This is a genomic window from Pseudomonas sp. AM8, assembly GCF_036346475.1.
Lineage (GTDB): Bacteria > Pseudomonadota > Gammaproteobacteria > Pseudomonadales > Pseudomonadaceae > Aquipseudomonas > Aquipseudomonas marginalis.
The window spans coordinates 57672-115342 of record NZ_JAOTNX010000010.1 but is presented as its reverse complement, the minus strand read 5'-3'; the positions used below and the strand labels follow the sequence as shown (position 1 = coordinate 115342).

Here is a 57671-nt window from a genome sequence, read left to right as displayed (position 1 = left end):
CGGCTTCTTCGATTTCCCGGGGGATATCCGCGAGTACCGGCTGCACCGTGCGCACCACGAACGGCAGGGTCACGAAGGTCAGCGCCAGGGTGATGCCCAAGGGGCTGTAGGCGATCTTGAAGCCCAGGTCGGCGGCGAACTGGCCCACCAGGCCGGTCGGCGTGTACAGCGCAGTCAGGGCAATACCGGCCACGGCGGTGGGCAGGGCGAACGGCAGGTCGATCATCGCATCGATGATCTTGCGGCCGGGGAAGGTGTAGCGCACCAGCACCCAGGCCAGCAGCGTGCCGATCACGCCGTTGATCAGGGCGGCGTACAGCGCGGTGCTGAAGCTCAGCTTCAACGCCGCCAGCACACGGGGTGCGGAGATGATGTTCCAGAACTGATCCCAGGTGAGTTGAGCGGCGTGTACGAACATCGCCGCGAGGGGGATGAGTACGATCAGGCTGAGGTACACCACGGTGTAGCCCAGCGTCAGCCCGAAGCCGGGTATGACGGGGGAAATACGACGCGACATAAGAGTCCTTGGTTAAAGGTAGAAACCACTGTAGGAGCGAGCTTGCTCGCGAAGACCTCAAGGGCACCGCGCTCATTCAGAATGCCCGCGTCATCGTTGACGATCTTCGCGAGCAAGCTCGCTCCTACCGGTACTTTGGCTTACTGCGCCGTGTAGATCTGGTCGAACACGCCACCGTCGTTAAAGAATTTCGGCTGGGCAGTTTTCCAGCCGCCGAAGTCTTTGTCGATAGTCACCAGGTCCAGTTTCGGGAACTGCTGCGCGTATTTGGCGGCCACTTTTGCATCCCGTGGGCGGTAGAAGTTCTTCGCCGCAATCTCCTGGCCAGCCGGGCTGTACAGGTGCTTGAGGTATTCAGTGGCGATCTCGGTGTTGCCCTTTTTCTCGGCGTTCTTGTCGACCACGGCCACCGGCGGCTCCGCAAGGATCGACAGGGACGGCACGACGATGTCGAACTTGTCGGCGCCGCCGTCTTCTTTCAGGGCCAGGAAGGCTTCGTTTTCCCAGGCCAGCAACACGTCGCCCTGACCGTTGTTGACGAAGGTAATGGTCGAACCGCGCGCGCCGGTGTCGAGGATCGGCACGTGCTTGAACAGCTCCTTGACGTATTCCTGAGCCTTGGCTTCGCTGCCACCGGATTTCAGGCCGTAGGCCCAGGCGGCAAGGAAGTTCCAGCGCGCACCGCCGGAGGTTTTCGGGTTAGGCGTGATCACGGAAACGTCTTTCTTGATCAGGTCGCCCCAATCCTTGATGCCTTTAGGGTTGCCCTTGCGCACCAGGAACACGATGGTCGAGGTGTATGGGGTGCTGGCGTCCGGCAGGCGGGTCTGCCAGTTTTCCGGCAGGGTCTTGCCCAGCTTGGCGATTTCGTCGATGTCACCGGCCAGGGCCAGGGTCACCACGTCGGCGCGCAGGCCGTCGATCACTGCCCGGCCTTGCTTGCCCGAACCACCGTGGGATTGCTGGATCTTGACGTTATCGCCGGGGTGGGACTGTTTCCAGAAGTTGGTGAACTCAGCGTTGTAGTCCTGGTACAGCTCACGGGTAGGATCGTACGAGACGTTGAGCAACTCGTAGTCCTTGGCAACGGCGGAACCGGCAAACACGGCGCTGGCCAGGGCGGCCAGGGCATAACGGCGAATCGACGACATAGAAGCTCCTGAAAATTCTGGGTGTTGGCTTTTTCTTATAGTGACGGGGTCTATCGCCGTTATTGCTTAGCTCGGTTTGTTACCCGGGTTCTGCAAACGGAATTTTTCCTTGCGTTCGATCTGTACCACTTGAGCGTTGTGCACAGTGATTTCCACCGCGCCAAACCGCAGATCGCGCAAGGCGCTCTGGATCTCGCGCAAAATGGCTGCTTCGTCCTGGCCGTCGACGCTACGTAGAGATGCGCTCATGGTCTCGCTCCTGAAATGAATAGTGCCTCGCAGTGGCGGCACTGCTTGCGGCGTAGGGCGATAGTAGATAAGCGCGGATATTCTTAAAAATACTATTTAAGAATGTTTATATAACCAGAAAGAATTTTCTGGCAGGACGTGGGGTTGCGCGCTTGTTTTGCGCCCAAGCGCTGAAATAACGCCTTGTGAATATCCAAATGTGGGAGGGGGCTTGCCCCGATGGCGGTCTATCAGTAACAAATGTTCAGACTGGCACACCGCTATCGGGAGCAAGCCCCCTCCCACATTTGAATGCATTTCAAGGCTGGAGAGTGGGTGCGCAGTTCCAATCAATCTCGTCCGCCGGCATCGGCCGCCCAAACCAGTACCCCTGGCCCATATCGCAGTGCTGCTCCAACAAGAACCGCGCCTGCTCCACCTGTTCGATCCCCTCGGCATGCACCTGCATGCCCATGCTTTTCGCCAGGGCGATCACCACCCGCACAATGGCGGCATCGTCTTCGTCCCACGGCAGCCCGGCGACAAAGCCCTGGTCGATCTTGAGTTTCTGCACCGGCAGGCGCTTGAGGCGCAGCAGGGAGGAATAGCCGGTGCCGAAGTCATCGATGGCCAGGCGCAAGCCCAGTTCGCGCAGGCGGTGCAGTTGTTCCAGGGCCACTTCGGGGTCGTCCATCACCGCGCTTTCGGTGACTTCCAACTCCAGGAAGGCCGGATCCAGACCGGTATCGTGCAGCACCTGGGCGACTTGATCGTAGAGTTCGCGCCGGGCAAACAGGCGGCTGGATACATTGATTGCAATAAAGCTCAGCGGCGCGCCGTCGGCCAGCCATCGGCACATCTGTCGGCAGGCCTGGTCCATCACCCATCCATCGATCTCGGCAATCAACCCGGTGCGTTCGGCGATGGGGATGAAATCACCCGGCGGCACCAGGCCACGCTCGGGGTGTTGCCAGCGCACCAGTGCTTCGACGCCGATCAGGCGGCTGGTGTGCAAGTCGTGCACCGGTTGGTAGTAGACGCGCAGCTCCTGCTGTTCGAGGGCGCGGCGCAGTTCGCTGGCGATTTCCACCCGGTTCTGCGCGTGGGCGGTGAGTTCTTCGGTGTACAACGCGTAGCCTTCGCGGCCCACGCTTTTGGCCTTGAAGAGCGCGGAATCGGCGTTGCGCAACAATTGCTCGGCGCTCAGGGCATCATTGGGGAACAGGCTGATGCCGATGCTGGCGCTGATAAACAGCTGATGGCCGTCAAAGATGAACGGCTGCTTCATCACATCCAGCATGCGCTGTGCCAAAGCCGCCGCCTGCACCACCTGTGAGCAGTTTTCCGCGAGCACCGCGAACTCATCCCCGCCCAGGCGCGCCAGGGTCACGCCGGGGCCGAACAGCGCCTTGAGCCGCTCGCCCACCAGCTTGAGCAACTGGTCGCCCACATTGTGGCCAAGGCTGTCGTTGATGATCTTGAAGTGATCCAGGTCCAGCAACAGCAGGGCGCAGCCGCGCTTGTGGAGTTGCGCCGAGGCCAGCGCCTGCTCGGCACGGTCGGTGAACAGCAGGCGGTTGGGCAGGTCGGTCAGCGGGTCGTGATGAGCCAGGTGGGCCAGTTCGTGCTCGGAATCCTTGATGGCGCTGATGTCGGAAAACACCGCGACGTAATGGCTGATATGGCCCAGGTCATCGTGAATCACACGAATGGTTTGCCACTGTGGATAAATCTCACCGCTTTTGCGCCGATTCCAGATTTCACCGCTCCATTCACCGGTGTGTTCCAGGGTCTGGAACATCTGTTGATAGAAATTCGACGAATGGCGACCGGACTTGAACAGGCTCGGCTGCCGGCCCATGACGTCTTCGCACTGGTAGCCGGTGATTTCCATGAAGGCCCGGTTCACATGCACGATCAGGCCCTTGGCGTCGGTGACCAACACCCCTTCGCGAGTGCAATCGAACACGGCAGCAGCCTGACGCAGGCGCTCGCGGTTCTCTTTCAAGGGTTGCTGCTGGTCGGCCCGGGCAGATCGGGCACAGATCAGGTAGATCAACCAGGCACTGAGCGCCACCCACACGTAACCGCGCACCTGCAACCACCGGTGCAGGTCGGTCGGATTATCGAGAAACTCGATCAATACCCGATGAGTGAGGCCTATCCAGACGCTCGAAGCCAGCAGGTATACCAGCCCAGCACGCAGGGCTCCTCGGTATGAAAACAGCATATGCCCAGTAATCCTTACTAAAAGCCCAGAATCGTCCTACAAAGAATGGGGATTATAGGATATGTAACATCTCGTAAGTCTTATCTGAAAGGGCCGCTGGTTTTCTCTGTAGGCTTAGTGATAATGCGTGTGCTGTTCTTTTCTTTATCTGAGGGCCATACAGCCTATGTGGTACAACGGTTTTCTTGACTTGTCGGCCTGGCAACTGGTGGCAGTCACCCTGTTGATGACCCACGTGACCATCGTTGGGGTCACGGTCTATCTGCACCGCTATTCAGCCCATCGCTCCCTGGAGCTCAATGCCGGCCTGAAACACTTCTTCCGCTTCTGGCTGTGGCTGACCACGGCACAGAACACCCGCGAGTGGACCGCCATCCACCGCAAGCACCACGCCAAGTGCGAAACCGTCGACGACCCGCACAGCCCGGTGATCAAGGGCCTGTCCACCGTATTGCGCAAAGGCGCCGAGCTGTACCGTGCCGAGGCCGAAAACCCCGAGACCCTGCGCATCTACGGCAAGAACTGCCCGGACGACTGGATCGAGCGCAAGATCTACACTCCTTATCCGCTGCTGGGTGTGGCGATCATGGGCGTGATCGACCTGCTGCTGTTCGGCGCCATCGGCATCACCATCTGGGCAATCCAGATGATGTGGATTCCGTTCTGGGCCGCCGGCGTGATCAACGGCCTGGGCCACGCCGTGGGCTACCGCAACTTCGAATGCCGTGACGCCGCCACCAACCTGGTGCCGTGGGGCATCATCGTCGGCGGCGAAGAGCTGCACAACAATCACCACACCTACCCCAACTCGGCCAAGCTGTCGGTGAAGAAGTGGGAATTCGACCTGGGCTGGGCATGGATCAAGGTGTTCAGCTTCCTGCGCCTGGCCAAGGTGCAGCGCGTGGCACCGATTGCCCACCGCGTGGAAGGCAAGGGTCACCTGGACATGGACACCGCCATGGCGATCCTCAACAACCGCTTCCAGATCATGGCCCAGTACCGCAAGTTGGTGATCGGCCCGTTGGTCAAGCAGGAGCTGGAAAAAGTCGATCACTCGGTGCGCCACCAGTTCCACCGCGCCAAACGCCTGTTGTCGCGGGAAACCAGCCTGCTGGATGACCGCCACCACCTGCGGATCCAGAGCATGCTGGAACACAGCCAGGCGCTGAAAGTGATCTACGAAAAACGCCTGGCGCTGCAGCAGATCTGGCTCAAGACCAGCTCCAACGGCCACGACATGCTCGCCGCCATCAAGGAATGGGTGCACGAGGCCGAGGCCAGCGGCATCCAGTCCCTGCGGGATTTTGCCCACCAATTGAAGACCTATTCGCTGCGTCCTGCGGCGGTCTGACAGTAGCGTGGGAGGGCTTGCCCTCCCACCCATCAGCTTTTTGGCGCCATTTCTCGGACACCGTCAATCGAGCCTGTTGACGGAACTTCACTGCAATTCGCCTCTCTCAATGAACACTTCGCCATCATGGTGGCCCCTTGTAGTGACCGCTGCTCGATCTTGCGGCGCGCCCAGAGAGAGTTGTGCCGATGGTTCTCGAAAAGCCCTTCACCGCCGACAGCCCTACCGCTGACCCTCCGCGTCCGGCCGCGGCAGCAACCCTGCTGGCACTGGTACATGCCCAGGGCGAAGTCGAGCGACTGAGTGAGCGCGAACAATTGCTCAGTTCTCTGCTGGTCAGCGTAAACGCCGTGCTGTGGGCCATAGATTGGCAAACCCGCCGCGTGCTCTACGTGAGCCCGGCATACGAGCGGATTTTTGGACGTTCCGCCGGCCTGCTGCTGGCCGACCACCGCGAATGGCGCAACAGCATTCACCCCGAAGACCTCGACTACGCCGAACACAGCCTGGCGCGCGTGCTGGAGCAGGGAGCCGTGGAAGACCGCGAGTACCGCATCATCACCGCCGACGGGCAGATCCGCTGGCTGAGCGACAAGTGCTACATCAACCAGCAGGTCGAACCCGGCGAGCCGGTGATCGTCGTCGGCATGGCCGAAGACATCACGGAAAAAAAACAGCTGGAACTGGAGCTGCACCGTCTCGCCACCACCGATGTGCTGACCCAGAGCAGCAACCGCCGACACTTCTTCGAATGCGCCAACCAGGCCTTCGACAGCGCCTGCGCCCAAGGCGCGCCGCTGGCCTTCCTGCTGCTGGACATCGATGACTTCAAGGACGTCAACGACACCTACGGCCACCTGGAGGGCGACCAGGTGCTGCGGCGTATCGCCGAGAGCGGTCGCGGGGTCCTGCGCCGTGGCGACCTGTTCGGGCGCATTGGCGGCGAAGAGTTCGCGGCCGTTCTGCCGGGTTGCGCGCCGGAGATGGCGCTGCAAGTGGCTGAGCGCCTGGGCAGGGAGATCCAGGAACTGAGTTTCAGCTATGAAGGCCAGGCGTTCAGCGTGACCATCAGCCAGGGCCTGGCCAGCCTGACCGAGGAAGACTCCACCCTGGACAGCCTGTTCGCCCGCGCCGATGCCGCCATGTATGAGGCCAAGCGCCTGGGCAAGAATCGCGTCATCGCTGGCTGAATGCAGATCACTGTGGGAGGGGGCTTGCCCCAATGCCGGTCAGTTAAGGGACAGAACGGACAACCCGTCACCTGTGGCGAGCGGGCTTGTCGAATCGTCGCTCCGCCCGCGTTGGGCTGCGCAGCAGCCCCAAAACCAAGCGCAGAGGAGTGCCTGATACACCGCATTTTGTCTTTATTAGGGGCGCTTCGCACCCCAGCGCGGGACAAGCCCGCTCACCACAAGAATGCGGTTGCCTGAAATTGTTTATGCAAGACTCAAGATTTTAGAGTGAAATTTTTTACCCTTTAAAATCAGTAAGTTATTTTAAATTTGATAAGAACTGGCTTGCTTCTGACGCACAAAAAAACCCGCCGAAGCGGGTTTTTCTTATCGATCAGGCCAACTGCCGCTTACAGCTCGGAGAAGCACTCTTCGATGATCGCCAAGCCTTTGTCCAACTGCTCGTCCGGCGAGGTCAGCGGCACCAGTACGCGCAACACGTTGCCGTAGGTGCCGCAGGACAGCAGGATCAGGCCCTTGTCACGCGCCTTGGCCACCACGGCGGCAACGGCTGCGGCGTTTGGCTTGTGGCTGTCGCCGTCTTCGAACAACTCGACCGCGATCATCGCGCCCAGGGCACGCACGTCACCGATCACCGGGTACTTGGCTTGAATCGCCTTGAGGCCAGTCACCAGGCGCTCGCCGACAGCCTTGCAGCGGTCCAGCAGGTGCTCTTCCTCAAACACGTCCATCACCGCCAGCGCAGCGGCGCAAGCGATCGGGCTACCGGCGTAGGTGCCGCCCAGGCCACCTGGGGCAATGGCGTCCATGTATTCGGCCTTGCCGCACACACCGGCCAGCGGGAAACCGCCAGCGATGGATTTGGCGAAGGTGGTCAGGTCGGCGGCAACGCCCATCTGTTCCATGGCGAAGAAGGTACCGGTACGGCCGGCACCGGTTTGCACTTCGTCGGCGATCAGCAGGATGCCGTGCTTGTCGCACAGCTCACGCAGGCGCTTCATGAACGGCTTCGGCGCGACGTAGAAACCGCCTTCGCCTTGGACCGGCTCGATGATGATGGCGGCAATATCACGCGGCTCGGCATCGTTCTTGAAGATGCGTTCGATGCTGGCGATGGAGTCGTCGTCGCTGACACCGTGCAGTTCGTTCGGGTACAGCGCGCGGAACACGCCGCCTGGCATCAGGCCCATGCCGGCCGAGTAAGGCACGACTTTACCGGTGAGACCCAGGGTCATCATGGTACGGCCGTGGTAGGCGCCGGTGAAAGCGATCACGCCGGCACGGCCAGTCGCGGCACGGGCGATTTTCACGGCGTTTTCAACGGCTTCGGAACCGGTGGTGACCAACAGGGTTTTCTTGGCGAAATCGCCGGGGACCTTGGCGTTCACTTTTTCGCACACTTCAACGTACGGCTCGTAGGCCAGTACCTGGAAGCACGTGTGGGTCAGCTTGTTCAACTGTTCGGTCACGGCGGCGATGATTTTCGGGTGCACGTGGCCGGTGTTCAGCACGGCGATACCGCCGGCGAAGTCGATGAATTCGCGACCTTCAACGTCGGTCACGGTGGCGTTCTTCGCGGATTCGGCGAAGATCGGGTGAATCTGGCCAACACCGCGCGGTACAGCGGCTTCGCGGCGTTTCATCAGGGAAGCGTTGGTTTTGCTCATAAAGTCCTCATTCGCCACTCATCGGGTGGCGTTGTCCAAGGAATACGTGGCGGGGAGGCAACTACGGCAGCATGCGATGATCGACTGCCACAGCTTTCCCGGCCACTACGAATAACGATGTGAAACACGCAAAGGGTCAGCGCTCTCGTGCCCTTTGCGTTTGCTGCAATCTCTTACGGGGCTTAGATGCCCAGGCAGAGGTATTTGATTTCCAGGTAATCCTCGATCCCGTACTTGGAGCCTTCACGGCCCAGGCCCGAAGCCTTGATGCCGCCGAACGGCGCCACTTCGTTGGAGATCAACCCGGTGTTGACGCCGACCATGCCGTATTCCAGGGCCTCGGCCACACGGAACACACGGCCCAGGTCGCGGGCGTAGAAGTAGGAAGCCAGGCCAAACTCGGTGTCGTTGGACATCGCGATCACTTCGGCTTCGTCCTTGAAGCGGAACAGCGGCGCCAGCGGGCCGAAGGTTTCTTCCTTGGCGACGGCGGCGTTTTTCGGCACGTCGACCAGGATGGTCGGTTCAAAGAAGTTGCCTTCCATGACCTTGCCACCGGCCAACAGCTTGGCGCCTTTGCTCAGGGCATCGGCGATGTGTTCCTGGACCTTGGCCACGGCTTTTTCGTCGATCAGCGGGCCGGTGGTGGTGCCTTCTTCCAGACCGTTGCCGATCTTCAATTTGGCCACCGCGACTTTGAGTTTTTCGGCGAACGCGTCGTACACCGAGTCCTGGATGTACAGGCGGTTGGCGCAGACGCAGGTCTGGCCGTTGTTGCGGTACTTGGAGATGATCGCGCCTTCGACGGCCTTATCCAGGTCCGCGTCGTCGAACACGATGAATGGCGCGTTGCCGCCCAGCTCCAGGGAAACTTTCTTGATGTCCTTGGCGCATTCGGCCATCAACTGGCGACCGATTTCGGTCGAGCCGGTGAAGGACAATTTGCGCACGATCGGGTTGCTGGTCAGCTCGCCGCCGATGTCGCCAGCGCTGCCGGTGACCACGCTCAGCACGCCTTTCGGGATACCGGCACGGTGCGCCAGCTCAACCAGGGCCAGGGCCGAGAACGGCGTTTGCGAAGCCGGCTTGATCACCATGGTGCAACCGGCGGCCAGGGCCGGGCCAGCTTTACGGGTGATCATCGCGGCCGGGAAGTTCCACGGGGTGATGGCGGCGGTCACGCCGATAGGCTGCTTGATCACGATCAGGCGCTTGTCGGGCTGGTGGCCGGGGATCACGTCGCCATAGATGCGCTTGGCTTCTTCGGCGAACCACTCGATAAAGGACGCGGCGTAGACGATTTCGCCCTTGGCTTCGGCCAATGGCTTGCCTTGTTCCAGGGTCATCAGGCGACCGAGGTCGTCCTGGTTTTCGATCAACAGCTCGAACCAACGGCGCAGCTTGTTGGCGCGCTCCTTGGCGGTCAGCGCACGCCAGGCCGGCAGCGCCTTGTCGGCGGCTTCGATAGCACGGCGGGTTTCCGCGGCGCCCATCTTTGGCACGGTGCCGATAATCTCGCCCGTGGCCGGGTTGTTGACCTTGATGGTCGATCCGTTGTCCGCATCCACCCAAGCGCCATCGATAAAGGCCTGCTGGCGGAACAACTGGGAATCTTTGAGCTGCATGTCGGCTTTCCTTAACAGCACCGCGCGCACGCGGAGCGAATTAGAGTTGTTGAAAGGCGCCTTGTGGGCTGCCGTCAGGGAAATCAGCCCCCGCGCGCGCGATCAGTGAATAGCGCACGAGAGACAGAGCGTTTGAAATCTCAAACGAATCCTAGGATCAATGGGGGTACAGGGCAATAGTCTGTTCGAAAAAAAGAACGAAAACGGCGCATTTGCCGGACTTTTCTGATCAGCGTGATTCGAGCGCGTTCCGCCGTGTTGACCAACGGCGCCCGGCGCAGGGCCTCTGCGCGGCAAATGCCTACGTTTGAACGGCCAAAGACCGGCATGGACGCCCAAGGTCGACATGGGTATGATGTCGCCCGCACAAGCATCCGTAGCTCAGCTGGATAGAGTACTGCCCTCCGAAGGCAGGGGTCGTGGGTTCGAATCCCGCCGGGTGCACCAAAATGATGTTTCTGGTTGTCTCCTGATGACTACGAAACGCCCCGCAAAGCCCGCCCTGTGCGGGCTTTGTTGTTTCTGCTTATCTATAGTCATCTCCCCTCATACTTCAGCTGTGTGTATCCCTCGGTGTATCCTTGGCCATATCTAGAACCGAGGGGATACACGAGCGTGAAACGGTCAGAAATCAAACGCAGGCCGCTCAGTGACACCGCGCTAGCAAGCATCGAACCCGAGACCAGGGAATATCGCGAGCTCGACGGCAGCGGCCTCTATCTGCGCGTTAAGCCGGATGGCCAGAAATCCTGGCAACTTCGATACAAAAACCAAGCGGGCAAGTGGAGCTGGCTTGGCTTAGGCGGCTACCCGGAGGTCAGTGGCGCGCTGGCCAGGAAAAAGGCCGCCGAGTACCGCAAGGAAATAGCCAACGGCGGCGACCCTATCGCTGCACGCAAAGCCCGCAAGGCGGCTGAACTCGAAGCGGCAACAAACACGTTCGAGATCCTGGCTCGCGAGTGGATCGAAATTCGCAGCCCTGGCTGGGAAGCCAGCACCGCAAAACGCACAGTCGGCGCTCTACAGCTCCACGTCTTCCCCGTTTTCGGCAAAAGACCGTACGCAGAGATAACGCCCAAGCAATGGATGGACTTTCTACAAACACTTGAGCGAAAGGGAATCCTTGAACAAATGAGCCGCGTTCGCCGCTCCTGCAAGGAAATCTACGATCTGGCGAGAGTGACAGGCAGAGCCATTCACAATCCGCTGGAAGGCCTTAGTCGTTTCCTGCAATCCAAGCCAGCCGAGAACTACGCCCACGTCACGGCGAAAGAGCTTCCTGAACTGCTCCGCGCCATCCGCACATATCCTCACGCTTTAGATCTGCGCCTTGGCCTGCACCTATTGACGCTGACCGGCGTGCGGCCAAGCGAGCTACGTGAGGCGCCTTGGTCGGAGTTTGACCTTGAAAACGCACTTTGGAGCATTCCGGCTGCCCGCATGAAAAAGCGCCGTGACCATCTAGTACCTCTGTCAAAGCAGGCGGTTAAAGCGCTCCGAGAGCTACACACGTTGAATGGTCGTTATCCACTGCTCTTCCCTGGTCGTAGTGACCGGAAAAAGCCTCGCAGCAATATGGCATTCAACATGGCCTTACGACGCCTGGGATACGAGGGGCGACAGACAGCCCATGGCTTCCGACACATCGCATCGACCCTGCTACGCGAAAATAACTTCCCTCGTGAGCACGTGGAGGCCCAGTTAGCTCACGTTGAAGGCGGAGTCTCCGGGGTTTACAACAAAGCTATTTACCTGGAGCAACGCCGGCAAATGATGCAGTGGTATGCCGACCGTCTGGACCTTCTGGAGCGCGGCAATGTTGTGAGCGTCGATTTTCATGCAAAGGAGCAAGCGTGATGACTAGCTATGCATTCAAAGAGTGGCTGACATTCGACGAAGCAGCAGCTTGGCTCACCGACGCAACCGGAACCCCCTATGACAAAGAGGCGATTTCACGAGCAGCGGAAAACGACCGGCTACCTGTGCATTACTGGCCAACCGATGACGCTCATATAGGGCTGTACCGACTCAAGCTGCTACCAGGCTCAGGGGACGTAGTGGAATCACCGCTGAACCTTGACAGTGATGCATGCGAGGTTTTGTGCCTCATAGATGGGCCGGTCCCCGTTCGGCTCTATCGACTGTTCAGGTCAGCGGCACAGATGTTAGCTCACGGGCGACCAGTGGGGCTTTCAGCCAGCTTAGGACCCGATGGACTCTACGGTTGTTATCGCATTGGTGAGAACGACCGGCCTCTGAGCATCATGCAGGGGAACTACGAAATATTGATTCACCTTGCTGATCTTGAACGCCTCAAGAACAACCTACCGATGCCCGCGTCGGCGCCCCCTCACGACTTCATCTTCACTGAAGGTACTTTTCCAGCGCTTGAGCAAACCCTATGTCTGGCCCGCAGCGCTGTTAACTGGAGCAGCTATCCAAACGCAGAGCCGCCAATACCTGAATTCGTTGCTGAGTCCGAGCGGCGTCCTGAGCCACTATTGAGGGCGCTGGGCCTAGCTGCCCATCTGATCGCAGAACTAGGCGGCGAGCTGGATCAGAACGAGCAGCTAGTGAGTCGACGTAGACGATACACACGAGGGGGCTCACCCAACATCACGACCATCTCCAAAGCGCTAGCGAACACCGCCACCAAGCTTCGTCATGATGGCCATAACTTCCAAGGAGCAGGGTTCGAAAAATTACTCAGGCAAGCTTTGAAGGAGATTGAGTAACCCGATTTCCGAATTCGGAAATCGGAAGGAATCCAAATTGGCTCAGGCTCTAAGCATCCTCGCCACGTAGTCGCAAACCGCACTTACGGAGACGAAGATGCCTCTATCCATCACTACATCGCACACCGCTGACCTCTGGACACCAGCTCGCGCCGCGCGTGAGTTGGGCATATCAGTTCGCACTCTTGCATCCTGGCGTAGCAGTGGACGCCACAATCTCCCCTACGTGAAAGTAGGCCGCCTGGTGCGCTATCGCGAGCGAGATGTAGGCACCTGGCTCGAGAGCCACCTAACAGGTATCTCCGGAGGGACCAATCGATGACGTCTCTCATTGCTGGCAGTTTCTGGAGCGCGGAATCTACCTGTCGCGGCGCCGCCTACAACTCCTCAAGGTTCCAGGCCAGGGCGGGATTAGGGATGCTTGAGGCGTCCAGACCCGGAGGCAAAATCCTGATGCTCACCAGCGCTCAATCCAGCAGACCACAACAAGGCACGAAGCGCCGCTGTCCAGATTGCGGTTCGGCGCTAATCAAACGCAGCTCAAGCAGTGAGCATCTACTCATGTCAAAAACGCTTCTTGTGTGCAAGAACGCAGTTTGTGGTGCCACGTTCACTGGCGTCGACGAAATCACCCATCGCCTGAGCCCGCCCAGTTGGCCAAATCCAGAAATACAGTTGCCTTACGCCCCTAGCGCAATTCGCAGAGGCATACACAGAGAGCGGGACCTACCTACACACGAAGATCATACACCCGCCCTCAGCCAGCCTCAAAACGAAAGCGAGGTACTGCCATGAGTAAGCAGATAGATAGACGAGACAACATGGTCGTCGCACTGGTACGCATGCCAGAACTACAGATGCTCACCGGGCTAGCACGCCCCACTGTCTACAAAATGATTCAGCGCGACCCTACGTTTCCTCGACCGGTGAAGCTCAACGACAGCGGCGCCCGAAATGCGCCAGTGGCGTTCGTGCTGAGTGAGGTTCAAGCCTGGATCAATGGACGCATAGAGGCACGGGAGCAACGAGCATGAGCAAAGCGGTGCGTAAACCATTCCAATCGATCAAACGTTTGGAGCTGGGAAACCGCCTCCTACGCCGCCGCGACGTGGAGCAGAAGACAGGCAAGAGCAGAGCCGCAATCTATGCAGATATCCGGTCCGGCACCTTCCCGGAACCTATTCCAATTGGCATCAACAGCGTGGCCTGGCTGGAGGCTGAGATCGATCAGTGGATTGCTGACCGTCTGGAGGAACGTAACCAAACACGAGAGAAAAAAGCGATGCGGGGGACGCATTCGGCTGAATTACTTTCGGAGACTCACTCATGACCACAATCACATTATCTGTCGACGGGCATTCGATCCGTTTTCCCCTAGACGACTTACGCAGCCTGGAGACGGTTCTCCTGAACGCAGCACGTCGCCCTGGTCAGGAGGCATTTTGCGCGACCGCCAGTGGACGCATGACAGCCATCCTCGAACTCAATACCGCCAAGTCCGGCATGACCAGTACAGCTAGCCCAAGCGGGCAACATCACTTCAATGAAAGTGGTAGCGGTGCGATTCAACTAACCGACTGTTAACCCCCAACTGCACTGAGTATTCAAGCTGCTACCTAGCTTAACGCCGGGTGGTCTGGAGTTTTTCATGCCTAAAAAAAGACAAAACCCCGGCAAGCGCGCCAACGCTGCCAGGGCCACATACCACACCACACACAGGTCGAAGTTTATCACCACGAGCAACGGGATGAGCATTTTCGGCAGCCAGATCAACTTGCAATCTTCATGTGGTCGGGCCTATAGTTTGCCCGTCGCTGCCAATTCAGCGACCGGGCTTGGTAACCCGATCAGCAAAAGGCGCAACAGCGCCCCCATTATGATTGCAGGCGCTTTTTTTGTGCCCGCAGTTACGTGTTATGGCGGCTGTGCGTGGGAGACCTTCGGGTCTGCCGGGTTCCTTTTGCCCCGGTTTACCAACCTGCGTACAGCTGCCACCCATTCGCTTGGTAACGAACGTGGCAGCTCCTCAGCAAAAGGAGCTCTACCCATGCACGCCCTCAATCCGTCCGCACGTTCTACCCGCGCCGCCGCGCACAAGGCCATGGCCTTCGCAGCCCTTCGCGCAAACTCCAGTCTTTCCACTCGCCTCAAACGCTACAACCACCATATGCACCTCGCCCACCTTGCCGCCTCAGAGCAAGCGATGGTTATGGAGGTGCGCCATGCTTAAGACCACCGTCAAAACCTTCAGCCACATTCCTCTCTCACGGTTACCGCTCTTCGCTGTTCAGCCTGATGTGCCTGTAACCGATGCCCTCGATCGCACCTACTGCCTGCTTGATCTTGCCCAGGAGATGGCCGAGCAAGCGGCTCTCACTGAAAACAGCCAACAGCTTTGTCATGTGATCGTCTACCTGATCGACATGGCGAAAGCCACTGTTGACGCTTGCTCAGAGGGCATCCTGACCTCTGTGGAGGTGGGTCATGAATAAGCTAATTCCGCTCACAACAAATCCCAGCCAAACCCCTGTGCTGCTGATTGATACGAGCGCCGCGTACGCCGACATTCAGGAATACGCAGAGCAACGACTTTGTGCGGCTAAGGCACTGCTTTTCAGCCTGTCCTGCATGGGCATCAACCGGGCCGACGCAAAAGATGTGAACGGCATTGCGGATGCCGCCTACTTGCTCCTGGAGGACGCAAGCGACCTCTTTAACGCAGCCCGAAAAGCAGCGGAGCGTGAGGGTGTACAAAATGCCTGAGTTACTCAACGCCGTGCTGCCATCTGCCGACGGCCAACCCGCAATCGAAACGCAGTGGCCCGCCAAATACCAAGAAGTAATCGACGGTGGCGTTGATGCCTTCGAACGATGGTTGGCCGAGCAAAATGAACCGTTGGCCAGGTGCCTAATCAGTCACAAACAGCGCCTACCTGGCCGGATCGTTGACGCGTTTGAACTCGGGTTCTTGCACCGCCTGGAACAACGGCTACGCAGCCAAAACCCAACACCATGCAAAAATGTTGAGCAGTTCACTGGAGCCCTTGCCCTGGGCAATCGTGCCACCGCAATGATGCGTTTGAGTCTGGAAAGCACGCTGCAACTTGCCAACAAAGGGGAGCTCCGACCCTGCACCGAAGAAGCGGCGCAGCACCTCGTGAAAACGGCGGATCTGGCCGCGGCTATTAGCATGCCTGACGCTTCATTCGTATCGTCAGAGGGCCTGTTCCATGACTGATAACGACACTGTAGACCTGATTCGTTTGGTGGCACTTCGTGCCCTTCCTGCTGCCCCTACTCTGCTTAAAGAATGGCTGCCGGAGGGGCGCCCAAACGGACGTGAATGGGTTGCTCGAAACGATGTCCGGGGAGACCGCCAAGCCGGATCGTTTGGTGTGTCCCTCGACTCTGGCCGGTGGAATGACTTTGCCGACGATCAAGCGCACGGTGGCGATCTGGTTTCACTTCTGGCGTACCTGCGCCAATGCCGCCAGGTCGAAGCTGCGCGGGAAATCGATCAACGCCTGGCACTCGGTTTGTTTGAGTCATCTGGAGCCCCGAGCGCACCGAGCGCCCAGCAAGCAGAAGCGCTCAAAGCTGCCCGCACCAAGGCGGAAGAAAACCGACGCCGGTCCGATGCGGTACAGCAGGAAAAGCAGCAAGCAGCGACTCGGCAGGCAGTGCAGTTGTGGCAGCGCTCAAAGCCTGCTGATCGACTGCATCCGTATCTGGTGGCCAAGGGCGTGAGCCCACTCAAACTGCGTCAAATGTCTCAGGGGAAATTACTGGTCCCTCTATGCCTTGATGGTCGCTTGGTAAACCTGCAAGTCATCGACTGTGCCGGCGCAAAACGTTTCCTCAGTGGTGGCCGTGTCCTGGGCTGTTACTCGCCATTGGGGCGGGTCATCGAGGGCAGCCGCCTGTACGTCTGTGAAGGTTGGGCGACGGGAGCAACGCTGCATATCCATACCGGCCAACCGGTGGTGTGCGCCATGAACGCCGGCAACTTGCGCGCCGTGGCACTAGCCATGCGAGCGCGTCATGGTCAGAGCGTCGAGCTGGTGATCGCTGGTGACGATGATCGCCAAACGCGGGGCAATCCCGGGCGCACTTCCGCCAACCGTGCAGCGTTCGATGCCGGCGCTCTGGTGGTATTTCCAGAGTGGCCCCAACAGGCACCGCCTGAGCTATCCGACTTCAACGACTTGCACCTTTGGCGCAACCAGCTATGGGAGGCAAAGCCGTGAGCAAGCTCAAGGAAAAACACGCTGATTTGAGTCTTGTAGGAGACCCAAAGGCGCCGGAGCCCGACAAACTCGACCGGCCCCGTTTCGCTGTCTATGAACACGCCTGCACGGTTGAAGGAAAGGTCTACAAGGCCGGCACCTGGTATCACAGCGTGAAGCAAAGCGGGCCGGAAGAAAAAGCCATTCCAGTCGATCATTGGATCTGTGCGCCGCTGAACGTCGAAGCCGAAACGGTCAACTCAGAAGACGGCAGCATTGGCCGTCTGCTGTCCTTTCACTACAGGGGTCGGCGTATTGAATGGGTGATGCCCATGGAATCCCTTGCGGGTAAAGCAGATGAGGTAATGAAGGCACTCATGCGCCAGGGACTGGCAATCGAATACCACCAGCGTCGTCATATCGCGCCGTACCTGGCGAGCCATCACGCTCCTGACCTGGTGATTGCCACCACCACGAAACCGGGCTGGCATGAATCAGGAGCATTTGTGCTGCCATCACGGGTCATTGGCGGCGACAACGTTCGTTTTCAGGACTCAGGTCGTGCAGCAAACATCTTCACCTGCAAAGGCTCTCTCAGTGGGTGGCAGACCGAGATAGCCGCACGCTGCCTCGGCAATCCAGTACTGATTTTGTCGGTGTGCTGTGCATTGGCAGGACCGCTGCTTGCCAAGGTAGGCGTCAACGGTGGCGGTATTCACCTGGTCGGCGACTCATCAAGCGGCAAGTCACTCGCGCAACTGTTGGCGGCATCGATCTGGGGCAATCCTGGCACCTTTGCAGCCTCTTGGGACGTGTCAAAAGGTGGGGTGGAGATTGAGGCAGCGTCTCGTAACGATACCGTGTTGATCCTTGATGAAATCAAGCGTGCCGACCCCAAGCGCGTTCAGGAAATGGCCTACGCAATCGCCAACGGCATGGGCAAAAGCACCATGACTCGCGAACGTGAAGGGCGGGCCAAATTGACCTGGCGCGTGCTTGCCCTTTCCAGCGGCGAAAGGTCGTTGTCAGAGCATGCCGCCATTGGGGGCAATGGCGCGCATGCCGGCGCCGAGTTGCGCATGGTCGATGTGAATGCTGGCACCCGGACTCATCGCGCTTTTGATGATGTGCATGGCATGACGGGACAAGAATTCCACCGCGTCCTAAACGACGCTGTCACGCAACACTATGGGCATCTTGGCCCCACGTTCGTGGAAGCACTTATTAAGCAGCCAAAGGAGCTGTATAGCGCCTTTTCACACGTCCGTGATGCCTTCGAAACCAAGAGTTCACAAGCTGGTCGTGTAGCTGATCGGTTCGCCATTATGGCGTTAGCCGGAGAATTGGCCATTGAACATAATCTGCTTGGCTGGCCCTCGGGATCAGCCACCCGCGCTTGCCTCCTGCTGTTCAACGAATGGCTGGCCCGTATGGGGGATGGCAACGCAGAGGACCGCCAGATCCTGCGAGGCATCGCTGACTTCATCGCATTGCACGGTGACAGCCGCTTTTCAGATGTTCGCGCCGAACACGCCAACCTCACGGTCCGCGATAGAGCAGGCTTTTACGAGGTCAATGACGATAAACGCCTGTACCTGTTCAACACACCGGCACTGCTTGAAGCAGCCTCAGGTTTCGGTAAAGAGCGGATCGTACGGACCCTGGTTGGCGCCGGAGCGCTGGCTAAGGTTGACGAAGAAACCAAGGGCAGCCGAAGGGCGAAAAAGTACCGCACGCCAGGCGGTGGCAGTTCCCGTTTTTACGTAATTGACCCCGACCTGCTCGAAAGTGAGGGGGAAAGTCAATGACGCTCAACCTGAGCAACTACCGACATTTGACATTTTTCAGTGGGAACGCGGGAACAGCGGGAACGGCCCAGCAAAGCCGTGGCTTTCAGCGTTCCCTTATAAGACACAAGAGTGGGAACAAGGGAACACAACTCTGTTTAATAGAGAGTCTTCCCCCCTGCCTTGTTCCCGCTCAAAAAAAGCTGGGAACAAGTTACCACTCTGAAAGGCCCGATTTAGAGCCTTTGTACCCACGTTCCCGCGTTCCCACCGATTTTGAATTCAGTCGTGTGAACAAGGGGGAGTATGTGCTGTTTTTGTTGACAGAACTCAAAGCACTCGTTCCGAACTCTTCACCCCGCCCTATCCCTACGAGCAATCAACTCTCACTGATTGCCGACTCGCACCATCAAATCTGGCCGGCGTCGGCCTGTAATCACCACCGGAGAAACCCATGAACGAACATCACCTGTCTCTGCCCGATGAAATTCAGACGGCACTCAAAATCCACGACGAAAACAAACAAACCTACTTGTCTGTACGCGAGCGTTTTGAAGGCTTGAGAGCGCGAGAAGAAAAGCACCGCAAAACGGCCGGCGCGGCCGAACAGCAAGCAATGCTGGATGGTGCTACCTGGCGGAAGCTCTTCCGGGAAAGCGACGGAGTACTGACCAAAGATATTCGTAACTTTAAGCGCCAGGAACTGGACAGCCGCGAATTGGCGTTGGAGTACGCTTGCCTAGCAGGCGAACTGCAACCGGAAATGGAACTGTGCCAGATAGATACATATGAAGCTCGTGAGCGCTACCTGAGCAGTCGTGAGACGGCGTTTGCGCTTTATGGCGACCATTGTCTGACCACCTCTGCGACTTCGCTATTCGCATTGCCCGAAGCAAAAGCGTTTCTTCAAGCGTTACAGCATAAGAAGATCATCATCCAGCGGGATATTAAGAAAGATGCATATTACCGAGAGGTGCCCTTTTACGACGAAACTAAGGCAGTAAGCAGTGAGGAGGCGCGTCGCCTGGGCGAAGTCCTATTTAGTTTTATAGACCAAGCCAGCACCGCTTTATCAACCGAAGACGATGCCATCTGGCAGTCACTTGCCGTCGTCCCACGCGATGATTTCACCACTGGCGAGCAAGAGTTGAAGAACCTGATCTATCGAACCCGCCGACGTTCGGAGTTGAATTCCATGATGGAGAAACAGGCTCAAACTCAAGCGTCCTGAACGCTTCTCCACATAGAGCCCATAAGCCGCCTCAGGGCGGCTTTTTCACTCCTATAAGAATGCCTTACTCTCAGCGCACGTGACACCTAGCAGCGGCAACGCAGGGCCAAAAGCAGTCGGCCGTGAATACCAGATTATTGTCGTGAGTTTTACCAATTAGAAACCGCGGTTGTTTAAGGAGTACAGAGCCACGAGAGCCTATGACAGTGGTTGCCAGTCCGGCGGCACTGAGCATGTATGATTGCCCTGACCTCTCCCTTCACAACGGGAAAATGCGCCGATGCAGCAACTGCGTAAAGACAACCATTACGTGCCCAAGCTTTACCTGAAGCAGTGGGCTGATAAGGGCCAAATCCTCACTTATCGGCTATTGGTTCCTAGCGATAATGTTCCCCTGTGGAAAAAACAGTCGCTGAAAGGAATTGCCTTTCACCAACACCTCTACACCTACCTTGCAGGGCAGGAAGAAACAGACGAGTTCGAACGCTGGCTCGACAATGAATTTGAAAATCCTGCGGAGGAAGCTATCCGTCGAGTTGTTCGAGAAGATCGGATGCTGCCCGAGCACTGGAGACGGCTGGTGCGGTTCGCGGTTGCCCTAGACGTGCGCACTCCGGCTCGTCTGAGACAGTTCATACGCCGGCAGAACGAGACATTGCAGACATTAATGGATGAAAGCATGCAAAGTTCCGTCCTTAAAATGGAGCAGGCCGCTCAGAAGAACCAACCATTCCCAATATCTTCGGATGAAAGCGTTGCCCCCTCTCTCTTCAAAATATCCATCGAGACTCTCCCGGAGGGAGGCGGTCAAGTAAAAGCAGAAACCGTTGTGGGAAGGCGATTGTGGATTTGGCAAATGAGGCACCTGTTAACCAAAACGCTAGGCCGCTTACCAACTCACAAATGGACTATCTTGCATGCTCCGGATGGTATGTCATGGCCCACATCTGACAACCCGCTTATACGTCTTAATTTTCAGGACTCGAAGAACTATGACTTTGGTGGTGGGTGGGGAGTCAATAATGGAGACATACTCCTGCCCCTAAGTCCGAAGCACTTACTCTACACCTGCATCGGTAACCAAGTGTGGCCGCGAGGTACCACACTTGATGTTAAGACGGCTAGCTTGATACGGAAGATGATCATTGAGCATGCTGATCGCTACGTCTTTGCTGAGGAAGCTAGTGATGTGCACTTGATCCGGCCCAGACTGGTTTGCTCAGAAACATTTAAAAATGAGTTGTCAACCTGGCAAAACTGGCATGCTGAACAGTGCCGGGCAGAAAGGGAAATGCAAAGCTGATTGACCGCGAGCTCAGCATCTGAGGCATTGAAGCAGGCCCGTCAGAATCGCCAGTAGGTGGCCGCTACGGATCAGTTGCAGTCCTTGAGTTCTTAGCCGACGTCTCCTCCTGACTGATTCCCCCTGTCAGCACGAATGCAAATGACAGATCGGTGGCGACGCGATCCGGTAGCCACGTGAGCAGCAATGACGCAACTGATCCCACTGTTTAGGAAAACCACCACTGGCCGGCTGGCGCTCCACCCGGCGCGCGCCGTTGTCCCCCCACCACACCTGCGGGCTAAATACCTCGACTTCCCTGCATACGCTGCGGATGTCCTAGCCCATTGCCACAGCATACGATCAGCCTTTAGCAACCTATGAAATTACCCTGCGAATCCCTGCACGCCAGCCTGATTTGGTCCACATCAATGACCGCAAAACCGAGCAGCCCTAAAGAAAAATGTAACTGACGCCTAACGAGTTGGCTTCTGGGGTATTCGGGGGGCTCAACAAAGCTCATACCCTGGACTCTAAACGCGGTATTCACAACATGAATGAGATCTGTTCGGTGATCAGGCCAATCCAAACCCGAGACTGATACTCCTTTCGCATTGGCACTGGGCGGGATCGAAAGTCTATGCGACTATCGACCTCAATGGTTTGAAGAAGCACCCCGAAGATTAGGTTAAACGCTAACGCTCACCACAATCTGGATCTCTTCCCAGAGGCTAGGAGGCCAAAATGTTCGATCAAAGCTTCAACGAAACCTCTCTTAGCCGAGAGATCAGAAAATCGGACTTCCGGAAATATCGAGCGTTACACAACGATAGTGAACGACAAAAGCAAATAACTGATGCTTGTACTCGGGGCAAGGATGGCTTCCCAGACCTAAGTGCTTTCACAATAAGTACAATTCGAGGCAAGTGTGTAGTTAAAGTCCCGAAATTTTCGGACGAACTCACTCTGAGAAAAATCAACGCAAACATCCTAAAACTGGCAAATATTAGAATGATGGATAGAGATTCCATTGTAGCTAATATTGAAGCACTACTATCAGAAGGCATTCAATACCGGATTTATCGACTCGATATAAAAAGCTTTTACGAGTCAATTTCTTTAGCTGATATTTCATCGCGAATCGAATCGATAAAACTTCTTTCTTCACCAACAAAAAGACACATATTAGATATATTACGATGCTTTCAAAGATCAGGTCAGAATGGTATACCTAGGGGACTATCTGTAAGCGCAACGCTTTCCGAACTAATACTTTCCGACTTCGATAAAAAAGTCTCAAGCCATGCGGAAGTTTTCTATTTCTCCAGATATGTCGACGATATAATCCTAATAACGAGCGGAGACGAGAATAGGCGAAAATTCACTAAACTCATTAAGTCTTGGCTACCAACGGGATTAACACTAAACAGCAAGAAACAAGTCATAAAAGAAAGATCGCGCGTGTACAACGAAAAAGGCGCAGCAATTCAAGCGATAAATACAAAAGAGCCTGCGATAGACTTTGAGTTCTTAGGCTACAAATTCAAGGTGAAAGAGCAAACTTCAAACGACGGAAAAAAACCGAGAATAGTGGATTTAGATATCGCAGATACAAAGGTCAATAAAATAAAGACCAGAATAATCAAGAGTCTCCTCTCATACGCAAGCGATAAAGATTTCGAGCTATTAGAGGATAGGATTTCTTTTCTCTGCTCTAATTTTAGCGTAATTGATTCGGATCGAGACAGAAAAAGGCTGGCCGGTATTTATCATAATTATCACCGAATTTCCCACGAGAAATCTGAAGCTTTAAGCGAGTTAGACCTATTCCTGAAAAAGGTTATAACTTCAGGGCATGGAAGGGCCTGTCATCTGTTCTTTTGCAATACAAATGACACACAAAGAAGAAATTTATTGCAGTGGAGCTTTCGACGGGGCCACGAGAAAAAAATCTACTTACATTTCTCAGAAAAGCGTCTTTCTGAGATACAACGGTGCTGGAAATATGTCTAAAGGAATCATAAGGGAAAAGATAAGGAAAGACGATTTTCTCCGGATTCTGTCTACGGAGACGTTACCTTATGAAACACCGTTAATACATTCAAATGATGGCTTTCATAAAAATATCAAGAACGGAGACAAGAATGAAATTTTTGTAGCCATTATCAATAATATCATTAAGCAACAAAACCTCAAACCGACAATACCCTACAAGTACAAAATCAGAAAAAACACTACAGAGCTTCGCACGTTAGCGATCATACACCCCGCCTCACAGCTCAAATTTGTAGAGTTTTATAAAAAATATGGGAAATTAATATGTCACTTTTGTAACTCCAGCGCATTTTCTATAAGAGCACCTTACAAAGTAGCGAGTACTTTCTTCTATAAAAACTCCTGGGAAAACATAAGCGAGTTTAAACGGGGCGATGTCAGCAACGTAGATACAGATCAGTTGACAAAGCACAGCAGTTCATATTTCGCATACCGCGGGCACGATAGGCTTTTCAAGTTCTATAACTCGAAAGATTTTTTGAATATAGAAAAAGATTACGGAATTTTTTTGTGCTTAGATGTCTCCAAATGTTTTGACAGTATCTATACACACTCAATAGCCTGGGCCACAAAATCCAAAGAAAACACTAAGAGCAATCTAAGAATCACTACAACTTTCGGGCAAGTTTTCGATAGCCTAATGCAACAATCCAACTACAATGAAACCAACGGAATCCTTATCGGACCGGAAATTAGTCGAATCTTCGCAGAAATTATTTTTCAACGTATTGACAGCACAGTAGAGCAGCGGCTAGATAGTTTAAGCCCTTCAGCGACAAATGGAAAAGATTATACAATAAGAAGATATGTAGACGATATATTTATATTCGCCAAAACTAATGAGCATACCAAACTCATAGCGGAAATATATACAGAAGAGCTCAACAATTACAACTTACATGTCAACCGGAATAAGGTAGTACAATACTCACGCCCTTTTTTCTCAACAAAATCCAGAGTGATCACAGAAACCAATTTCGCAATCAACACTTTCAGCGACAACTTTCTAGACTCTCGTGAAAACAATGAAAGGCTTATTCCAAAACGTATCTATAATTCTAAAAAATTAACAAAAAGCTTCATTGACAGTGTGAAGTCAATTTGTTCAAGCAACCAGGTAGATTATGACTCTGTGTCATCGTACATAATTTCTGCGATAACCAACCGTATTAAAAAAATAATAAATATCAAAAGCCCTGAAGAGATAGAAGTAACGAGCCACTACACTGATGCACTTGACACACTAACTGAAGTTTTATTTTTCTTTTATACCACAGCACCATCAGTCAATGCTTCTTATAAGCTATCAACCTCTATCATACTGATATCTCGATTCACCAAAAAATACCTTCCAGAGCATAACGCCTCAATAAACCAACGCGTCCATGAACTAACGCTACAATTGCTAACCGGCGACTTGATTTACTTCAAATCAACCACTAAAAATTTTGTTTACTTAGAAGCTCTTAATATTGTCCTGGCCTGCTCTGAACTCGGAGTTGATTGCATGCTTCCACCCGTAGTTCTTAACGAGCTTTTGACGGCGCAGAGTTCATATTATGATCTTATGAGCTGCCTGTATTACATAAAAAATCTCGAAGCATATTCACCGACAAAAACGATCGTGGAAAGAGGTATAGATCTATCGCTCCGTGATTTATCTGACTTATCGACAAACACGGAGAAAGCCTGCATTTTTCTAGACTCAATCTCTTGCCCATATTTAGATGACGATAGGAAGTCGAAATATGTGAAACGTTTTTACAGAAGCATTGGGCAAAAGATCCCTAATGACCAGCAAATTAATGGTTTTCTAAAGAAGGCCTTAACTATGCCTTGGTTTATTAATTGGACCGAAATTGATTTACTCAATATGCTTGAGAAAAAAGAGTTGAAAGAAGTTTATTAGTGTCGCTTAATAGCCTAGTGGGAGATGGTCAATATACCCTCCACGCCTGCTTTTTGGGCGATTACTCGGATATGAGGTGCTGAACACCTCCATGCTAGGTGCCTATCCGGGAGCCTCATTTTAGGATGAGGCACACACTAAGGGGTGAGGCCATCTTTCACTACTCATGACGACTCACAGCACGCGCGCCCCTTGCCAGTCGCTAAAAACATGTATCCCTCTGTGTATCCCAGCAAATAAAATAAAATAAAAACCCTTATAAATCATCTATTTAGTTGTCAGGTTTGAAGCCCGCCGGGGCGCCATATAGCAGTCTCTGGCTGTCTAAGACAGTCTACAACCCCCCCAAGAAGCCCGCCCCGTGCGGGCTTCCTCCCCCCGCAAATCCCCCCCTCTCGCACCTTTGAATCACACCCCTTAACTTCCTCATAAACACAACCCCAAGCCCAGCAAAATCCCTCCCCCCACATACAGTCTGGCATCCAACCAGAACACTGACATACGATACCCCCCTCACCCCCGGAGACTCACGGATGAGCACCACCACCCCCCAATCGCTCTCCCTCTCATTGCGCTCTTACTCAGGTCAGGTCGAGCTTCACCAGCATGACTTCCATCAAATCGTGCTCCCTCAATCCGGGTCGATGGAGATTGAGGTCGACGGACGAGGCGGCAAGGTCGATGCAAGCCAGGGGGTGGTGATTTCTGCTGGGGCCCGGCATACCTTCCTGGCCAACACCCATAACCGTTTCCTGGTGCTGGACGTCTCGACCGAGCGTGGCGAGGCGCAGAAGGGTACGGTTGCGTCATTTGACCCACTCAACGACAAGCGCTTTTTTGCGGTCAGGCCCGATATACGGCATTTGCTCGATTACGCCAGTTGCAACGGGCCACAGTTGGTCGGCTCGCTCGCGATGGCCGAGTCCTGGAGTCGGTTGCTGTTGTGTTCGTTATTGCAGCCCGAGGTTGCGCGGAGCGATCCCGGTCAGTTCATTCTTGCTCGCGCGCTGGCCTACATCGAGCAGCACTTGGGCACGGCCCTGACGGCGCATGATATTGCGCGTTATGCGGGCACGAGTGAGCGGCGCTTGTATGTGCTGTTTGGGCAGCACCTGAACACAACGCCGTTCTCGCATATCGCGAACTTGCGCCTGAATCTGGCCATTGACCTGCTGCGCCAAACGTCTTTGTCGATCATTGATATTGCGCATCGCACCGGGTACGCCGACCAGAGTGCGTTAACCCATGCCCTGAAGAAAGCCCGCCATCTGACGCCGGCTGTGGTGCGTAAACAAGGGCGAGATCACTGAAAAAACAGCAGTCCCGAACAATTCTTCGGCGGGCCTGATCAATACTCGCTCTCTCGACCTTTCTATTGTTCCCGCTTGAGGATTATCCGCAGACGGGGCTTGCATGAGCACTTCCAACCCATCCATCACCCTTGCCAAGGGCACCGCCAGTGCGACGCTGATCGGGGTGATTGCCGTGTTTTTGTGGGCGTGCCTGGCGCTTCTGACCACCTTGACCGCCGGGATCCCGGCCTTTCAGTTGCTGGCTTTGAGCTTCGCGGTCGCGTTCGTGGCCAGCCTGTGCGTGCTGGGGCTGCGTGGCGCAGCAGGGTTCAGCAGTTGGCGCCAGCCCTGGTCTGTGTGGGCGACGGGGTTTACCGGGATCTTCGTCTATCACGCGTTGTATTTCTTTGCCCTGAAGGCCGCGCCTGCGGCTGAAGCCAGCCTGATTGCCTACCTGTGGCCGCTGCTGATCGTGCTGCTGTCGAGCTTTGCCACCGGCGAGTCGCTGCGCAAGCGCCAGCTGTTGGGCGCCTTGCTCGGCCTGGCGGGGACGGCCTTCATCATGCAACTGCGGGCCCGGAGTGACAGTGCGTCGATGCCGGTGATCGGTTACGCCGCCGCCTTTGCGTGTGCCTGGGTCTGGGCGATTTATTCGGTGTTCAACCGGCGGTTCAGCCATGTTCCGAGCAGCATAGTCGGGGGTATTTGCGGGCTGGTGGCTGTGGCCGGGGGGCTCTGCCACCTGGCGTTCGAAACCACGGTGCGGCCTGAGCCGGGCCAGTGGGCGGCGATCATTGCCCTGGGTTTGGGCCCGGTAGGACTGGCTTTTTTCGCCTGGGACCACGCGACCAAGCACGGAAACCTATCGATGCTGGGCGCCCTGTCTTACCTGGCGCCGCTGTTCTCCACACTGCTGCTGATTGCCGTGGGGCAAAGCGATGCCAAGCCGATCTTGATGATTCCCGCGGTGTTGATCATTACGGGGGCGGTCATCGCCACTTCACGCTCACGCACGACCTCGCGTTGATCTCGACGGGTAAGGAGACAGGGAAATGAACTTGATAGCTTCGCAGGGAACCCTGAGGATCGAGAGCGACGGACCGAGTTTTTCAGTCGCGCCCACGCGGCCCTTGCTCAGTCATCTGGGAAAGCCATCGTTGCAGAACAGCCGAACCGGCATCCGCCGTCGCGCCCATGGCGAGGCACCTCGTGTGCTGCTGTTTGTGCCGCCCTACACACGCCTGATCGAGCCCACGTCGCACGACAGCGCATTTGCCCGCATCGGCATTGATACGTTCGAAGTGATGAAGCGTGCCGGTACGCCTATCGGCCTGTTGCGCATCGCCACGGTGGCCCGGCGGGCCGGTTATGACGTGCAGATTGTCGATTCGCCCTTTGCCGGCTGGTCCCAGGAGCACAGCCTGGTCAAGGTCGACCAAGGGCATCTGATCCGCTACGGCCTGACCGATACGCAGATACGCGAGATCATCGAAACCGCGCAGCCCGATATTGTCGGGATCCAGTGCAACTACACCGTGCAATGGGGCAATGCACGGGCGTTGGCCGAGCTGGTGAAAACCCTCGATCCCAACCTGGTGCTGGTCACTGGCGGCGCTCACTCCAGTGGTGACTGGAAGAACGCACTGCTGGATTCGGCCTTCGACTTCGCGCTGATCAATGAAGCTGACCGCGCCTTTACCCTGCTGCTCGATGCCTTGACTCACGAAGGCACAGACATCAATGCCGTACCTGGGGTGGCGTACCGCGACAGCCGGGCGCAACTGATCCGGCCCACCCAGAAGTCCAGCTACCTGAGCATCATCCCCAAGCGGCAGGACCTCGAGGAGCGGCTCGGCGTCATGCCCTTGCCGGACTTCAGCTTTCTGGACATGAAGCATTACCTGCAGCCTTATCACTCCTCAGGAGCACGCGTACGCAAGCATGGCGCCTGGGCGCAGATATTCTCCACGATTGGCTGCAACGTGAACTGTAACTTCTGCTACATCCCGAAAATCAACGGCCCTTGGCGTGCACTTGGCCTGGACTGGTTTGACCTGCACCTGGCCGATCTGGTGAAACAGGGAGTCACTGAAGTGCTGATCGAGGACGATCACCTGATGCATGACCCGTTGTATGCGATGGAGGTTGGCAAGCTCCTGAAAAAACATGACTTGCCCTGGGTCGAAGAAGGCGGGTTGAGCCTTTTCAACCTGATCCTGCTGCATTTGGGCGAACGCTTCATCGACCAGATGGATGAGAAGGAGCGCAAGAACCCGCAATATCGCAATGTGATCGAGGCAGTAAAAGGCGGGCTCACGGCAAGGAAGTTCATTCGGTCGATTGCCGAAAATGGCTGCTACAACATCTACCTCGCGGTGGAGAGCGCGAACGAAGACAGCCTGGTCAATTCCAACAAATCCCGACTTAACGCGATCCAGCACTCGACGTTCGAGCTCATCGAGATTTTTACCGAGCACGGCATTCAGGTTACCGGCGGGTTCATGCTGGGGTTCGTCAACCCCCCCGGCGGACCTGGGCAAAAGCCTTTTGTAGAGAGCCTGGAGCTGATCGACCGCACCATCGATTACGCGGTCAACCTCATGGGTGCCGGCATGGCGTACGCCAACCCGTTTATCGTCACGCCGATTCCCGGGACGTCGATGTGGGAATACCAGCAGCAGTATGTGGTACGTCACTACGACAACGGTTGGTCCCATGAAAAAGCCACGATGGCGACCGACCAATGGAGTGCCGAGGACATCGAGAAAGCACGCATGGAGTTGCTGGTTCGGGCCAACGGGGCTGATCGTGTCCGGGAGATGGTGCGTCGCGGTACCTGGCCTGTGGATGCGTGAGTGAAGGACGCTGGCTGCGAGGATTTTTAGCGTCATACCGACAATCCTGCCCCCACTTCCCTCCTCAGTCTGGCTTGGGGAGTAGGGAGTGGGGGCACAGCCCACGCTTCAGACCCGAGCAGGCGACACAATGATCTTCACATTGTGTTCCTTGTTTTTAACCAGTTCCTCGAAGCCCTGGCCCACGATCTGCTCCAACTGAATGCGCCCCGTCACCAGTGGCGAGATGTCCAGCCGCCCATCCGCGATAAACGCGATCACGTCGGCGAACTCACCGTTATAGGCCAGCGCGCCGAGTACCTGTTTCTCAGTGGCCACCAACTCGAAAAAGTTGAATTCACTGGGTTCTTCGAAGATGCCCACCAGTACGCACTTGCCGGCCTTGCGGATCAGGTCGATGGCGAGTTTGGCCGTGTGTTTGTTGCCGATGCATTCGAAACTGACGTCCGCGCCGAGCCCGCCGGTCAGGCGGCGTACTTCGGCCAGGGCATCGCATTCGTTGGGATCGAGCACATGGGTCGCGCCCACCTCCCGGGCCTTGGTCTTGCGCGCGCCGGACATTTCCAGCGCGATCACCTGGGCCGCGCCCGCCGCCTTGGCGCACATGATGGTGCACAGACCGATGGTGCCGGCGCCGACCACCACGACGTTTTGCCCGAGCAGGCTTCCGGCTTTTTTCACCGCGTGCATGCCGACGGCCAGAGGCTCGATCAGCGCCCCGGCTTCAGCGGGGAAGTTCGCCGGTAGCTTGTACAACAGGTTGGCGGGCACGTTGACCAGTTCGGCGAACGCACCGTTGTTCATCAAGCCGGTAAAGGCCAGGTTCTCGCAAATGTTGTACAGCCCGTGGGTGCAGTAGTAGCAGGTGCCGCAATGCTGACAGGCATCGGCCGCCACCGGCTCGCCGACGCTGAAGCCCTGTACGCCGGCACCGAGTTCGACGATCTCGCCACAAAACTCATGACCGAGAATGCACTGGCCCTTAATCCCGGTCAGCGGGTGCGGAGCGTCAACCGGGATGAACACCGGTCCGGCCACATACTCATGCAGATCGGACCCGCAAATGCCGCACCATTGCACGCGGATCTGCACCCAACCGGCAGGCGGCGAAACGGGTAGCGGCACGTCTTCGACGCGGATGTCGTTACGACCGTGCCAGACAGCGGCACGCATGCTGCGTTGCGAGTTGCTCGAAAGGCTCATAGCGAAGTCTCCTTGAAACGGTTGGCACTGGCGCGCCGGGTGGGTTGCCAGTGGCCAGAGCAAGGCCGGTGCCAGCTGTGCAAAAACGCCTGGACGCCCCTCTCCTAGAGCCGCCGAATGAACACCCAAGGGTGGCCGGCATTGAGGTCAAACGAGACGCGCCATGCCAGATCGCGCACGGTAGCGACGAGACCGCGAGACGTTGCGTCTCACTGCAAGCGTTGATGCCAGGGGCGTGCCTGATCCACCTCAGTCGTTTTCAATAGGGGCGCTTCGCACCCCAGCGCGGGGCAAGCCCGCTCACCACAGCAAGCCCGCTCACCACAAGTAGGGTGTTCGCCCTTAACTGACGGACCGGCGCCAACCAAGGGTGCTCAAGCGGCCCAAGCCCCCTGTATGACGTTTTGTCAGCCGATCTGTATCTAACGCGCGCCCTGCTCCCGCCCTACCATCAGGCGCATGCAACCTGCGCAACGACGCGCTCTACCTACAGGAGTGAACCCATGCCCGAACTGTCGAGCCTGCTGGCGTATGGTCTGATTTCCCTTGGCATGGTGCTGACGCCCGGCCCGAACATGATCTACCTGATTTCGCGCTCGATCTGCCAGGGGCCGCTGGCCGGGTTGATTTCACTCGGCGGCGTGGCGCTGGGTTTCGTCGTGTATATGCTGTGCGCGGCGCTGGGGATTACCGCGCTGCTGATGGCAGTGCCGTATGCGTATGACGCGCTCAGGCTCGGCGGTGCGCTGTATCTGTTGTACCTGGCTTGGCAGGCGGTCAAGCCCGGTGGGCGCTCGGCGTTTCATGTGCGTGATTTGCCCAGGGACGGCCCACGCAAGCTGTTCATGATGGGTTTTGTGACCAACCTGTTGAACCCGAAAGTCGCGGTGATGTATCTGTCATTGCTGCCCCAGTTCATCTCCCCCACTGGCCACGGCAGCGTGCTGACACAATCCATCGTGCTGGGGTTTACCCAGATCATGATCAGTGTGAGCGTGAATGCGGTGATCGCCATCATGGCCGGTTCCATCGCGACCTTCCTGGCGGCCAAGCCGGTTTGGCAACGGGTGCAGCGCTGGCTGATGGGCACGGTGCTGGCTGGCCTGGCGGTGCGCATGGTTTTTGATGCGCGGCGTTGAAGACGGGGCTTGAGGGCACAGTGGCGAGCGGGCTTGCCCCGCAAGCCACAGGTTACCGGCGGCCTGTTCTTTTTTTGTGGTCAATGCGTGCGCAGCGCCTCCAGCCGTGCGGGCAGGTCTTCCTCGGGAAAGCGCGCGTGCAACGCCAGCAATTTTTCATCCGCGGCTTTGCTTTCACCCGCTTCCCGCAAGCGCACGATCGCCTGTAACTCTTGCTCCAGCGACGGCAACGCTGACGGTGCGCGCTTGCTGAGCCTGGCGCTCGATTCATCTGCCAGCGCACCTGCCATCTCAGCCTGAACCGGCGCACGTTCAGCCTTGGGCGCGGCGGCGATGCGCGCCATCGGCGCCGGTGCGGACAACGCTTGCGGCGCCGGGCGGGCGGCTTCCTCGTGCAGGACGGAGAAGGTCGCCGTGGAGATTTCGGGTTGTGGCACTGGCGAGCGCGTGACCACGCCGATCATCAGCGCCAAGCCGGCCACGGTGGCGAATGCCATTTGCCAGCGCGGGCGTTGGCAGGCGTGCAGCCAGCGTTGCCACAGGCTCGGTTGCGGCGCCGGGGCCTCGCGGCGGGCGGCGTTGAGGATGAGGGCGTCAAGGGACGCGGGCGGCTCGCCGGTGCTGTGTTGACGGTAATGCTGGATCAGCACGTCGTCGGTGTCGGGCGTGTGTCGAGAGTCGGTCATGCGAGTATCTCCTCGGCCAGCAGGCGGCGCAGTTTCTGCTGGGCGTAACGCAGGCGGCTTTTTACGGTTTCCAGCGGGGCGCCGGTGAGGGCGGCGATTTGCGGCACGTCGAGGTCGCCGTGCAGGCGTAGCAGGAAGACTTCGCGCTGGTCTTCGGGCAAGGCTTGCAGGGCGGCGTCCAGGCGCGCCTGGTCGCGGCTCAGGCTCAGCTGTTGCTCGGGGCCGGCGCTGTCGTCGGCCTGGGCGTGCAGTTGCTCATCGTAGCTGTCGTGCAGCGGGTTGTGGATGCCGTGCTTGCGCCAGTGGTCGATCAGGCGGTTGCGGGCGATCTGGAACAGCCATGTACGAAAACTCGCGCGGCCTTGTGGCTGGGTGTTGCTGCGGATCAGGCTGAGCCAGGTCTCCTGGTAGATTTCCTCGGCCAGTTCGGCCTTGTTGCTCAGGGACACGAGGAAGCGGTAGAGGCCTTGGCGATGCCGCGCGTACAAGGCTTCGAACGCGGCGGCGTCACCGGTTCGGTAGCGGGCCAGCAGCGATTCGTCGCTGGATGGATCATCTGGAACAGCCATGCAGGGGGCGAACTCCTTTTGTAAAGTTAACGCTGTTGCGTTCAAGATCAGGGTTTCAGGCTTTGGGCCAGTTCCACCAGTTGCACGAACTCGTTGCGCAGACCAAAGGGGTCATCGCCCCGGGCCGAGCGGGCCAATGCGGCGGTGTCCTTCAAACTCATGCTGCCAGTGTAGCGGCCATCGCCCTTGAGCTGTTGGGCGAAGGCGGCCACCGCCGCCGAGAAGCGCAGGTCGTCGCTGGCCTGGGTGGTTTCGTGGCGGATGGGCCGTTCGATCAAGCGGCTGTCACCGCCCGTGGCGGGCTTGTAGCGCACGCGCAGCATCGCCAGTTCATCGGATTTACCTTCGGCCGCAGGCGCAGTGGCGTAGCGCAAGGGCTCCAACCAGCCCCTCTGGCCCTTCGGCACAATTTCATACAGCGCGGTCACGGTATGCCCTGCGCCGATCTCACCGGCATCGACTTTGTCGTTGTTGAAATCCTCACGCTTGAGCGCGCGATTTTCATAGCCCAGCAGTCGATACTCGCTGACCTGTGCCGGGTTGAATTCCACCTGCACTTTCACATCCCGCGCGACCACCGCCAGGGTTGAACTGAGCTGGTCCACCAGCACCTTGCGGGCTTCGCGCAGGTTGTCGATATAGGCGTAATTGCCATCGCCGGCATCGGCCAGTTGTTCCATCAGGTGTTCGTTGTAGTTATCCACACCGAAGCCGAGGGTGGTCAGGGACACGCCGCTTTTACGCTGGCGGGCGGCCATTTGCTTGAGGCTGTCGAAGTCGCTGACGCCCACATTGAAGTCACCGTCGGTGGCCAGCAGGATGCGGTTGATGCCCTTGTCGATAAAGCCTTCGCGGGCCATCTGGTAGGCCAGTTCGATGCCGGATGCGCCTGCCGTGGAACCGCCGGCGGTGAGTTGATCGATGGCATTGCGGATCTTGGCCTTGTCGCGCCCCGATGTGGGCTTGAGCACTACGCGGGACTCACCGGCGTAGACCACCAACGCAACCCGGTCCTGATCACGCAACTGATCCACCAGCAATTTCAGGGTGCTTTGCACCAGCGGCAAGCCTTCGCGGCGGTCCATGGAGCCGGACACATCCACCAGGAACACCAGGTTGGCCGGCGCCAGGTCCGCCACGGCGCGGTCAGACGCCTTGATGCCGATGCGCAGCAGTTTCGTGCGCGGGTTCCAGGGTGTGGCGGCGACTTCGGTGGTCACGCCAAACGGTGAGCCGTCGGTGGGCAAGGCGTAGTTGTAGGGGAAGTAGTTGACCATTTCCTCCAGTCGCACAGCGCCTTCGGGCGGCAGGCTGCCTTGGTTGAGGAAGCGTCTGACGTTGGCGTAGCTACCTGTGTCGACATCCACGCTGAAGGTGGACACCGGCGTTTCGGCCACGCGATGCACCGGGTTGTCCGGCAGGTTGGCGTATTGCTCGCGGGGTTCGCTGCGGTAGTCCATCGCCGCTGATTCCTGCATGCGCATTGGAGCGGGCATTGCCATGCGCTTGACCAAGGCGCCCTGGGGCGACGCGCGTTGCAGCTCGGCTACGGGCTCGGCCGGTTTGGCCAACTCAGGGGATGAAGACAGCCCACACCCGGCCAGCGCCACCACCAGGGTGACGGCAAAGCCTTGGGCAGCAGGACGCAGGAAGAGCAGAGGACGGGACATGGGCTGAACCTCGTGAATGAATGATCCGTTCACAAGGTCAGACGCAAGGTGCGGGATATTCGGGTTAACCCTGGTTCGAATAACACCACAGTCCAACTGTGGGAGGGGGCTTGCCCCCGATGGCGGTGGGTCAGTCAAACATGTACTGACTGATCTATCGCTATCGGGGGCAAGCCCCCTCCCACATTTGAACCGAGGCGATGAACTCAGTCCGTGCCGTACTTCGGGTTACGCGGGCCGTACAGGATCCCCGCGCGTTGGCCCGGCGACAGCAGGCGTGCACTGGTGATGCCGGCAATCGGGTGCGCCGCATCGGTGGAGCTGTTGATCACTTGCTTGACCGCCGCGGTGATCAGCATGCCCACCAGTCCGCCGCCGTTGTTGTTGCCTTCTTCACTGGACGCCCGCGCCGAACCGGTCCACAGGGTGGTGCCGGTGCGCAGGTCCACCAGTTTGGCCGAGGCCGTCACGGCGGTGTCGCTGGAGATCAGCATGTACTTGGTGCCGTACTCGCTGACGGTGATGTACAGCGCCGCGTCCGCGCCGAAGATGTCATGCAGCTTGGCCGGTGGCACGCCCTGGATATCGTTGGCGGTGGTCAGGCCGTTCTGGCGGAAGGTTTCGTCCACCAGGGCAATCGGCAGTACGTAGTAGCCGGCTTCGGCCAGCGGGTAGGTCACTTGCGAGACCAGGCTGTACGAGGCCTGCACTTCCGGCGACTCGTTGATCGGCGGCAGTACCAGGATCGACTTGGGCCGCGCCTGTTTGTACGCGGTGTAATCAATGGTCTTGGGGGCTGCGCAACCGCCGAGCAAGGCCAGGGCCAGCAAGGCACCGGTGAGTTTTAACAGGCTCATTTAGTGGCCACTCCGGTCTTGGCGTTTTTCAACAGGAAGTCCATGTACGAGGCAGACTCGGGGAACAGCGCCTTCTCGGTGCGGAACTCCTGCACCATCTGGTCATCCTTGCCCATGCTCAGGTACAGCATGCCCAGGTGCGCGTGGTAACCCGGCGGCGCCTTGCGGCCGCTGGCGTTGATCTTTTGCAGATCACGCTCCAGCGCCTCGACCTGCGCTTCCTTGGGCTCGCCCTTGAAGTACTCGTAAACCTGCGGCTGGTAGCTTTCCCATTGATACAGGGGCTGGGGCGCCGTCTGGCACCCGGCGACCGCCGCGATTGCTGTCAGCATCAGCGCCGACTTCACTGCCTTGCTCATCCGTGTACTGCTCCTTGAGGGGTTGCTGATCAGTTGCGCGGGTTCCAGGCGCCGGCGTTGATGCCGTCGACCAGGCGGTTGATGGCTTCGCGCATGGCCAGGTCGAGGACCTTGCCATTGAGGGTGGAGTCGTAGCTGGCGGTGCCGCCGAAGCCGACCACTTCACGGTTGGACAGCGCGTATTCACCGGCGCCCTGGGTGGAATACACCACTTCGGAGGTGCTGATGTTGACGATGTTCAGTGCGACTTTGGCGTAGGCCACTTGGGTCTTGCCACGGCCGAGGATGCCGAACAGCTGGCGGTCGCCGGTCTCTTTGCGGCCGAATTCGGTCACGTCGCCGGTCACGACGTAGTCAGCGCCCTTGAGCTTCTGCGCGGTGCCCTTGATCGCGGCTTCCTGGGAGATTTCGCCCATGTTGTCGCGGTCCAGCACGCTGAAGCGGTTGGTCTGCTGCAGGTGGGTAATCAGGATGGTCTTGGCCTGGCCACCGAGGCGGTCGACGCCATCGGAGAAAATGCCGCGCATGTAGCTGGAGCGGTTGTCGAACTTGCCCACGGCGATGGGCACGCGTACGCCGGAATAGGCGACGTTGGCACTGGCGACCTGTTCCACCGGCATGGCGCGGTTGCTCTCCGTGGCGCAACCGGCCATGGTCAACAGCGCTGCGGCGGTGAGGCCGGACAGCAGGATTTTGGACAGTGTGTTCACGGGGTGCTCCTGGGGGTGGTAAATCGGTAGTGGGCAACGTTAGCGAGACGGGATGTCGCGCAGATCATCGACGATGTCGCGGCTCAACACGCCGGTATAAAAACGCTCGACGCTCGAGTTACCGGAGTTGGTGATGATCCCGCCCATGGTTTTCCATTTTTGCGCTTCACCCATCACGCCGGCAGGCACAAGGTTGTTTCGCGTCTTGGCAAAATGCAGGACCTCGCCAGCGCCCTTCTTGACCTTGACCCGATAGCTGAAATCGACAGCGGCCAGAATGGTGTTGTCATCAACGATCAACGTCGAGAGACCGCCTTTGGAGTCGGGGATATGGCGCGTGTAGACGATGCTGATATCCAACAGGTAATCGGCCTTTTCCTTGCTGGATGCATAACGCTTGGCGCTGAGCAGGCGGTCGACCAGATCGACACCGAGTTGCTGGCGAACCTTGTCATCCGGCAGGAAGCGCTCGTTCTTGCCCACCACCTCAACATCAAACGTGTCGAGCCAGTACGTGGCGTTCTTGGGAATGGTGACCGGTGCCGGCGAGATGTAGTACTCCGGCTTGGAGGCGCAGCCCGCCATCAGGCAGGCGACGAGGAATACGGCAAACATGCGCATGTCTGGATTCGTCCCTGAAAAGTATCGTGCTTTAAACAATCGCGGCATTTTACGGGGTTGAGAGCGGTTCTCAAGGTGTTTCGTCGGTTGCCGTGCGGTGGCGCACATTCCCTCAAGTTATGGGGATACGGGTCGAAACAGTAACTTGGCTTGCTCACTTATAGGGACATTGCGTGCTTAACACTCTGCTTCGGGCTACGGCCCTGATCGCTGCGCTGTCGATGACCGGCTGCGTTTCCTACACCGTCACCGGCCCCATCGCCGCCCCGCTCCACCCGGTCGCTGTCAGCAGCCCGCGCAGTGCGCAAATCGCCGATGTGACGGTGAGCGCCGCCGACGTCAACGAGGCCAACAAGGCCGCCATCAGCAGCTCCCTGACGGCCCAGATCACTCAGTACGTGCGCACTGGGGGTTACTTCAAGCAGGTCACCGAGTATCCGGTGCGCCTGGGCGAGCAGGACGTGACGCTCACATTCAACATGACCGCCCTCAAGGGCCATCGCGCGCCACACCCGGCGTACGTACCCGGTGCGCTGCTGACGCTGACCATCTGGATCTGGGTCAACGGACCGATCTACGTGGACAGCTTCGAGGTGGCCGGCGATCTGGTGATCGTCGACCGCAACGGCAAGGAACTGGCCAAGGCCAAGGATTCGATCAAATTCGAACACAACGTCGGGCTTTACAGCGGCCAATACTGGGCACCGTCGATGGGCGGCCAACAGCTGACCAAACTGGTCGGGCAACTGCTCGACACCGCCACCGCCAACCTGGCCAAACCGTAATTCCAAGGAGTGATGCATGAAAGGATTGATCAAACACAGCCTGGTACTCGCCGCCGTCCTGCTGACCGGCTGCGTGTCTTACTCGCAGCACGAATTGCCCGCTGTACAGCCCTGGCCACCGACCGCCAACGCCCCGGCGCAAAAGCCTACGGCGTACGTGCACACCACCGCGCAGAACCACGTCAACGGCGGCCCTGGCAACGCGGCAGTCGGCGCACCGGTGGTGCTGTGGGAAAAGGCCGTGGCCGATTCGTTTCGCCAGTCCAACCGTTTCTCGCGGGTGAGCACTGACAAGGTCGACTCGGATATCTACGTCGATGCCACCCTGCACAACAACGAACAGTTCAGCATGGCCTCGGCGATCATCACCGGCGCGACGTTCTTCATCATCCCGAGCACAGCGAAAAACACCTTCACCCTGGAGACAGTGTTCAAGGACAAGGATGGCAAGGAGCTGGGCCGCGTCAAAAAGAGCGAATCAGTGCGCACCTGGATGCACTTGGTACTGATCGTGGGCATCCCGTTCCAGGCAGACACGCGGGAAGTGGTCGAGGCGTTGACGCGCAGTACGCTGGATGAAGCGGTGCAGCGCAAGTTGCTGTAACCCCGCCCTCTGCAGGAGCGAGCTTGCTCGCGAAAAACCGGAGAACACCGCAGGCATTCAGCATGCCCGCGGTATCGCTGCCAGCCTCAGCTCACTTGATCAGGTCAGGTCGAGTGGTCTTGAGCATCGCTGCGCTCACCGCGCCCTGAACCGAGCAGGTGATCATGCCATTGCTGGTCTTGGCCAGGTCACCGGGTGCGGGCTCGACCATCAAGATGCGTTCGGCCGTATCGGTGACCAGCTTGCCCGCGTTGTCATCGCCGCCTTCCGGCACCCAGGCTGATTGCTTGTGCGACCAGATCTGCGCACGCGCGTAGATACCGTTGGCTTTCTCCAACGCCGTACCCGGTACTTTACTCAGCTGAGCGTAAAGCGCGTCGGGTGCCTGTTCGGTGTAGAAACCCCAGTTGATGATGCGCGAGCCCATCAGGTCCTGGTCTTCGGCGAAAAAGCCGGTCAAGGTCATACCGTCAAGCGTCAGTGGCGTGTCGAACATCCAGCGCTGGCCCATATCGGACTTTGTGCCGCCGCTGAGCGTGATCTTGCCGTTCTCCAGCTTATGGGCAACACGCTCCTTGAGCCCTGCCTGGCTTACCACCGCCAGGGAATTCTGGTCGCAGGCGAGAAAACTTTGCAGGGCAGGCGCCGCGGCGAAGCTGCTGGTGCAGGTCGCCAGTGCAGTGAGTGAGATAAACAGACGATGCAGTTTCATTGACAGCTTCCTTGGGTCCAAATAATGGGTGGGGGGGGAGCGAGTTTGCTTCTGCGGTAACGGGATAAAACGGTTAACACGCATACAGGGCTTTGAGCATCATGCCGTTGGCATCAACTCACGGTGTTTGAACGGGCGCAGATTTGCTCCCACCCTTTCTCAATCGTGCCCGTGTACTTACCGCACGACGCGCCCCTTTCGCCGGCGAAGGCCGGTTCAGATCTTTGATGCGTCTGGGCATCGCCAGTGTGTCGGCAGTGGGTGGCATTGCATGAGGCATTGTGCCATTACTCTCATGCCTTGCGCGGTTTTGGGTGAGGGGCTTATAGTCCGGCCGTCGTCCAAATGGCGATCAGGTTTGGCGACCTGACAACAGAGTGCAAAAGCAATCCGCTTTCATGCAGGTGTTTTTGCACCCGCAAAGCCGTGCCTTTTATGGCGGCTGTGCGCGGGAGACCTTCGGGTCTGCCGGTTTACTCTGTTGCCGGTTCGCCAACCTGCGTACAGCTGCCACCCATTCGTTTGGCGACGATTGAGTGGGGGTCTCAACCACTTAACAGAGTGCCAATTATGAACCGTTACATGCCCCTAACCGGCCACGACTGCACCGTCCCCGCCCTGCTCATCGACACCCTAGCCCCCCTCGACGTCCTCCACGACGCCGCCGTGCACCGCATCCAAGCCGTCACCCAACTCCTGGAAAACCTGGCCTTCCGCGATCAGCTCAGCAGCGATGCCGTGGTGCTGCAGGACTTCGCCCATCTGCTGGCGATTCCGCTGCGCGACGGCTGTGATTTGTTGGATGCGATCAGTCGCAGGCTGAACGCCAACCCGTCCTGAGTTACACAGGGCGGCCCGTCCAGGCCGCCCTGCTCAGGAATTGATGACAATCGTCTTGGCCAACATATCGCCCAAGCGACGACGCAGGCCGAACAGTACAAAAAGACCGTCCAGCACACTGAACACCATCTTCGGAACATTGCGCAGGAACGACTGGAACAGCGTGCAGTTAGTGGGGTACGGGTAACCCACCACCGCCGTGCGGCACACTCGCTTGCCCAGGCTCTGGCCATTGGGCAAGGCATCGCAAAACAGGTAGTACCCGAAGGCTGAAAACAGCAGCACATAGTGGAGGCCATCAAACAATGCCGGGCCTCCTGCAGAGCTCAGATAGAAATAGGCATAGTCCAGGTTTCGGTTCAAAAACAGCAGGAAAAACACCACGGCCATATCGATCAGATAGCCGAGCAACCGTCTGAACGGGCTGGCGATGTCCCAGGTTTGCGTAGCCGATACCGAATCGTTCATGACGTATTTATCCCCTACCGTTGTCATAAATATCCGCAAGGCTGCGAACGCTCGTCAGGTTGCCGGTCTGAACCACGATGGTCTTGGCGAACATATCGCCCAGGCGCGTTCTGGACTCCATGAATATCCACACCCAATCGATCACCACCAGCGCTCCGGAATTGCGGGTTAACGCCTGGGAAACCGTGCAGCTTTTGCGAGTTTTACGGTCGACGACGGCGATGCTCAACAAACGCTTGCCCAGGCTCTGGCCGTTGGGCAACGCGTCGGCCAGCAGGAAGTAGGCGAAGGCTGCAAAAAACGCCGAGAGAAAACCAGCCTTGGGCGTCACGGCCGGCACGTAGGCAGACAATGCACCGGCGCAGAATTTGACGATGAAAAAGATCAGGACTGCGATGGCGCAGTCGATAAGGCGCGCGGCCAGGCGCCGGCCGATGCTGGCCAGGATCGTCGGGCGTTTGGCGGTGTGGTTTGCGTCCATGCGGTATTGCTCCAGATTCATGGCGTTGGTGTGTTTTGACTGGGCGCAAATCGGCTCCCAGCCTTTCAATGGTATTGCTGTGCTGCCCGCCGGCCGGGAGTACCTGCGCCAGCGATGCTCGAAAGGCTCATGGAAACGTCGTCCCGATACGCGCTCGTTCATTCGAGAACCAGATGCCGGTGACCTTGCCCACCACATCCTCAAGCGCGACCTGGCCCATGAAGCGGCTGTCGTTGCTGACATCCCGGTTGTCGCCCAACAGGTACACATGCCCCGGCGCTACCTGGAGCGGCGCCAACTCAAGGGAGTAGTCCTTTTTGACGCGCTCAGCCGGTGCGTGAAACAAACCCAGGTTCTCACCGTTGCGGATCACCTCGCCATGGACGATGGCCAGAGTGTCACCACCGATTCCCGCTACCCGTTTGACCGCCTCGGTGCCATTCCAGCGATACACCACGATATCCCCCACGTTGGGCACGCCAGCCCGCAGGTCCGACATGATGTAGTCGCCAATCGACAACGTCGGGACCATCGACCCCGACGGAATGTAATAGTTTTTGAAGCCCAACAACGGCACCCGAAAGACGTCCAGCGTCAGCACCAGGACCACCACCACGCCGACGTAAAGAGCATGGAAGCGTTTACGCGGCACATTGGGCGGACCGCTGTAGCGACGGGCCAACACGGCGGACACGATGGCAGAGGTCAGTTTGACCGTGATGACGAAAGCGAAGAGTGCATACAACCCAAGGGGTGTAATGACCAACCCCAAGGCGCCCATCAGCGCGACCCCGCCGAGCAACAACGCTGCGACCCGGATACCCCACTGCGTACGGCCTACATACACCAGGCCCCAGCCGGGTATGAGGCAGGCCATCAGGAAGGCCTGGAGGGAGAATTTTGCAGGTTTCATTGATCATCCTTAATAATGCAAATGCTGGCGCCGCGCATATTACTGCTGGGCTCGCCAATCCACATAACCTTTAATCGCTGTTAACTGGCTAAGGATGAAGCTGGAAAAATCCTCATATAAGACTTCCGCATCACTCAATTCAGGATCAATTTCGACAATTGACCAATCATTCGCAGCATCGAATGCATAAAAGACACCGCTCCCGGTACTGGCAAACACATACATATTACGATAAGCAACTACATCACATCCGGTGACAACTGAATACTTCGTTGGACCATCCTCGATGTAAAGTGCGCTATCCAGCTCACCAAATCCAAACTGTTCAAGGAATTCAAGATAGTCGAGCGGCACACCTACGCGGTCGAGAACCTCAACACCTCTCAAGACTAATTCACGGTTACTTAAGCAGCTTCCATAATCACCTTCATACAACGCACTGGACACTATTTCTCTTATAAGAACACCAACTTCCGACGCGCCTTTCATCGCCACTCCTTGCATCTGAACATTAACACTTTTTAGGTAGATAAACGTCTAACACGCCACCCGCTCCGACCTTATAGATATATTCGACTATGTATTCAACAGCCTGCTCACCTGCCTCGTTGACTGAGGCGGACATTCTTTCTTGCCGACCTGAAACCTTATAAGCCTGATGTGCAAAAAAGCCAATGACCAGAAGTATCAGAATCAAGCTGTCTTGCTCTAAGCTTTCCGTAATGAAATGATGCTCTCCCAAAGGACCATTTTGCATTTCATCCGAGTCTAAATAGTAGGCCAACTGCTCAGGGCTTAAACTTCTATCGGTTAACCATGACCAGCACAACTCAATAGCCTCACTACATTTAGTATAGGTAGCGGGAGCTGACGATAGATTATCTAAAGTTTGATCGAGAATCAAAAGAAAAATAGCCGCTCTTTTAACCCACATTTGCCCCTCTAAAACAGACAGACTTTCCGAATAACTCATAGAACCCGATCCTTTTTAGCTCAAACACAGAAAACAATTAAGCTCACTTCTATCAAACTCCCTGACACTTCCACAAAATTGCGTAAGGCACCTCATCATTCAATAACCCCAATGAGCGAAAATAATAGACCGCTGACGGACCTTCCAAACTCTTATGAACAAAAGCGCCATCAGACATCACACGATAAGAGGCATACTCTCGAATATTACCGGCAGTCTCCAACGCTCGCTTTATTTCAATATAGGTCGCCCCTGCCTCCTCTGGCATCAACTCAAAGGGCGGAGGGCAAACAGCCCCATCATCACTTTCGACGTCTCTGTAATAGGCTCGCTGAAATGCTGCGTCACTGGCCGCCCAGTAAAATGACAATACTTTCAGCTTATCCTGCCCATCCTCTTTAATCGCATCTGCCAAGCAGTACTGAGTGACCGACATCTTGTACACTCCCTCATCGATGAGTAAAAGTCCTGCTTCGGGCACAGCAAGCGCATCACCCTTTTTAAGCTCGCGTAACAGTGCCCATTCAGTCATCACCAAACACTCCTGTTGCGATTTCCAATTATCTCGATGGGAACATACATGCGACGATTTGTCATACCGCTTAGTATCCTCCGACACTCAGAGGAAAGAGGGGCCTGACCCTGAGGAATCCCCACCGGATTGTCCCGCTCGAGATTGGCGGATATGGAGCTATTGGTGCGCGATGAAGTACACCGGCAAGCTCAGAGGCTAGAGTAGATTTGTGGGGACTCCTCAGGGTCTGCCCCCTTTTTTTCACTTATTCAGCCGTCGCTTTGACTCAAAATATTTATCTCACGCCAGTAGACAGTCGCTGGTAGAGACTGATTCTGATTAAACAAGGAAAAAACCTCGATTACATCATCAATATTAAACCACTCATCCTTTTTTAATGGTACACGGCCCGCACCAAACGACAGTAAGCTTCCATCTTCAAAGTTTGTACTAGAATTTGAATGATAACCTCTGAACAGTTTTTTACTTTTAGCGTCATATCTTTCAATAAAACAAGTGAATCTGCCTCCAGCCACTTGCACATAGTTACCCTCATCATCAGTTATACATGCGAATGAGCTAGGGCCGTAGCTTTTTAATTTTTTTAGCGTCTTTATAATCTGCGCTTGATTTACACCTACTACTACAGGACTATTTTCGGCTTCGAGCTTCATATTTCCCACCTTTATGGCACATAGACTGTTGTAGCGCTTTCGATGACTTGTCCATTTAGCCGTCCTTTCCCTTGCGCCCCAAACTCATTAACAAAGTAATCGGTAAATTCTTGATAGCTGATCTTACTAGCCGACCCGCTTTTTACCTCAAGAGAAATAGGGGTCAGACCACCAATATACATTGGTGCACTAATCGTGGTCTGCCCCCTATTTCCCTGGGTGTCTTAGCCGCACCAAGCAACTGCTTAGTAGCGAACTTCCCATCAAAAAGAACAGGCAAATTATTCTTACTGGTTCCGGCTACTTCTTTTGCATCTACTATTCAAAACGACAGTAAAGTGGCCATTTATCAAGCCCGATTGAATTCAGGATCAACAATGCAATCAAGCCCAGCAGAAACAATTCATGTCCTTTGTCATTCGCCTCACCTGTGACTCGGATATTTCATCTCGGCCCTGCCTTCCAATTAAGGACTTCGGATCTACCACCTGTGGAACGCCGCTAACAACATCCGCCCCAACCGCTCGGGGCTCACTACCTGCATACCGCCGCCAATCCGGATGGTAAGGATTGGCCTTCATCTCGTCCGTAACCGTGGTAAGTCTCGTCGGCTTAGGTGCTTCCGCTGCCGGCTTTTCATCCTGGAAGCTCGCGCCATTCGCCGCTGGAGCACCGTCACCCACGGCTTTCGTTGTCCCAGAGGGCAAATCGCTCGGAGGTCCTTTTGCACCTGTTCAACCCTTCAATGCTGGCAAAGACAGCACTTCATCGTACTGTGGCCAGTCTTCCCTTGCGCGTTTGAGCACACCTTGCATCAACTCGTCCAACTCAGGCACTGGTTGCTCGGGCGGCAATTGGTCAAAGGGCGCGGCCAGCAGCGGATGATCAATCTTCTGCGGATTGGCTAAACCTTCCCACTGGCGCAGGCGCAGGATATAGAGAATTTCCACCGGCACGCGCTCCAAGTGCCAGTCCTGATTGAAGTCGTAGGAACTCTTCTGGCTCTCTTTGCCGGTTTGCCAAGTGTGGCGGTCACACGCGGCCAACAGGCAGGGCATCAGGTCGTCGGGGCTGGGAGTGCGCCACTTGGCCAACAAGGCTTCGTAGATGGGTTCGTCGTAAGCATAAGCAGGCCATTGATGCGAGACATCGCCCACCCAATCGGCAAACACACGCAGCATAAAGGCTTGGGCGCGGCGGTGTTGCTCTTCGTACTCAATCACTAATTGATGCCCACGATTGAGAGCCGCATGGGTGAGATAGCCCTGATGGATGACGGCATCCTTCCAGCCTAGGATCGCCATGGCGGCCATCATATTGGTGGCGGTTTGGATGCTGTAGTTTTGGCGGCGTCGATCATTGCCTGCCGCTTTGGCAATAATGTCGAACTGACCCGCCCAGAAGAACAACTGCCAAATTCCTACTTGGTAATAGCGCAGCCAATGGGCCAACTCCAGAAGCCATCGCGGATTATCTGGTGCGGTCGCCAATACCTTGTGGGCTCGTGTGACGGCTATCCATTCGGAGCTACTACGCGTAACGTTGTCACTATTCGGTACAGGCATTGATGGCTTCGCAAATGCATCGCCGCGCTCAACATATTCACGGATGCCATTCAACTCGTATTCATCTGAGACGTGTGGCCCCTTGGCTATGCGACCCAGCACACTTTTGTAGGAGGGCCATTTCGGGTTTACGCCCGAGCGCTCGCACTGAATTACTTCTTGGTCCATATTTCCACCTTAAATTCTGCTACACCAGTTTTACATTGCCCCGCTTATTTGGGGACTTTATAAAAATGTGATCTGCCCCCGATTTCCTCTGATGTGGATGTTGCTGTAAATTCGCATCATTAGCCGCTGGTGTACCGTTACCGACTAACTTTGCTTCACCAGACGGCAAGCCGCTCGCAGGTTCTTTTGCACCAACTTATCTAGGAAGAAGATATTTCTCCCTAACCTGTGCCATACAATCGATCATTTCTGCCAGTTTCTCCCCTTTTAGCCCCACGTCTGCTAAATCATCGGCGCAGCATTTTTCATAAGCCCTAGCCAAACCCTCTAACATATCCTCCGCATAAGGACTTTCTCTAGATAACTCTAACCCATACTTCATACCCTCGCTAAATATTGCAGTTTGCAACACTGCAAATAAACCTACATCAGCAGACGTGCAAAGAGAGCCCGCTTCATCTTGAACATAAGCAAAGGCTTGTTCTGGCCGAAGACGAATCTGTGATATAGCCTTTTCATAAAGCCTAGATACTATCGGATAAATTTCTTCCACAGCCAAATCGATCGCCATAACTACTTCTCCACAGTAAATATATTTAACTGGATGTTAGGATACCGCTCGCGAAACTGATTGACAATATTAGTACAACTTGGGCAAACCATTTTCTCTGAAATCAAATTTATACGCCCAGAAGTTTGTGAGTTCGGACCTAGACGCTGAGCTAAAGTTTCCAAAATTTTAAATTCTGTATCCATGTCTCGCAGATACCCCTCAGTCGTTCCAACATATTTAGACGTAGAAACTTGAGGTTTTAATATCCACGAATTCAGATCACCACCAGGCTTCGGCAAAAACTCCTCGACCCTATTATCAAACTGACTATAAGCTTTCATCACCATAGTCTCTGATGACAGCGCACCAACATCCACTTCAGCAAATGCGACGTTTCCTTCTCGAGGTAACCCTGTCCGAACATCACTAACCGCCGCCGAAAGCCTATCCCTGATTCTCGGCGCGGTGGAGTTAGATAGGTAGACTAGGCGTTCCCCCTCTGCAATCGTCCCAGTCGTTTTTGTGCCGTTTGCCCCTAGGACGAAAAGCTCACCTGACGCCTCCGTCGCCAATTTCCTTTTCGCAAAGGCAGCGGCAATCGCCGCCGAAATCCTCGCTCCCAGGCCTACACCTGTGAGCGAAAGGGCCGCCTCATCCACCGCCGTGACCGGTTCAGCCGATTTCCTAGCTAATAACAACAGCCTCGACATCGCGTCTTTTGAAGCCATTTCGTTGGTCGAGACGTTAATGATTTCTGTCGCATGAGCATCTGCCTGCTCCCGACCGTATTGAACCCATTTGTCAAATGAGCTCAATTCGCCATAAAGGCCGTCGCCCAAGCCATTAAAAAGGCTCGTGTCTACAAACTGCTCTTTGGTGGAGTTGAACGCATAAACTGCAGAACCATTGGCAATAATTGCGGTGCCGTCTTTCCACGTTAATGGAATCTTCTGTTCAGCCAATTCTTGAATCGCACCTCTGGCAATCGCCAAATCACGATCCAGCCAATCTCGCGTCGGGTCATTGCCCCAGTTCTTTTCAAGCGCATCTAAACGGGCGTTTTCGACGACATCGACCTTTGATCCTGCTGCCATACGCAGCAAGTCTTCCCACGAGGCATCCGATTTCGGCTTGCGCCAAATTTTCTCTAACTCTTCTGCTTTCTTCTTGAGTAATGGCACCTCTTGGGTCAGGTGAAGTTGTCGATTGAATACTTCGACGCCGTAACCGGTCCCGGCCCCGACAACAGCGCCGCCGGTGCCATTCCCGGCGCCTGCTCCAGCGCCGATCCCGGTCGCAACCAACGCAGTGATGTTTTCCTGGCTGACCTTAGATAATTTGCTGTTTTCCAGCGCCTTTGCAATCGAGGGCATCAAGGCGGCGGAAGCACCGGCCCCCAACGCGCCACTTTCCACGCTGCCGCTGGACAACCCCATGGCGGCACCTGCCAACGCGTGCAACATGACGCGTGCTGCTCCACCTTCTGCCCATGCGGCTCGGGTGGCCGCGTCCGATTTCGGGTTCAGGGATTGCGCCTCAGCGTAATCACCCACTCGCTTGAAGATCTCGCTAGACGCAGTATTGGCGACGATACCGACTGTCGTACCGACGGGCGCGCCACCAAGGCCCGCGGCGATCAGTCCCGTCGCGATATCGGCCATCATTTTCTTGTCGCCGCCGAACTGCCAACGCTTGGCTTCCGAATAAGCCAGATCGGCGGCACGGGCGGTATCAGCAGCACCAGGCGCGCCTGCGTCTGCTTGTTCCTTCGCCGCCTGCCCAAGCTTCTTGGCCTCATCGGCCTTCGCCCTGCCTACCGCACTGATCACCCCACTGGCCAACTGCGCCGAGCTTTGGATCAGGTCAATACGCTCTTGCATGGCCTTTTCATCAGGCCGGTCAAGTTTCTGATTGGCGTTGGCGGTGTCGCGATTCAACCCCACCAGGTCATTGGCACCTTCGGCATTGCGAACCACAATCGTGCCTTCGCTGACCGCGCTACGGGTGTAGCTATGGTCTTTCTCCTTGAGCGCTATCGGGATGCTGCCGCCCATCGACGCACCGCTGGTACTGCTGGAAGACACCGAAATACCAGCAGACTGACTTTTGATCTCGCTGACATTCTTGATATCGCTGACGATCAGCCGATCCGTGCTGAGCCGGTTCTTATCAGCTGACGCCTCACTGGCAATCACCGCGCCTTGCAGGGTGGTGGTCTTGCCGACATTGATGTCGTAGCCGCCCGTGCCCGCATACAAACCGCTCTGGTCGGTCACGCCCTTGTAGTCGCTGTTCATATTCGCGGCGGCAAGGTTCGCCGAGCCCGCTACGGTAGAGCCGTAGCAGAACGGAGGGACGCAGATACTGGCGCCGAAGCCTGCGCTGCTCTGTTTGCTGCGCGACGACTCGGTGTCCTGGAGGGAGATGATATTGAGGTTGCCGCCAATATCTGCCTTGATACGGTCCGCACGAACCTGGGCGCCTTTGAGGGTGGTATCGCCACCGCTTTGTAACAACAGGCTGCCTGTATCGAGGGTGCTATTGACCTGAGTGACGGAGTTACCGTTGCCATTGTTCTTGGCACCCTGCGCTCCGAGGTCGAGGGTGAAGCCGTTTTGCTCGCCAATATTGAAGCTGGCGCCAATGGCGGTTTTATTTTTCGACCCTTCGTTTTTGCGGTCGGTGGTGTTCTGTGCGCTTTGCATCAACACATCGTTTTTGGCTAACAACAACGTGTTGGCGGCTTTCAAGCTGCTGCCGGTGATCTGGATATCACCCTGAGTACCCGCCGCTGCGCCCGTGGCAACGATCGACAAGTCTTGCCCTGCGTTGAGCGTGCTCTGCTTGGCGGTGACACTGTTGAATTCGCTGCTGTTCTTGCTGCGGTTATTGGCCAGTTCAGTACCGATCTTGATCAGCGAACCGTTGCCGGGCGTGCCGCCGGTTTTGTTTTTGAAGCCGGAGCTTTGCGCATTGGCGTCCGAAGCCTGGCCATTCAGGTTGTAGGCGGCGAGGGCTGCCTGGGCGATTTTGACTGCCTTGAGTCGTGGGTCATCAGCGCTACGGGCCGCTTTGACGGCGTCGCGCATGCTGGTGGCGGTGTCCACTACCGAGCCCGCGATCACCCGCCCAACCGCCAAGCTCTTGGAACTGTCCTTACTGGTCTGACTGGCCGTCTCCATCCCCGAAGTAACGGTGACATCAGCCCCACTCAACTCCATGTTCTTGGTGCTCACCAGATCACTGGCCACCACCTTCAGCTCACGCCCCGCCGTCAACGACACATTGCCCGCACTCGAACCAATCGTGCTGCCGGTCAAGGTCATTTCATTGGCCGTGCCGTTGTGCTTCGAGCTGTTTATGTACAGCTTCTGGTTGCCGGTCATGTCGTCCAGACCGAGCTTGTTGCCGGTCAGCACGCCGGTGAGGTCGCGATTTTTTTCCTTGTGCATGTCGGTGCGGGCGAAGGTGTTCTGCGCCGCGTCGATGGTCAGGTCACGGCCGGCCTGGACGGCGAGGTCGCCGGTGCTGACCAGGTTGGAACCGGTGACCGTGGCGTCGCGTTTGGCGGCGACGGTGACGGTTTCGCCGGAGACCATGCTGCCCAGGGCGGTGGTGCGTTTTTCGTCGACTTTGTCCTGGACTTTGCTCGACTTCAGGCCGCCCCAGCTGCTTTTGCTTTCCTTGCGTTCGTGGCGGGCGCTGTCGGCGTTGCTGACGGCGAGGATGTTCACGTCCTGGCCGGCCACCAGTTGCGTAGCGCCTTTTTCAGCAGTGACGGCACTCCCAGCCAGCAGCAGGTCGGCACCGGCGACGACTGTGCTGTTCGTCCCCGCGCTGACCAGGCTGCCAACGTTGTTCACCACATCGGTTTCATCCAGGCGGAATTTCTTGCCCTGGGAGGTTTTCTTGGTCTTGCTGTAGAAGCTGTAGTCCTGGTTTTCGGCGGCTTTGAGCTCGAGGTTTTTGCCGGATACCAGGTACGCCTCGTTGCCGGCATTGACCTGGCTGGCGACCAGTTGCAGGTTCTGCCCGGCGCTCAGGGTGGCGTCGCCGCCGGCCTTGATCACGCTGGAGACTTGCTGGACGTGGTCTTCGATGCTTTTGATTTTTTCGAGTTGTAGGTCGAATGCTGCTCGTTGGCTGCCGCGATGGCGTTGAGGTTGGCGCCGGCTCGCAGGGCGACGTTGGCCTTTTGATGCCTTGCGTGTTTTTACGCTGAGGACTTATAGTCCGCCGGTCGTCCAAAAGGGCGATCGGATTTGGCGATCCGTTGACCGTATGCGAAAGCTTTCTGCTTGCTTGCAGGGGTTTCCGTACCCGCATCGCTGCTTTATGGCAGCTGTGCGCGGGAGACCTTCGGGTCTGCCGGAACTCGGTCCCGGTTCGCCAACCTGCGTACAGCTGTCACCCATTCGTTTGGCGACGATAGGTGACAGCTTTCATTACATCGACCGAGGCTTTACCTATGAATAGATACATGCCGCTTACAGGCCATGACTCAACCATCCCCGCGCTGGTGATCGACACGCAAGCGCCCCTAGATGTTCTCTATGATGCCGCCGCGTATCGCATTCGTGCGGTGACTCAGTTTTTGGAGAACCTCGCGTTTCGGGAAGAGATCAGCAGTGATGCGATTGTGCTTCACGATTTTGCGCTGTTACTGGCAATTCCGCTGCGAGATGGGTGTGATTTGCTGGATGTGATTGGCCGGAAGTTGAACTCAAAAATTTCATAAATAAAATGGGCGGTTATTTTAAAAACCGCCCAGCTTAAAAACTTCCCAGACAAATGAAATAAAAAAGCCAATTGTTAAAGAACGTAACACCTCCAGATTTGCTTCTCCACAAGCATTCAAACAAAAACGTGGCCTGCCCCCTAATGGATAGCGCAATCACAGTTACGACAAACGACACAGTGAAATACTTGCACGTCACTGCACATCTTATTTAGCCTTTATTAATTGCATCCAATAGTTATATGTCTCTCGAAGCCGACCTAATGTCTTTGATCCATCAGCAATAGCGCACGCGAATGCATGAGCAACTCTTACTGGATTGGTAGGCAGCGAGCCAGATGCGGATATAACAGGCTGCCCGTAATCCGCCTGTTTCTTATTACCTTTTAACTGACTCCAGCTCAGTTCAGGGTTATTTCGAACCGCCACTTCACCATAATACATTCCAACTAAAACAGCCAAAGACATTGCCTCTTCGGATAGAACAGGTGTGTTCAAATCAGCCGTGCCGGCAATTGAATCATTTCCTGTTTCGTTAACCGTTGATGACAGTTGCTCTTTATAAATCCGTGAAGCTAACCACTCAGCCACACCATCTAAAGATTCCGGGGAAAAATCCGCGTTCCAGCTTTCATATCCCGGCGTATGCCAAACAGCTTGAATTAACTCATCTAAACAGTAGGGTTTATTAAGCATAAAGAGTTCATAAAAACTATTTAGCTCTTTCGAATTCATAGATGAAAAAAAATCTGTGACTGGCGTATAGGCGGTTGTAAATTCCATAATCAATGCACCTTAATTTTGATTCCCGCGTCGGACAAAGCTTTTTCAAGGGCTGGCGCAGGTCCAACGCGTCCTGTGACGGGGCTCCTATAAAAATTCCATGTTACCCCATTAACCATACCGCGGCTCAGGAGCTCCGTATCCTTCATCACCTGAAGGGCTGTATTGGCGTCGAGTGAAGTGTATCCAACCTTGGACTCATGAGCCAAAGCACCTGGAGCTAGCTGGTCGACGACACGCACGCCTTGGGTCGTTTGGAAGGTAACTTGAGACTGACCACCCAATGGTTTTAGGGCATCCTCCCCGATTTTCCCTGTTGCTCCAATTCCGGCGGACGGATTAGGAGAAACAATTCGCGTCGCTCTATCCTCGGTCAACGTGTAGTAGTTACCATTACCGGCCAGAAACACCTGATTGCCATTGGCGTCCTGCGTTCCGGTAGGTTTGTAAGTCCCACCACCGGGGCCGTTCACGGTTCCATCAATTTCTTGTGTGTAGCCTTTGGGAACATTAAAGCTCGCGTCGTTTGCTGCTGATTTTCCGGTTCCGACAACTTTGGCCTCTCCAGAAATCAAAGTCGATGCAGGCACTTTTGTAGTAGACGTTAACCCTTTTAATCCGTACCCCCCAGCAATCGCCGCCGTGATGGCATGCATCGTCATGACAAAATCATACTGTTGCTCAACTTCCGCCCGCGTTTTCTCAGAACGGCTCGCAAGGTCCGTTATCACGATGTCGTGGAGAATGCTGGCATCGTCTAAGCCACGTAATGCAGCCTCGGCATTTTTTGCATCAGCCGGGTAAAGTTCTTTATAAAGCAGACGGACAGAGACAGGAGCCTCGTATTCCGCAAGAGCCTGACGTGCAGGTTCGATCAAACGACCGCAAGCGGAACTGGACAAATTTCCGGTAGTGCAGGCATCGCGAATCGCTTCATCTCGATCTTTATCGATAACGTTTATATACGCGAGTTCATCTTTTTCTTTGTCAGTGATGGTGCCCAGCATTTGCTTGCGTGAAAGCACAAACTTACGGGTCGCTTCCGGCACGCTGAGATAGTTATTCTCAACCGCATTCCTCCCAACCTGAGCCGCTGCCACCGCATCCAGTGCGCCCTTGCCGGACAACGATCCTGAAAGGCCACCCGCCAAGGTCGCGAGGCTGGAGATCGTCTGCTTTTGCGCCTGGGTCAGGTTCTCGTTACTGACATCGCCATACAGGTTCTCTTTGATCAGACGTGCGGTTTCCTCTGCCGCCACAGCACCGGCTGCACCAGCGAGTGCTGAGTTACCGCCAGCCTTGGCGAGCACAGCACCCAGTACCGCATGGGCCATCAGATTGGCTGTAGGGTCGCCCTTGGTCCTGTCCCTGATTGTTTCTGCCAGATATGGCGCCGCCGCCCCCGCCAACGCCCCACCTACGCTGCCACCCATCGCCGCTTGCACCACGGCAGTCACTGCCTGGCTGGCCTTCTGGAAGCTGCTGCCAACGCCATAATCCTGCTGGGCACGCTGGCTGATCTGAGCCTGTGTCGGATTGGCGATACCCTCATCAATCAACTTCAGGCGCGTGGCTTTGTTGACGTCACTGTTAGGGTCGTCAGCGGCCCTGATCCTGGCCGCAGCAATCGCATCACCAATGCCCTTGGTCAACTCCATCGAACTCTTGATCAGATCCATGCGTTCCTGCATGGCCTTTTCATCAGGCTTGTCGAGACGCTGGTTGGCGTTGGCGGTGTCGCGGTTCAGGCCGACCAGGTCACCCGCGCCTTCAGGGTTGCGCACCACGATCGTGCCTTCGCTGACGGCACTGCGCGTGTAGCTGTGGTCCGAATCGTTCAGCGACATTCCATACAAGGCACCCGGCGTGAGGGTAGTCGCGCCGCCACTGTAGGAACCGGAGACGCTGACGCCGGCCGATTGGCTCTTGATCTCGCTCTTATTCTTGATGTCGCTGACCAGCAGCCGATCGGTGAGCAGCAGGTTTTTGTCGGCCGTGGCTTCACTGGCAATCACCGCACCTTGCAGGGTGGTGTTTTTCGCCACATCGATGGTGTAGCCACCCTTACCGGCAAAGAAGCCGCTCTGGTCGGTCACCGCCTGGTAGTCGCTGTTCATCTTCGACGCCGCCAGGTTCGCGGACGCGGTTACCGGGGAGCCATAACAGATCGGCGGAATGCAGATGCTCGCACCGAAGCCTGCGCTGTTCTGCTTGCTCTTGGACGTTTCGGTGTCTTGGCGCGACAGAATGTTGAGGTTGCCGCCGATGGTGGCATCGATACGGTCAGCGCGTACCTGCGCGCCGATCAGGCTGGTGTCCTGGCCGCTGCGCAGCACCAGCGAGCCGGTGTCCAGAGTGGTGTTGACCTGGGTAACCGAGCCACCCGAGCCAAGGTTCTTGGCGGTTTGTGCACCGAGGTCGATGGTGAAACCGTTTTGCTCGCCTATGTTGAAGCTGGCACCGATAGCGGTCCTGTTGCGTGAACCGTCGTTTTTGCGGTCGGTGGTGTTCTGTGCGCTTTGCATCAGGATGTTGTTTTTCGCGGACAGCAACGTGCTGTCGGCTTTCAACGTACTGCCGGTAATCGTCAAGTCACCCACAGTGCCCGGCGCATCGCCCGCGGCGATGATCGACAGTTTACCCCCGGCGTTGAGGTTGCTCTGGTGAGCGGCCTGCGCCGTGTATTCGCTGCTGCTTTTGGTGCGGGTGTTGGCCAGTTCGGTACCGATCTTGATCAGTGACCCGTTGCCGGCAGAGCCACCGGTCTTGTCCTTGAAGCCGGTACTTTGTTTAGCGAGATCGCCCGCCTGGTTATTCAGGTTGTACATCGACAGCGCCGCCTGAGCGATCTTCACGGCCTTGAGGCGCGGATCGTCGGAGCTGCGCGCCGCCTCGGCTGCGTCGCGGATGCTGTTGGCGGTGTCGACCACGGTGCCCGCAATCACTCGCCCAACCGCCAAGCTCTTGGAACTGTCCTTACTGGTCTGACTGGCCGTCTCCATCCCCGAAGTAACGGTGACATCAGCCCCACTCAACTCCATGTTCTTGGTGCTCACCAGATCACTGGCCACCACCTTCAGCTCACGCCCCGCCGTCAACGACACATTGCCCGCACTCGAACCAATCGTGCTGCCGGTCAAGGTCATTTCATTGGCCGTGCCGTTGTGCTTCGAGCTGTTGATGTACAGCTTCTGGTTGCCGGTCATGTCGTCCAGACCGAGCTTGTTGCCGGTCAGCACGCCGGTGAGGTCGCGATTTTTTTCCTTGTGCATGTCGGTGCGGGCGAAGGTGTTCTGCGCCGCGTCGATGGTCAGGTCACGGCCGGCCTGGACGGCGAGGTCGCCGGTGCTGACCAGGTTGGAACCGGTGACCGTGGCGTCGCGTTTGGCGGCGACGGTGACGGTTTCGCCGGAGACCATGCTGCCCAGGGCGGTGGTGCGTTTTTCGTCGACTTTGTCCTGGACTTTGCTCGACTTCAGGCCGCCCCAGCTGCTTTTGCTTTCCTTGCGTTCGTGGCGGGCGCTGTCGGCGTTGCTGACGGCGAGGATGTTCACGTCCTGGCCGGCCACCAGTTGCGTAGCGCCTTTTTCGGCAGTGACGGCGCTGCCGGCCAGCAGCAGGTCCGCACCGGCGACGACGGTGCTGTTCGTCCCCGCGCTGACCAGGCTGCCGACGTTGTTCACGACGTCGGTTTCATCCAGGCGGAATTTCTTGCCCTGGGAGGTTTTCTTGGTCTTGCTGTAGAAGCTGTAGTCCTGGTCTTGCGCGGCTTTGAGCTCGAGGTTTTTGCCGGATACCAGGTACGCCTCGTTGCCGGCATTGACCTGGCTGGCGACCAGTTGCAGGTTCTGCCCGGCGCTCAGGGTGGCGTCGCCGCCGGCCTTGATCACGCTGGACACTTGCTGCACGTGGTCTTCGATGCTCTTGACCTTTTTCGTGTTGGTCGTGGAGTGCTGCTCGTTGGCCGCCGCGATGGCGTTGAGGTCGCGGGTGGCAATCAGGTTGACGTCGCGTTTGGCATTGACCTGGCTGGCCACGGCGCTGATGTCGCGCCCGCCAATCACATGCAGGTCGCGGCCGGCCTCGACCACCGAGCCTTGCTGGGCGATGGTGGTGAAGCTGGAGCGGTTGCCGATGGCGCCGCTGTCGAGGCTTTTCGAGGCGGTGATGTTGACGTCGCCCGCCGCCTTGACTGTGGCATCGGCACCGCTCTTGAGCACGCCGCCGACGTTGTTGATGTTGCCGCCAGCCTGCATGGCCAGATCGTTGGCCGATTCGATGCGCGCAGCGCTGTCGACGAAGTCGCTGCGTTCGCTGCGGTAGCTGCTGGCGCTTTCGTGGGTGGTGACGCTGCGTTCGTTGAGCAGGTCGGCGCCGGCGGCGAGGTTGACGTTGCCCGCGCTGATCACACCGCCTGCGCGGTTGGTCAGGTTGTTGCCGCTGAGCAGGTCGAGGCGACCACCGGCTTCCATCAACCCACTGTTGGTGAGGTTGCTGCCGACGTTCGCCAGCAGGTTGCCGGTGGCGCGCAAGGTGCCGGCGTTGTTGAGGTGGCTGCCGGTGATCAGGTTGACGTCGGTGCCGGAAATCAATGCACCGTTGGGTGCCAGGCGGTTATTCGCCTGGGCCAGGTACAGCACCGGCACCAGCACTTGTTGCCCGGCGACGGTGGCGTTTTCCAGCCACACGATGTCGTGGGTCAGGGCAGCGACTTGTTCGGCGGTGAGGCTCACGCCTACGGACAAATTCAGCGCGTTTTTGCTGCTGATGGCGTTGTCCATCAGGTGCTTGAACAGGTCGGCGTCGCTGGTCTGGCCATCGATGAAGCGCTGGCCGGTGCGGGCGAGCACGGCTTGCTGGATCAGGCGTTGTTCATAGAAGCCATCGCCCAGGCGACGTTGCGCGGTGTCGGGGTCGTAGCCCAGCTTGGTCAGCATGTAGTCCGAGCTCATGAACTGGCGCATGTCGGTGAGCAGCGGGTTGGTTTCGATCAGGTACTTGTGCGGGTTGGCCGCGAACTGGCTGGTGGGCAGGCCTTTGGCGCCATCGCTGTCGTTGAGGTGGAACAGGCCGTTCTGGCCGGTGGGCAGGTCGAAGCCGGGCAGGCCCAGCGGGTTGACCTGTTGCTGGGCAACGTCCGGTGGCAGTTGCGCGTTGAGGCTGACCAGAGTCGAGTAGCCCGGCGCCTTGGTGTTGGCGCCGCTGCCGACGTAGGTGTAGCCACCTTGCACGACACTGTTGTCGATGCCGACCTGGGCTCTCACGTCCACACTGCCACCGGCCTGGATCACGGCGGCGTAGCTCTGGTCGGGCACCATCAGCTGGGTGGTTTTGCGCAGGTCGGTCTTTTCGCTCTCCATCTTGCCAATGAACGACGCCAGGCCGGCTTCGACGCCGGTCATGTCCTGGCCTGCCGAATAGCGTTGAGTGAAGGCCGCGGCTTCACGGTACCAGCCTCCGGGCTTGCGCTCGCGGGCTGAGGTAAAGACGCGGTCATACTGGGTATCGTGGGTCACGACGCCGACGTTGGTGAGTTGGTTGACGATGGCCGTGAGGTTGCCGCCGGCGGCGATGCTACTGCTGCTGTTGAGCAGCTCGCCGCCGGTGAGCAGCATGTTGCCGCCCGAGGTAATGCTGGACGCTGCCGTGGCATCGCTGACGATGAAGTGATCACGCTGGGTAATCTGGAACGGCCGGTTCTGCTTGCCGCCTTCGCAGTCGCCACCGGTCACCCCGTCGATACAGGCGATGG

General features: G+C 56.9%; 54 protein-coding genes and 1 tRNA gene (2 of these 55 cut by a window edge). 28 read left to right on the top strand and 27 right to left on the bottom strand.

Annotation, left to right across the window (positions count from 1 at the left end):
• The 4 genes from cysT to dibA all read right to left on the bottom strand — a co-directional run.
• On the bottom strand, positions 1-517 hold the 5' portion of the coding sequence (gene cysT, locus V3W40_RS22840) for a sulfate ABC transporter permease subunit CysT (protein ID WP_027607868.1). 302 nt of this gene lie to the left of the window's left edge; the window shows 517 of its 819 coding nt (coding positions 1-517); its start codon is at positions 515-517; the stop codon falls past the left edge of the window.
• Positions 518-657: 140 nt separating this feature from the next.
• Positions 658-1668, bottom strand: a complete 1011-nt coding sequence (locus V3W40_RS22835) for a sulfate ABC transporter substrate-binding protein (RefSeq protein ID WP_053137687.1) — start codon at positions 1666-1668, stop codon at positions 658-660.
• 66 nt (positions 1669-1734) lie between these two features.
• Positions 1735-1917: a sulfur starvation response protein OscA gene (gene oscA / locus V3W40_RS22830; RefSeq protein WP_003170956.1), complete on the bottom strand. Its 183-nt coding sequence runs from the start codon at positions 1915-1917 to the stop codon at positions 1735-1737.
• Between the two features lie 298 nt (positions 1918-2215).
• Positions 2216-4126 carry a phosphodiesterase DibA gene (dibA, locus tag V3W40_RS22825; RefSeq protein ID WP_065926321.1) on the bottom strand — a complete coding sequence of 637 codons (1911 nt, stop codon included), beginning with the start codon at positions 4124-4126 and terminating at the stop codon, positions 2216-2218.
• A gap of 166 nt (positions 4127-4292) precedes the next feature.
• On the opposite strand from dibA, the gene desA reads away from it, so the two are divergent.
• Both desA and V3W40_RS22815 read left to right on the top strand, forming a co-directional pair.
• Positions 4293-5477, top strand: a complete 1185-nt coding sequence (gene desA / locus V3W40_RS22820) for a delta-9 fatty acid desaturase DesA (protein WP_065926320.1) — start codon at positions 4293-4295, stop codon at positions 5475-5477.
• A gap of 188 nt (positions 5478-5665) precedes the next feature.
• A complete protein-coding gene (locus V3W40_RS22815; RefSeq protein ID WP_065926319.1) occupies positions 5666-6667 on the top strand; it encodes a sensor domain-containing diguanylate cyclase in 1002 nt (333 codons plus the stop codon).
• Positions 6668-7059: 392 nt separating this feature from the next.
• On the opposite strand, the gene gabT is transcribed toward V3W40_RS22815, so the two are convergent.
• Both gabT and gabD read right to left on the bottom strand, forming a co-directional pair.
• Entirely contained in the window at positions 7060-8337 is a 1278-nt protein-coding gene (gene gabT, locus V3W40_RS22810) for a 4-aminobutyrate--2-oxoglutarate transaminase (RefSeq protein ID WP_065926318.1), read from the bottom strand.
• A 182-nt stretch (positions 8338-8519) separates the two neighbouring features.
• A complete protein-coding gene (gabD, locus tag V3W40_RS22805; protein ID WP_065948543.1) occupies positions 8520-9962 on the bottom strand; it encodes an NADP-dependent succinate-semialdehyde dehydrogenase in 1443 nt (480 codons plus the stop codon).
• 370 nt (positions 9963-10332) lie between these two features.
• On the opposite strand from gabD, the gene V3W40_RS22800 reads away from it, so the two are divergent.
• The 21 genes from V3W40_RS22800 to V3W40_RS22700 all read left to right on the top strand — a co-directional run bounded on the left by V3W40_RS22800 (position 10333) and on the right by V3W40_RS22700 (position 29334).
• Positions 10333-10409, top strand: a tRNA-Arg gene (locus V3W40_RS22800).
• 168 nt (positions 10410-10577) lie between these two features.
• Positions 10578-11819, top strand: coding sequence for a tyrosine-type recombinase/integrase (locus V3W40_RS22795; RefSeq protein WP_065876613.1), 1242 nt, complete (start codon positions 10578-10580; stop codon positions 11817-11819).
• Entirely contained in the window at positions 11819-12697 is an 879-nt protein-coding gene (locus V3W40_RS22790) for a hypothetical protein (RefSeq protein WP_122682185.1), read from the top strand. Before V3W40_RS22795 ends, V3W40_RS22790 begins: the two co-directional genes overlap by 1 nt.
• A 97-nt stretch (positions 12698-12794) precedes the next feature.
• Positions 12795-13019: a helix-turn-helix domain-containing protein gene (locus V3W40_RS22785; RefSeq protein ID WP_083221770.1), complete on the top strand. Its 225-nt coding sequence runs from the start codon at positions 12795-12797 to the stop codon at positions 13017-13019.
• Positions 13016-13492, top strand: a complete 477-nt coding sequence (locus V3W40_RS22780) for an ogr/Delta-like zinc finger family protein (RefSeq protein ID WP_330215682.1) — start codon at positions 13016-13018, stop codon at positions 13490-13492. The genes V3W40_RS22785 and V3W40_RS22780 overlap by 4 nt, the downstream gene beginning before the upstream one ends.
• Complete coding sequence (locus V3W40_RS22775; RefSeq protein WP_242527075.1) at positions 13489-13731, top strand: helix-turn-helix transcriptional regulator; 243 nt, start codon at positions 13489-13491, stop codon at positions 13729-13731. Before V3W40_RS22780 ends, V3W40_RS22775 begins: the two co-directional genes overlap by 4 nt.
• Positions 13728-14027, top strand: coding sequence for a helix-turn-helix transcriptional regulator (locus tag V3W40_RS22770; protein WP_330215681.1), 300 nt, complete (start codon positions 13728-13730; stop codon positions 14025-14027). The genes V3W40_RS22775 and V3W40_RS22770 overlap by 4 nt, the downstream gene beginning before the upstream one ends.
• Positions 14024-14281, top strand: coding sequence for a hypothetical protein (locus tag V3W40_RS22765; protein WP_169863858.1), 258 nt, complete (start codon positions 14024-14026; stop codon positions 14279-14281). The genes V3W40_RS22770 and V3W40_RS22765 overlap by 4 nt, the downstream gene beginning before the upstream one ends.
• Positions 14282-14744: 463 nt before the next feature.
• Positions 14745-14927, top strand: a complete 183-nt coding sequence (locus tag V3W40_RS22760) for a hypothetical protein (protein ID WP_065876657.1) — start codon at positions 14745-14747, stop codon at positions 14925-14927.
• Positions 14920-15189, top strand: a complete 270-nt coding sequence (locus V3W40_RS22755; RefSeq protein WP_130184052.1) for a DUF3077 domain-containing protein — start codon at positions 14920-14922, stop codon at positions 15187-15189. Before V3W40_RS22760 ends, V3W40_RS22755 begins: the two co-directional genes overlap by 8 nt.
• On the top strand, positions 15182-15460 hold the full coding sequence (locus tag V3W40_RS22750) for a hypothetical protein (RefSeq protein WP_169863860.1): 279 nt from the start codon (positions 15182-15184) through the stop codon (positions 15458-15460). The genes V3W40_RS22755 and V3W40_RS22750 overlap by 8 nt, the downstream gene beginning before the upstream one ends.
• Entirely contained in the window at positions 15453-15935 is a 483-nt protein-coding gene (locus V3W40_RS22745) for a LasR-specific antiactivator QslA (RefSeq protein WP_219272924.1), read from the top strand. The genes V3W40_RS22750 and V3W40_RS22745 overlap by 8 nt, the downstream gene beginning before the upstream one ends.
• Positions 15928-16944: a toprim domain-containing protein gene (locus tag V3W40_RS22740; RefSeq protein WP_303197497.1), complete on the top strand. Its 1017-nt coding sequence runs from the start codon at positions 15928-15930 to the stop codon at positions 16942-16944. Before V3W40_RS22745 ends, V3W40_RS22740 begins: the two co-directional genes overlap by 8 nt.
• Complete coding sequence (locus V3W40_RS22735; protein WP_330215680.1) at positions 16941-18731, top strand: DUF927 domain-containing protein; 1791 nt, start codon at positions 16941-16943, stop codon at positions 18729-18731. Before V3W40_RS22740 ends, V3W40_RS22735 begins: the two co-directional genes overlap by 4 nt.
• 433 nt (positions 18732-19164) lie before the next feature.
• A complete protein-coding gene (locus V3W40_RS22730; RefSeq protein ID WP_330215679.1) occupies positions 19165-19941 on the top strand; it encodes a hypothetical protein in 777 nt (258 codons plus the stop codon).
• 280 nt (positions 19942-20221) lie between these two features.
• Entirely contained in the window at positions 20222-21244 is a 1023-nt protein-coding gene (locus V3W40_RS22725) for a DUF4238 domain-containing protein (RefSeq protein WP_330215678.1), read from the top strand.
• Positions 21245-21967: 723 nt separating this feature from the next.
• Positions 21968-23236, top strand: coding sequence for an antiviral reverse transcriptase Drt3a (gene drt3a, locus V3W40_RS22720; protein ID WP_330215677.1), 1269 nt, complete (start codon positions 21968-21970; stop codon positions 23234-23236).
• Positions 23229-25187 carry an antiviral reverse transcriptase Drt3b gene (gene drt3b / locus V3W40_RS22715; protein WP_330215676.1) on the top strand — a complete coding sequence of 653 codons (1959 nt, stop codon included), beginning with the start codon at positions 23229-23231 and terminating at the stop codon, positions 25185-25187. Before drt3a ends, drt3b begins: the two co-directional genes overlap by 8 nt.
• A gap of 533 nt (positions 25188-25720) precedes the next feature.
• Positions 25721-26497 carry an AraC family transcriptional regulator gene (locus tag V3W40_RS22710; RefSeq protein ID WP_330215675.1) on the top strand — a complete coding sequence of 259 codons (777 nt, stop codon included), beginning with the start codon at positions 25721-25723 and terminating at the stop codon, positions 26495-26497.
• 103 nt (positions 26498-26600) lie between these two features.
• On the top strand, positions 26601-27506 hold the full coding sequence (yddG, locus tag V3W40_RS22705) for an aromatic amino acid exporter YddG (protein WP_065948555.1): 906 nt from the start codon (positions 26601-26603) through the stop codon (positions 27504-27506).
• A gap of 25 nt (positions 27507-27531) precedes the next feature.
• Complete coding sequence (locus V3W40_RS22700; protein ID WP_065948556.1) at positions 27532-29334, top strand: B12-binding domain-containing radical SAM protein; 1803 nt, start codon at positions 27532-27534, stop codon at positions 29332-29334.
• 108 nt (positions 29335-29442) lie between these two features.
• Here the strand turns inward: V3W40_RS22700 and V3W40_RS22695 are convergent, their stop codons facing one another.
• Positions 29443-30507 (bottom strand): 2,3-butanediol dehydrogenase, encoded by a 1065-nt coding sequence (locus tag V3W40_RS22695; protein ID WP_227451536.1) that lies wholly within the window; start codon positions 30505-30507, stop codon positions 29443-29445.
• 533 nt (positions 30508-31040) lie between these two features.
• On the opposite strand from V3W40_RS22695, the gene V3W40_RS22690 reads away from it, so the two are divergent.
• A complete protein-coding gene (locus V3W40_RS22690) occupies positions 31041-31676 on the top strand; it encodes a LysE family translocator (protein ID WP_065926312.1) in 636 nt (211 codons plus the stop codon).
• A gap of 80 nt (positions 31677-31756) precedes the next feature.
• Here V3W40_RS22690 and V3W40_RS22685 read toward each other — a convergent pair whose 3' ends face one another.
• The 7 genes from V3W40_RS22685 to V3W40_RS22655 form a co-directional block, all read right to left on the bottom strand.
• Positions 31757-32362 carry a hypothetical protein gene (locus V3W40_RS22685; RefSeq protein WP_330215674.1) on the bottom strand — a complete coding sequence of 202 codons (606 nt, stop codon included), beginning with the start codon at positions 32360-32362 and terminating at the stop codon, positions 31757-31759.
• Positions 32359-32931, bottom strand: a complete 573-nt coding sequence (locus V3W40_RS22680; RefSeq protein WP_065926310.1) for an RNA polymerase sigma factor — start codon at positions 32929-32931, stop codon at positions 32359-32361. The genes V3W40_RS22685 and V3W40_RS22680 overlap by 4 nt, the downstream gene beginning before the upstream one ends.
• Positions 32932-32978: 47 nt before the next feature.
• Positions 32979-34601, bottom strand: coding sequence for a vWA domain-containing protein (locus V3W40_RS22675; protein WP_315871187.1), 1623 nt, complete (start codon positions 34599-34601; stop codon positions 32979-32981).
• Between the two features lie 206 nt (positions 34602-34807).
• Positions 34808-35458, bottom strand: a complete 651-nt coding sequence (locus V3W40_RS22670; RefSeq protein WP_065926308.1) for a DUF799 domain-containing protein — start codon at positions 35456-35458, stop codon at positions 34808-34810.
• The gene (locus V3W40_RS22665) at positions 35455-35817 is read right to left on the bottom strand and encodes a DUF4810 domain-containing protein (RefSeq protein ID WP_131697033.1); all 363 of its coding nucleotides are present in this window, start codon (positions 35815-35817) and stop codon (positions 35455-35457) included. Before V3W40_RS22665 ends, V3W40_RS22670 begins: the two co-directional genes overlap by 4 nt.
• 29 nt (positions 35818-35846) lie before the next feature.
• On the bottom strand, positions 35847-36470 hold the full coding sequence (locus tag V3W40_RS22660; RefSeq protein WP_065948567.1) for a CsgG/HfaB family protein: 624 nt from the start codon (positions 36468-36470) through the stop codon (positions 35847-35849).
• A gap of 96 nt (positions 36471-36566) precedes the next feature.
• Entirely contained in the window at positions 36567-37148 is a 582-nt protein-coding gene (locus tag V3W40_RS22655) for a hypothetical protein (RefSeq protein ID WP_065926307.1), read from the bottom strand.
• Positions 37149-37321: 173 nt separating this feature from the next.
• Between V3W40_RS22655 and V3W40_RS22650 the strand changes: the two genes are divergently transcribed.
• Together V3W40_RS22650 and V3W40_RS22645 are read left to right on the top strand one after the other, a co-directional pair.
• On the top strand, positions 37322-37933 hold the full coding sequence (locus V3W40_RS22650; protein WP_083221256.1) for a hypothetical protein: 612 nt from the start codon (positions 37322-37324) through the stop codon (positions 37931-37933).
• A gap of 16 nt (positions 37934-37949) precedes the next feature.
• Positions 37950-38537, top strand: a complete 588-nt coding sequence (locus tag V3W40_RS22645; RefSeq protein WP_065926305.1) for a hypothetical protein — start codon at positions 37950-37952, stop codon at positions 38535-38537.
• 91 nt (positions 38538-38628) lie between these two features.
• On the opposite strand, the gene V3W40_RS22640 is transcribed toward V3W40_RS22645, so the two are convergent.
• Positions 38629-39249, bottom strand: a complete 621-nt coding sequence (locus V3W40_RS22640) for a hypothetical protein (protein ID WP_065926304.1) — start codon at positions 39247-39249, stop codon at positions 38629-38631.
• Positions 39250-39831: 582 nt separating this feature from the next.
• Here V3W40_RS22640 and V3W40_RS22635 point away from each other — a divergent pair.
• On the top strand, positions 39832-40089 hold the full coding sequence (locus V3W40_RS22635) for a hypothetical protein (protein ID WP_330215739.1): 258 nt from the start codon (positions 39832-39834) through the stop codon (positions 40087-40089).
• 33 nt (positions 40090-40122) lie between these two features.
• On the opposite strand, the gene V3W40_RS22630 is transcribed toward V3W40_RS22635, so the two are convergent.
• The 10 genes from V3W40_RS22630 to V3W40_RS22585 all read right to left on the bottom strand — a co-directional run bounded on the left by V3W40_RS22630 (position 40123) and on the right by V3W40_RS22585 (position 50468).
• Positions 40123-40557 carry an RDD family protein gene (locus tag V3W40_RS22630; RefSeq protein WP_065926302.1) on the bottom strand — a complete coding sequence of 145 codons (435 nt, stop codon included), beginning with the start codon at positions 40555-40557 and terminating at the stop codon, positions 40123-40125.
• Between the two features lie 7 nt (positions 40558-40564).
• Positions 40565-41038: an RDD family protein gene (locus V3W40_RS22625; RefSeq protein WP_051429414.1), complete on the bottom strand. Its 474-nt coding sequence runs from the start codon at positions 41036-41038 to the stop codon at positions 40565-40567.
• A gap of 127 nt (positions 41039-41165) precedes the next feature.
• The gene (lepB, locus tag V3W40_RS22620) at positions 41166-41951 is read right to left on the bottom strand and encodes a signal peptidase I (protein WP_330215673.1); all 786 of its coding nucleotides are present in this window, start codon (positions 41949-41951) and stop codon (positions 41166-41168) included.
• A gap of 39 nt (positions 41952-41990) precedes the next feature.
• Positions 41991-42440 (bottom strand): hypothetical protein, encoded by a 450-nt coding sequence (locus V3W40_RS22615; protein WP_065948564.1) that lies wholly within the window; start codon positions 42438-42440, stop codon positions 41991-41993.
• Between the two features lie 22 nt (positions 42441-42462).
• Complete coding sequence (locus tag V3W40_RS22610; RefSeq protein WP_330215672.1) at positions 42463-42924, bottom strand: Imm6 family immunity protein; 462 nt, start codon at positions 42922-42924, stop codon at positions 42463-42465.
• 52 nt (positions 42925-42976) lie between these two features.
• Positions 42977-43456 (bottom strand): hypothetical protein, encoded by a 480-nt coding sequence (locus tag V3W40_RS22605; protein WP_065926297.1) that lies wholly within the window; start codon positions 43454-43456, stop codon positions 42977-42979.
• Positions 43457-43707: 251 nt separating this feature from the next.
• Positions 43708-44112: a hypothetical protein gene (locus V3W40_RS22600; RefSeq protein WP_074848310.1), complete on the bottom strand. Its 405-nt coding sequence runs from the start codon at positions 44110-44112 to the stop codon at positions 43708-43710.
• Positions 44113-44846: 734 nt separating this feature from the next.
• Positions 44847-45521 carry a hypothetical protein gene (locus tag V3W40_RS22595; protein WP_065926296.1) on the bottom strand — a complete coding sequence of 225 codons (675 nt, stop codon included), beginning with the start codon at positions 45519-45521 and terminating at the stop codon, positions 44847-44849.
• A gap of 520 nt (positions 45522-46041) precedes the next feature.
• Positions 46042-46416, bottom strand: coding sequence for a hypothetical protein (locus tag V3W40_RS22590; protein WP_065926295.1), 375 nt, complete (start codon positions 46414-46416; stop codon positions 46042-46044).
• A gap of 2 nt (positions 46417-46418) precedes the next feature.
• The gene (locus tag V3W40_RS22585) at positions 46419-50468 is read right to left on the bottom strand and encodes a hemagglutinin repeat-containing protein (protein ID WP_330215671.1); all 4050 of its coding nucleotides are present in this window, start codon (positions 50466-50468) and stop codon (positions 46419-46421) included.
• Positions 50469-50878: 410 nt separating this feature from the next.
• Here V3W40_RS22585 and V3W40_RS22580 point away from each other — a divergent pair, with 410 nt between their 5' ends.
• Positions 50879-51136: a hypothetical protein gene (locus tag V3W40_RS22580; RefSeq protein WP_027608116.1), complete on the top strand. Its 258-nt coding sequence runs from the start codon at positions 50879-50881 to the stop codon at positions 51134-51136.
• A gap of 207 nt (positions 51137-51343) precedes the next feature.
• On the opposite strand, the gene V3W40_RS22575 is transcribed toward V3W40_RS22580, so the two are convergent.
• Both V3W40_RS22575 and V3W40_RS22570 read right to left on the bottom strand, forming a co-directional pair.
• Positions 51344-51919, bottom strand: a complete 576-nt coding sequence (locus tag V3W40_RS22575) for a hypothetical protein (RefSeq protein ID WP_133822175.1) — start codon at positions 51917-51919, stop codon at positions 51344-51346.
• Positions 51920-51921: 2 nt separating this feature from the next.
• Positions 51922-57671: the 3' portion of a two-partner secretion domain-containing protein gene (locus V3W40_RS22570; RefSeq protein ID WP_330215670.1), read on the bottom strand. The gene runs 2629 nt beyond the window's last position; only the last 5750 of its 8379 coding nucleotides appear in the window; its start codon lies beyond the right edge, outside the window; it ends in the stop codon at positions 51922-51924.

Bases quoted from the DNA above. Each gene is read 5' to 3' on its own strand.
- V3W40_RS22655 (WP_065926307.1), bottom strand. From the start codon at position 37,148: ATGCGCATGTTTGCCGTATTCCTCGTCGCCTGCCTGATGGCGGGCTGC.
- V3W40_RS22605 (WP_065926297.1), bottom strand. From the start codon at position 43,456: ATGACTGAATGGGCACTGTTACGCGAGCTTAAAAAGGGTGATGCGCTT.
- V3W40_RS22615 (WP_065948564.1), bottom strand. From the start codon at position 42,440: ATGAAAGGCGCGTCGGAAGTTGGTGTTCTTATAAGAGAAATAGTGTCC.
- drt3a (WP_330215677.1), top strand. From the start codon at position 21,968: ATGTTCGATCAAAGCTTCAACGAAACCTCTCTTAGCCGAGAGATCAGA.
- V3W40_RS22680 (WP_065926310.1), bottom strand. From the start codon at position 32,931: ATGGCTGTTCCAGATGATCCATCCAGCGACGAATCGCTGCTGGCCCGC.
- lepB (WP_330215673.1), bottom strand. From the start codon at position 41,951: ATGAAACCTGCAAAATTCTCCCTCCAGGCCTTCCTGATGGCCTGCCTC.
- V3W40_RS22580 (WP_027608116.1), top strand. From the start codon at position 50,879: ATGCCGCTTACAGGCCATGACTCAACCATCCCCGCGCTGGTGATCGAC.
- V3W40_RS22700 (WP_065948556.1), top strand. From the start codon at position 27,532: ATGAACTTGATAGCTTCGCAGGGAACCCTGAGGATCGAGAGCGACGGA.
- V3W40_RS22750 (WP_169863860.1), top strand. From the start codon at position 15,182: ATGAATAAGCTAATTCCGCTCACAACAAATCCCAGCCAAACCCCTGTG.
- V3W40_RS22600 (WP_074848310.1), bottom strand. From the start codon at position 44,112: ATGAAGCTCGAAGCCGAAAATAGTCCTGTAGTAGTAGGTGTAAATCAA.
- V3W40_RS22645 (WP_065926305.1), top strand. From the start codon at position 37,950: ATGAAAGGATTGATCAAACACAGCCTGGTACTCGCCGCCGTCCTGCTG.
- V3W40_RS22790 (WP_122682185.1), top strand. From the start codon at position 11,819: ATGACTAGCTATGCATTCAAAGAGTGGCTGACATTCGACGAAGCAGCA.
- V3W40_RS22785 (WP_083221770.1), top strand. From the start codon at position 12,795: ATGCCTCTATCCATCACTACATCGCACACCGCTGACCTCTGGACACCA.
- oscA (WP_003170956.1), bottom strand. From the start codon at position 1,917: ATGAGCGCATCTCTACGTAGCGTCGACGGCCAGGACGAAGCAGCCATT.
- V3W40_RS22710 (WP_330215675.1), top strand. From the start codon at position 25,721: ATGAGCACCACCACCCCCCAATCGCTCTCCCTCTCATTGCGCTCTTAC.
- V3W40_RS22590 (WP_065926295.1), bottom strand. From the start codon at position 46,416: ATGGCGATCGATTTGGCTGTGGAAGAAATTTATCCGATAGTATCTAGG.
- V3W40_RS22725 (WP_330215678.1), top strand. From the start codon at position 20,222: ATGCAGCAACTGCGTAAAGACAACCATTACGTGCCCAAGCTTTACCTG.
- gabD (WP_065948543.1), bottom strand. From the start codon at position 9,962: ATGCAGCTCAAAGATTCCCAGTTGTTCCGCCAGCAGGCCTTTATCGAT.
- V3W40_RS22835 (WP_053137687.1), bottom strand. From the start codon at position 1,668: ATGTCGTCGATTCGCCGTTATGCCCTGGCCGCCCTGGCCAGCGCCGTG.
- V3W40_RS22815 (WP_065926319.1), top strand. From the start codon at position 5,666: ATGGTTCTCGAAAAGCCCTTCACCGCCGACAGCCCTACCGCTGACCCT.
- yddG (WP_065948555.1), top strand. From the start codon at position 26,601: ATGAGCACTTCCAACCCATCCATCACCCTTGCCAAGGGCACCGCCAGT.
- V3W40_RS22695 (WP_227451536.1), bottom strand. From the start codon at position 30,507: ATGCGTGCCGCTGTCTGGCACGGTCGTAACGACATCCGCGTCGAAGAC.
- V3W40_RS22760 (WP_065876657.1), top strand. From the start codon at position 14,745: ATGCACGCCCTCAATCCGTCCGCACGTTCTACCCGCGCCGCCGCGCAC.
- V3W40_RS22640 (WP_065926304.1), bottom strand. From the start codon at position 39,249: ATGAAACTGCATCGTCTGTTTATCTCACTCACTGCACTGGCGACCTGC.
- V3W40_RS22745 (WP_219272924.1), top strand. From the start codon at position 15,453: ATGCCTGAGTTACTCAACGCCGTGCTGCCATCTGCCGACGGCCAACCC.
- V3W40_RS22775 (WP_242527075.1), top strand. From the start codon at position 13,489: ATGAGTAAGCAGATAGATAGACGAGACAACATGGTCGTCGCACTGGTA.
- gabT (WP_065926318.1), bottom strand. From the start codon at position 8,337: ATGAGCAAAACCAACGCTTCCCTGATGAAACGCCGCGAAGCCGCTGTA.
- V3W40_RS22765 (WP_169863858.1), top strand. From the start codon at position 14,024: ATGACCACAATCACATTATCTGTCGACGGGCATTCGATCCGTTTTCCC.
- V3W40_RS22610 (WP_330215672.1), bottom strand. From the start codon at position 42,924: ATGAGTTATTCGGAAAGTCTGTCTGTTTTAGAGGGGCAAATGTGGGTT.
- V3W40_RS22660 (WP_065948567.1), bottom strand. From the start codon at position 36,470: ATGGCCGGTTGCGCCACGGAGAGCAACCGCGCCATGCCGGTGGAACAG.
- V3W40_RS22625 (WP_051429414.1), bottom strand. From the start codon at position 41,038: ATGGACGCAAACCACACCGCCAAACGCCCGACGATCCTGGCCAGCATC.
- V3W40_RS22675 (WP_315871187.1), bottom strand. From the start codon at position 34,601: ATGTCCCGTCCTCTGCTCTTCCTGCGTCCTGCTGCCCAAGGCTTTGCC.
- V3W40_RS22770 (WP_330215681.1), top strand. From the start codon at position 13,728: ATGAGCAAAGCGGTGCGTAAACCATTCCAATCGATCAAACGTTTGGAG.
- V3W40_RS22690 (WP_065926312.1), top strand. From the start codon at position 31,041: ATGCCCGAACTGTCGAGCCTGCTGGCGTATGGTCTGATTTCCCTTGGC.
- V3W40_RS22740 (WP_303197497.1), top strand. From the start codon at position 15,928: ATGACTGATAACGACACTGTAGACCTGATTCGTTTGGTGGCACTTCGT.
- V3W40_RS22755 (WP_130184052.1), top strand. From the start codon at position 14,920: ATGCTTAAGACCACCGTCAAAACCTTCAGCCACATTCCTCTCTCACGG.
- V3W40_RS22685 (WP_330215674.1), bottom strand. From the start codon at position 32,362: ATGACCGACTCTCGACACACGCCCGACACCGACGACGTGCTGATCCAG.
- V3W40_RS22780 (WP_330215682.1), top strand. From the start codon at position 13,016: ATGACGTCTCTCATTGCTGGCAGTTTCTGGAGCGCGGAATCTACCTGT.
- dibA (WP_065926321.1), bottom strand. From the start codon at position 4,126: ATGCTGTTTTCATACCGAGGAGCCCTGCGTGCTGGGCTGGTATACCTG.
- V3W40_RS22670 (WP_065926308.1), bottom strand. From the start codon at position 35,458: ATGAGCCTGTTAAAACTCACCGGTGCCTTGCTGGCCCTGGCCTTGCTC.
- V3W40_RS22575 (WP_133822175.1), bottom strand. From the start codon at position 51,919: ATGGAATTTACAACCGCCTATACGCCAGTCACAGATTTTTTTTCATCT.
- desA (WP_065926320.1), top strand. From the start codon at position 4,293: ATGTGGTACAACGGTTTTCTTGACTTGTCGGCCTGGCAACTGGTGGCA.
- drt3b (WP_330215676.1), top strand. From the start codon at position 23,229: ATGTCTAAAGGAATCATAAGGGAAAAGATAAGGAAAGACGATTTTCTC.
- V3W40_RS22730 (WP_330215679.1), top strand. From the start codon at position 19,165: ATGAACGAACATCACCTGTCTCTGCCCGATGAAATTCAGACGGCACTC.
- V3W40_RS22630 (WP_065926302.1), bottom strand. From the start codon at position 40,557: ATGAACGATTCGGTATCGGCTACGCAAACCTGGGACATCGCCAGCCCG.
- V3W40_RS22635 (WP_330215739.1), top strand. From the start codon at position 39,832: ATGCCCCTAACCGGCCACGACTGCACCGTCCCCGCCCTGCTCATCGAC.
- V3W40_RS22665 (WP_131697033.1), bottom strand. From the start codon at position 35,817: ATGAGCAAGGCAGTGAAGTCGGCGCTGATGCTGACAGCAATCGCGGCG.